Source organism: Bradyrhizobium sp. cf659 (genome assembly GCF_900113725.1).
Lineage (GTDB): Bacteria > Pseudomonadota > Alphaproteobacteria > Rhizobiales > Xanthobacteraceae > Bradyrhizobium.
Genome location: NZ_FOQJ01000019.1, coordinates 1 through 53,526 on the forward strand (window position 1 = coordinate 1; position 53,526 = coordinate 53,526).

At 65.1% G+C, this 53,526-nt stretch carries 60 protein-coding genes, 1 tRNA gene and 1 pseudogene (1 of these 62 only partly in view); 39 read left to right on the forward strand and 23 right to left on the reverse strand.

The features are described 5' to 3' along the window. Both BM118_RS38585 and BM118_RS38590 read right to left on the reverse strand, forming a co-directional pair. Window positions 1–225, reverse strand: a 225-nt coding sequence (locus tag BM118_RS38585) for a DUF4372 domain-containing protein (RefSeq protein ID WP_143099468.1), incomplete at its 3' end; no start/stop codon positions are given. 237 nt (window positions 226–462) lie between these two features. Continuing rightward, complete coding sequence (locus tag BM118_RS38590; protein WP_177235071.1) at window positions 463–1,983, reverse strand: PAS domain-containing sensor histidine kinase; 1,521 nt, start codon at window positions 1,981–1,983, stop codon at window positions 463–465. Window positions 1,984–2,137: 154 nt separating this feature from the next. Here BM118_RS38590 and BM118_RS38595 point away from each other — a divergent pair, with 154 nt between their 5' ends. Genes BM118_RS38595 through BM118_RS38605 form a run of 3 tightly spaced genes read left to right on the forward strand, consistent with a single transcriptional unit; the run spans window position 2,138 to window position 4,810 of the window. Continuing rightward, window positions 2,138–2,695: a GbsR/MarR family transcriptional regulator gene (locus tag BM118_RS38595; protein WP_092193077.1), complete on the forward strand. Its 558-nt coding sequence runs from the start codon at window positions 2,138–2,140 to the stop codon at window positions 2,693–2,695. A 16-nt stretch (window positions 2,696–2,711) separates the two neighbouring features. Beyond that, on the forward strand, window positions 2,712–3,377 hold the full coding sequence (locus BM118_RS38600; RefSeq protein ID WP_092193079.1) for a DUF4166 domain-containing protein: 666 nt from the start codon (window positions 2,712–2,714) through the stop codon (window positions 3,375–3,377). Beyond that, the gene (locus tag BM118_RS38605) at window positions 3,374–4,810 is read left to right on the forward strand and encodes a TIGR01777 family oxidoreductase (RefSeq protein WP_092193081.1); all 1,437 of its coding nucleotides are present in this window, start codon (window positions 3,374–3,376) and stop codon (window positions 4,808–4,810) included. The genes BM118_RS38600 and BM118_RS38605 overlap by 4 nt, the downstream gene beginning before the upstream one ends. Window positions 4,811–4,822: 12 nt before the next feature. On the opposite strand, the gene BM118_RS38610 is transcribed toward BM118_RS38605, so the two are convergent. Continuing rightward, window positions 4,823–5,674 (reverse strand): LysR family transcriptional regulator, encoded by an 852-nt coding sequence (locus BM118_RS38610; RefSeq protein WP_092193083.1) that lies wholly within the window; start codon window positions 5,672–5,674, stop codon window positions 4,823–4,825. A 113-nt stretch (window positions 5,675–5,787) separates the two neighbouring features. Between BM118_RS38610 and BM118_RS38615 the strand changes: the two genes are divergently transcribed. Then, window positions 5,788–6,210: a tautomerase family protein gene (locus BM118_RS38615; protein ID WP_092193085.1), complete on the forward strand. Its 423-nt coding sequence runs from the start codon at window positions 5,788–5,790 to the stop codon at window positions 6,208–6,210. 59 nt (window positions 6,211–6,269) lie between these two features. Here the strand turns inward: BM118_RS38615 and BM118_RS38620 are convergent, their stop codons facing one another. Continuing rightward, entirely contained in the window at window positions 6,270–6,983 is a 714-nt protein-coding gene (locus BM118_RS38620) for a DNA helicase (protein WP_177235078.1), read from the reverse strand. A gap of 200 nt (window positions 6,984–7,183) precedes the next feature. Continuing rightward, the gene (gene lipB / locus BM118_RS38625) at window positions 7,184–7,933 is read right to left on the reverse strand and encodes a lipoyl(octanoyl) transferase LipB (RefSeq protein ID WP_092193087.1); all 750 of its coding nucleotides are present in this window, start codon (window positions 7,931–7,933) and stop codon (window positions 7,184–7,186) included. A gap of 67 nt (window positions 7,934–8,000) precedes the next feature. On the opposite strand from lipB, the gene BM118_RS38630 reads away from it, so the two are divergent. The 3 genes and pseudogenes from BM118_RS38630 to BM118_RS38640 form a co-directional block, all read left to right on the forward strand. After that, window positions 8,001–8,243, forward strand: coding sequence for a FliM/FliN family flagellar motor switch protein (locus tag BM118_RS38630; protein WP_035714832.1), 243 nt, complete (start codon window positions 8,001–8,003; stop codon window positions 8,241–8,243). A gap of 192 nt (window positions 8,244–8,435) precedes the next feature. Next, window positions 8,436–8,520 (forward strand) — tRNA-Leu (locus BM118_RS38635). Window positions 8,521–8,950: 430 nt separating this feature from the next. Beyond that, window positions 8,951–9,076, forward strand: a pseudogene (locus BM118_RS38640) (cysteine hydrolase); the annotation flags it as partial. Between the two features lie 18 nt (window positions 9,077–9,094). Here the strand turns inward: BM118_RS38640 and BM118_RS38645 are convergent. After that, the gene (locus BM118_RS38645) at window positions 9,095–9,352 is read right to left on the reverse strand and encodes a hypothetical protein (protein WP_244550338.1); all 258 of its coding nucleotides are present in this window, start codon (window positions 9,350–9,352) and stop codon (window positions 9,095–9,097) included. A gap of 289 nt (window positions 9,353–9,641) precedes the next feature. Here BM118_RS38645 and BM118_RS38650 point away from each other — a divergent pair, with 289 nt between their 5' ends. Continuing rightward, the gene (locus tag BM118_RS38650; protein ID WP_092193091.1) at window positions 9,642–10,016 is read left to right on the forward strand and encodes a hypothetical protein; all 375 of its coding nucleotides are present in this window, start codon (window positions 9,642–9,644) and stop codon (window positions 10,014–10,016) included. A gap of 3 nt (window positions 10,017–10,019) precedes the next feature. On the opposite strand, the gene BM118_RS38655 is transcribed toward BM118_RS38650, so the two are convergent. Together BM118_RS38655 and BM118_RS38660 are read right to left on the reverse strand one after the other, a co-directional pair. After that, window positions 10,020–11,315: a polysaccharide deacetylase family protein gene (locus BM118_RS38655; RefSeq protein ID WP_092193093.1), complete on the reverse strand. Its 1,296-nt coding sequence runs from the start codon at window positions 11,313–11,315 to the stop codon at window positions 10,020–10,022. Between the two features lie 179 nt (window positions 11,316–11,494). Next, window positions 11,495–12,268: a polysaccharide deacetylase family protein gene (locus BM118_RS38660; RefSeq protein WP_177235079.1), complete on the reverse strand. Its 774-nt coding sequence runs from the start codon at window positions 12,266–12,268 to the stop codon at window positions 11,495–11,497. Between the two features lie 116 nt (window positions 12,269–12,384). Between BM118_RS38660 and mgtE the strand changes: the two genes are divergently transcribed. The 4 genes from mgtE (at window position 12,385) to BM118_RS38680 (ending at window position 16,208) form a co-directional block, all read left to right on the forward strand. Next, window positions 12,385–13,806: a magnesium transporter gene (gene mgtE, locus BM118_RS38665; RefSeq protein ID WP_092193097.1), complete on the forward strand. Its 1,422-nt coding sequence runs from the start codon at window positions 12,385–12,387 to the stop codon at window positions 13,804–13,806. Window positions 13,807–13,989: 183 nt separating this feature from the next. Beyond that, window positions 13,990–14,292 (forward strand): helix-turn-helix domain-containing protein, encoded by a 303-nt coding sequence (locus BM118_RS38670; protein ID WP_092193099.1) that lies wholly within the window; start codon window positions 13,990–13,992, stop codon window positions 14,290–14,292. 118 nt (window positions 14,293–14,410) lie between these two features. Further along, the gene (locus BM118_RS38675) at window positions 14,411–15,229 is read left to right on the forward strand and encodes an aldo/keto reductase (RefSeq protein ID WP_092193100.1); all 819 of its coding nucleotides are present in this window, start codon (window positions 14,411–14,413) and stop codon (window positions 15,227–15,229) included. A 49-nt stretch (window positions 15,230–15,278) separates the two neighbouring features. After that, window positions 15,279–16,208: a hypothetical protein gene (locus BM118_RS38680; protein WP_092193101.1), complete on the forward strand. Its 930-nt coding sequence runs from the start codon at window positions 15,279–15,281 to the stop codon at window positions 16,206–16,208. A gap of 12 nt (window positions 16,209–16,220) precedes the next feature. Here the strand turns inward: BM118_RS38680 and BM118_RS38685 are convergent, their stop codons facing one another. Beyond that, window positions 16,221–16,472: a hypothetical protein gene (locus BM118_RS38685; protein WP_244550339.1), complete on the reverse strand. Its 252-nt coding sequence runs from the start codon at window positions 16,470–16,472 to the stop codon at window positions 16,221–16,223. 1,136 nt (window positions 16,473–17,608) lie between these two features. Further along, window positions 17,609–18,325, reverse strand: a complete 717-nt coding sequence (locus tag BM118_RS38700; protein WP_092193103.1) for a DUF599 domain-containing protein — start codon at window positions 18,323–18,325, stop codon at window positions 17,609–17,611. A gap of 121 nt (window positions 18,326–18,446) precedes the next feature. Between BM118_RS38700 and BM118_RS38705 the strand changes: the two genes are divergently transcribed. The 5 genes from BM118_RS38705 (at window position 18,447) to BM118_RS38725 (ending at window position 21,600) form a co-directional block, all read left to right on the forward strand. Beyond that, on the forward strand, window positions 18,447–19,109 hold the full coding sequence (locus tag BM118_RS38705; RefSeq protein WP_092193105.1) for a glutathione S-transferase family protein: 663 nt from the start codon (window positions 18,447–18,449) through the stop codon (window positions 19,107–19,109). An 86-nt stretch (window positions 19,110–19,195) separates the two neighbouring features. Next, window positions 19,196–19,564 carry a YidB family protein gene (locus BM118_RS38710; protein ID WP_177235072.1) on the forward strand — a complete coding sequence of 123 codons (369 nt, stop codon included), beginning with the start codon at window positions 19,196–19,198 and terminating at the stop codon, window positions 19,562–19,564. A gap of 187 nt (window positions 19,565–19,751) precedes the next feature. Next, window positions 19,752–19,955, forward strand: coding sequence for a hypothetical protein (locus BM118_RS38715; protein WP_011087923.1), 204 nt, complete (start codon window positions 19,752–19,754; stop codon window positions 19,953–19,955). A gap of 154 nt (window positions 19,956–20,109) precedes the next feature. Then, window positions 20,110–21,117: a hypothetical protein gene (locus tag BM118_RS38720; protein ID WP_092193109.1), complete on the forward strand. Its 1,008-nt coding sequence runs from the start codon at window positions 20,110–20,112 to the stop codon at window positions 21,115–21,117. A gap of 42 nt (window positions 21,118–21,159) precedes the next feature. Beyond that, window positions 21,160–21,600, forward strand: a complete 441-nt coding sequence (locus tag BM118_RS38725) for a DUF1489 family protein (protein WP_092193111.1) — start codon at window positions 21,160–21,162, stop codon at window positions 21,598–21,600. An 83-nt stretch (window positions 21,601–21,683) separates the two neighbouring features. On the opposite strand, the gene panC is transcribed toward BM118_RS38725, so the two are convergent. Beyond that, complete coding sequence (gene panC / locus BM118_RS38730) at window positions 21,684–22,535, reverse strand: pantoate--beta-alanine ligase (RefSeq protein ID WP_092193113.1); 852 nt, start codon at window positions 22,533–22,535, stop codon at window positions 21,684–21,686. A gap of 283 nt (window positions 22,536–22,818) precedes the next feature. Here panC and BM118_RS38735 point away from each other — a divergent pair, with 283 nt between their 5' ends. From BM118_RS38735 to BM118_RS38750, 4 genes are all read left to right on the forward strand, one after another. Further along, complete coding sequence (locus tag BM118_RS38735) at window positions 22,819–23,742, forward strand: division plane positioning ATPase MipZ (RefSeq protein WP_092193115.1); 924 nt, start codon at window positions 22,819–22,821, stop codon at window positions 23,740–23,742. Between the two features lie 344 nt (window positions 23,743–24,086). Further along, entirely contained in the window at window positions 24,087–24,947 is an 861-nt protein-coding gene (locus BM118_RS38740; protein WP_092193117.1) for an alpha/beta fold hydrolase, read from the forward strand. A 120-nt stretch (window positions 24,948–25,067) separates the two neighbouring features. Further along, window positions 25,068–25,817 (forward strand): vWA domain-containing protein, encoded by a 750-nt coding sequence (locus BM118_RS38745; protein WP_092193119.1) that lies wholly within the window; start codon window positions 25,068–25,070, stop codon window positions 25,815–25,817. 75 nt (window positions 25,818–25,892) lie between these two features. Beyond that, window positions 25,893–26,618: a DnaJ domain-containing protein gene (locus BM118_RS38750; protein ID WP_092193121.1), complete on the forward strand. Its 726-nt coding sequence runs from the start codon at window positions 25,893–25,895 to the stop codon at window positions 26,616–26,618. A gap of 223 nt (window positions 26,619–26,841) precedes the next feature. On the opposite strand, the gene BM118_RS38755 is transcribed toward BM118_RS38750, so the two are convergent. Beyond that, window positions 26,842–28,677, reverse strand: a complete 1,836-nt coding sequence (locus tag BM118_RS38755; protein WP_092193123.1) for a D-alanyl-D-alanine carboxypeptidase — start codon at window positions 28,675–28,677, stop codon at window positions 26,842–26,844. 389 nt (window positions 28,678–29,066) lie between these two features. Here BM118_RS38755 and BM118_RS38760 point away from each other — a divergent pair, with 389 nt between their 5' ends. Next, entirely contained in the window at window positions 29,067–29,405 is a 339-nt protein-coding gene (locus tag BM118_RS38760; RefSeq protein WP_011087913.1) for a phasin family protein, read from the forward strand. A gap of 205 nt (window positions 29,406–29,610) precedes the next feature. On the opposite strand, the gene BM118_RS42635 is transcribed toward BM118_RS38760, so the two are convergent. After that, complete coding sequence (locus BM118_RS42635; protein ID WP_283806391.1) at window positions 29,611–29,739, reverse strand: hypothetical protein; 129 nt, start codon at window positions 29,737–29,739, stop codon at window positions 29,611–29,613. Window positions 29,740–29,753: 14 nt separating this feature from the next. Here BM118_RS42635 and BM118_RS41985 point away from each other — a divergent pair, with 14 nt between their 5' ends. From BM118_RS41985 to clpA, 3 genes are all read left to right on the forward strand, one after another. Beyond that, window positions 29,754–30,008, forward strand: coding sequence for a hypothetical protein (locus BM118_RS41985; RefSeq protein ID WP_177235070.1), 255 nt, complete (start codon window positions 29,754–29,756; stop codon window positions 30,006–30,008). A 286-nt stretch (window positions 30,009–30,294) separates the two neighbouring features. Continuing rightward, window positions 30,295–30,627, forward strand: coding sequence for an ATP-dependent Clp protease adapter ClpS (gene clpS / locus BM118_RS38770; protein ID WP_027548135.1), 333 nt, complete (start codon window positions 30,295–30,297; stop codon window positions 30,625–30,627). A gap of 293 nt (window positions 30,628–30,920) precedes the next feature. Beyond that, a complete protein-coding gene (gene clpA / locus BM118_RS38775) occupies window positions 30,921–33,329 on the forward strand; it encodes an ATP-dependent Clp protease ATP-binding subunit ClpA (RefSeq protein WP_027548134.1) in 2,409 nt (802 codons plus the stop codon). A gap of 70 nt (window positions 33,330–33,399) precedes the next feature. Here clpA and BM118_RS38780 read toward each other — a convergent pair whose 3' ends face one another. The 6 genes from BM118_RS38780 to BM118_RS38805 all read right to left on the reverse strand — a co-directional run bounded on the left by BM118_RS38780 (window position 33,400) and on the right by BM118_RS38805 (window position 38,133). Continuing rightward, the gene (locus tag BM118_RS38780) at window positions 33,400–33,858 is read right to left on the reverse strand and encodes a PEGA domain-containing protein (RefSeq protein WP_092193127.1); all 459 of its coding nucleotides are present in this window, start codon (window positions 33,856–33,858) and stop codon (window positions 33,400–33,402) included. Between the two features lie 128 nt (window positions 33,859–33,986). After that, window positions 33,987–35,408 (reverse strand): MFS transporter, encoded by a 1,422-nt coding sequence (locus tag BM118_RS38785; RefSeq protein ID WP_092193129.1) that lies wholly within the window; start codon window positions 35,406–35,408, stop codon window positions 33,987–33,989. Between the two features lie 79 nt (window positions 35,409–35,487). Then, complete coding sequence (locus BM118_RS38790; RefSeq protein WP_092193131.1) at window positions 35,488–35,826, reverse strand: c-type cytochrome; 339 nt, start codon at window positions 35,824–35,826, stop codon at window positions 35,488–35,490. Window positions 35,827–35,839: 13 nt separating this feature from the next. After that, window positions 35,840–36,004: a hypothetical protein gene (locus tag BM118_RS41990; RefSeq protein WP_177235073.1), complete on the reverse strand. Its 165-nt coding sequence runs from the start codon at window positions 36,002–36,004 to the stop codon at window positions 35,840–35,842. A 74-nt stretch (window positions 36,005–36,078) separates the two neighbouring features. Beyond that, on the reverse strand, window positions 36,079–37,104 hold the full coding sequence (locus BM118_RS38800; protein WP_177235074.1) for an aldo/keto reductase: 1,026 nt from the start codon (window positions 37,102–37,104) through the stop codon (window positions 36,079–36,081). Between the two features lie 123 nt (window positions 37,105–37,227). Further along, the gene (locus BM118_RS38805; RefSeq protein ID WP_092193137.1) at window positions 37,228–38,133 is read right to left on the reverse strand and encodes a LysR substrate-binding domain-containing protein; all 906 of its coding nucleotides are present in this window, start codon (window positions 38,131–38,133) and stop codon (window positions 37,228–37,230) included. A 227-nt stretch (window positions 38,134–38,360) separates the two neighbouring features. On the opposite strand from BM118_RS38805, the gene BM118_RS38810 reads away from it, so the two are divergent. Both BM118_RS38810 and BM118_RS38815 read left to right on the forward strand, forming a co-directional pair. Then, entirely contained in the window at window positions 38,361–39,683 is a 1,323-nt protein-coding gene (locus tag BM118_RS38810) for an aspartate aminotransferase family protein (protein WP_092193139.1), read from the forward strand. A 19-nt stretch (window positions 39,684–39,702) separates the two neighbouring features. Next, complete coding sequence (locus BM118_RS38815; RefSeq protein WP_092193141.1) at window positions 39,703–40,605, forward strand: amino acid ABC transporter substrate-binding protein; 903 nt, start codon at window positions 39,703–39,705, stop codon at window positions 40,603–40,605. Here BM118_RS38815 and BM118_RS38820 read toward each other — a convergent pair. Continuing rightward, the gene (locus BM118_RS38820; RefSeq protein WP_092193143.1) at window positions 40,602–40,838 is read right to left on the reverse strand and encodes a hypothetical protein; all 237 of its coding nucleotides are present in this window, start codon (window positions 40,836–40,838) and stop codon (window positions 40,602–40,604) included. The two genes, BM118_RS38815 and BM118_RS38820, sit on opposite strands and share 4 nt — an antisense overlap. Before the next feature lie 92 nt (window positions 40,839–40,930). Then, window positions 40,931–41,887 carry an AraC-like ligand-binding domain-containing protein gene (locus tag BM118_RS38825; protein ID WP_092193145.1) on the reverse strand — a complete coding sequence of 319 codons (957 nt, stop codon included), beginning with the start codon at window positions 41,885–41,887 and terminating at the stop codon, window positions 40,931–40,933. Window positions 41,888–42,084: 197 nt separating this feature from the next. Between BM118_RS38825 and BM118_RS38830 the strand changes: the two genes are divergently transcribed. Then, complete coding sequence (locus tag BM118_RS38830; protein WP_092193147.1) at window positions 42,085–43,101, forward strand: carbon-nitrogen hydrolase family protein; 1,017 nt, start codon at window positions 42,085–42,087, stop codon at window positions 43,099–43,101. A 27-nt stretch (window positions 43,102–43,128) separates the two neighbouring features. After that, window positions 43,129–44,169 carry a phenylacetaldoxime dehydratase family protein gene (locus BM118_RS38835; RefSeq protein ID WP_092193149.1) on the forward strand — a complete coding sequence of 347 codons (1,041 nt, stop codon included), beginning with the start codon at window positions 43,129–43,131 and terminating at the stop codon, window positions 44,167–44,169. Here the strand turns inward: BM118_RS38835 and BM118_RS38840 are convergent. Beyond that, window positions 44,166–44,804: an HAD family hydrolase gene (locus BM118_RS38840; RefSeq protein WP_092193151.1), complete on the reverse strand. Its 639-nt coding sequence runs from the start codon at window positions 44,802–44,804 to the stop codon at window positions 44,166–44,168. The genes BM118_RS38835 and BM118_RS38840 overlap by 4 nt on opposite strands. A 300-nt stretch (window positions 44,805–45,104) precedes the next feature. Here BM118_RS38840 and BM118_RS38845 point away from each other — a divergent pair, with 300 nt between their 5' ends. The 8 genes from BM118_RS38845 to BM118_RS38875 all read left to right on the forward strand — a co-directional run bounded on the left by BM118_RS38845 (window position 45,105) and on the right by BM118_RS38875 (window position 50,941). After that, on the forward strand, window positions 45,105–45,299 hold the full coding sequence (locus BM118_RS38845) for a hypothetical protein (RefSeq protein WP_092193153.1): 195 nt from the start codon (window positions 45,105–45,107) through the stop codon (window positions 45,297–45,299). A gap of 56 nt (window positions 45,300–45,355) precedes the next feature. Continuing rightward, a complete protein-coding gene (locus tag BM118_RS38850) occupies window positions 45,356–45,604 on the forward strand; it encodes a hypothetical protein (RefSeq protein ID WP_092193155.1) in 249 nt (82 codons plus the stop codon). Window positions 45,605–45,679: 75 nt separating this feature from the next. After that, on the forward strand, window positions 45,680–45,838 hold the full coding sequence (locus tag BM118_RS41995; protein ID WP_177235075.1) for a hypothetical protein: 159 nt from the start codon (window positions 45,680–45,682) through the stop codon (window positions 45,836–45,838). A 12-nt stretch (window positions 45,839–45,850) separates the two neighbouring features. Then, window positions 45,851–46,777, forward strand: coding sequence for a class I mannose-6-phosphate isomerase (locus BM118_RS38855; RefSeq protein WP_092193157.1), 927 nt, complete (start codon window positions 45,851–45,853; stop codon window positions 46,775–46,777). Beyond that, a complete protein-coding gene (locus BM118_RS38860) occupies window positions 46,774–49,059 on the forward strand; it encodes a glycosyltransferase family 4 protein (protein ID WP_092193159.1) in 2,286 nt (761 codons plus the stop codon). Before BM118_RS38855 ends, BM118_RS38860 begins: the two co-directional genes overlap by 4 nt. Window positions 49,060–49,093: 34 nt before the next feature. Beyond that, complete coding sequence (locus BM118_RS38865) at window positions 49,094–50,392, forward strand: glycoside hydrolase family 130 protein (RefSeq protein WP_092193192.1); 1,299 nt, start codon at window positions 49,094–49,096, stop codon at window positions 50,390–50,392. 60 nt (window positions 50,393–50,452) lie between these two features. After that, window positions 50,453–50,695, forward strand: coding sequence for a hypothetical protein (locus BM118_RS38870; protein WP_027548121.1), 243 nt, complete (start codon window positions 50,453–50,455; stop codon window positions 50,693–50,695). Window positions 50,696–50,740: 45 nt separating this feature from the next. After that, window positions 50,741–50,941: a hypothetical protein gene (locus BM118_RS38875; RefSeq protein WP_092193161.1), complete on the forward strand. Its 201-nt coding sequence runs from the start codon at window positions 50,741–50,743 to the stop codon at window positions 50,939–50,941. Between the two features lie 75 nt (window positions 50,942–51,016). Here the strand turns inward: BM118_RS38875 and BM118_RS38880 are convergent, their stop codons facing one another. Further along, window positions 51,017–52,033 carry a TRAP transporter substrate-binding protein gene (locus BM118_RS38880; protein WP_177235076.1) on the reverse strand — a complete coding sequence of 339 codons (1,017 nt, stop codon included), beginning with the start codon at window positions 52,031–52,033 and terminating at the stop codon, window positions 51,017–51,019. A 39-nt stretch (window positions 52,034–52,072) separates the two neighbouring features. Here BM118_RS38880 and BM118_RS38885 point away from each other — a divergent pair, with 39 nt between their 5' ends. Both BM118_RS38885 and BM118_RS38890 read left to right on the forward strand, forming a co-directional pair. Beyond that, complete coding sequence (locus BM118_RS38885; RefSeq protein ID WP_244550340.1) at window positions 52,073–53,095, forward strand: lytic transglycosylase domain-containing protein; 1,023 nt, start codon at window positions 52,073–52,075, stop codon at window positions 53,093–53,095. A gap of 239 nt (window positions 53,096–53,334) precedes the next feature. Further along, window positions 53,335–53,526, forward strand: partial view of an AzlC family ABC transporter permease gene (locus tag BM118_RS38890; RefSeq protein WP_092193196.1) — the beginning only. 549 nt of this gene lie beyond the right edge of the window; 192 of the gene's 741 nt are visible here — the first part of the coding sequence; the start codon lies at window positions 53,335–53,337; its stop codon lies beyond the right edge, outside the window.

The window sequence follows — 53,526 nt, forward strand, 5'->3', positions numbered from 1 at the left end:
CGTTCCCAGATGATAGTGGTGCTGAGGGTTGGCGTTGAAGCCCGTCACCACGGCACGCAAACTGGCGTGACCGCTCAGTTGCGCATAGATCAGCGCGACCAAATGATCCCAGCTCTTGAACGACTTGTCGTAGGCATCCCCGTCCACACGATCCACAGCAGCCTGAAATTGCCGCCGATTGATCGGTTCAAGGAGCCTTCCAAAAATGCTATCGCTAAACCGCATGCCCGGTCACCTTCTGAGTCTCGACAACCAGAAAGTACCTGCTTCACGCCGGTTAAACCGGGCATGCTCCGCGACACAGTGAATCATTCCCCGGACAGCCCTGCGTTCTTACGGGGAGAGGGTTGGGGTGAGGGGCCTCTCTCCACACGAGCGGTCGTCGAGAGACCTGTACCCCCTCACCCGAATTCGATCTGCGATCGAATTCGACCTCTCCCCGCAAGCGGGGAGAGGTGAAGATCACCTTGGCAACTTCGCGATCGCTTCGCTCAGCTCGTGGATCTCGTAGGGTTTGCGCAGGATCGGGAAGTCGCCGCGCACGTCGGCGGCGGCCTCGCTGTAGCCGGTGGCAAGCAGGATCGGCAGGCCGGGGCGGATCAGGCGCAGGTGATGGGCGAGGGTGAGGCCGTCCATCTTGCCGGGCATCACGATGTCCGAGAAGACGAAGTCGACGCCGTTTTGCTCGAGCTCGCGCAGCGCGGATTCGGCGTCGGGGACGCGGCGAACGCGGTAGCCGAGCTGCTCCAACAAGCCGATGCTGACGATGGCGACCTCCGGATTGTCCTCGACCAGCAGCACTGTGCCGCTGCCGCGGAACGGCATCGCCTCCGCAGCTTCCCGCGCCGGCACATCCGTTCCGCGCGGCAGCAGGATGCCGAAAGTCGTGCCCTTGCCGAGTTCGCTTGTGACCTTCACCGTGCCGCCGGCCTGATGCGCAAAGCCGTGCACCTGGGACAGGCCGAGACCGGTGCCCTTGCCGATCGGCTTGGTGGTGAAGAACGGCTCGAAGATCTTGTCGACGACGTCGGCGGGAATGCCGAGCCCGGTGTCGGCGATGTCGATCGCGACGAACTCGCCGGCGAGCGGCGACTCGTCCAGCACGACGTTGCGGGCACTGATCGTCACCGTGCCGCCGTCGGGCATCGCATCGCGGGCATTGATGACGAGATTGAGCAGCGCAGTCTCGAACTCCGAGACGTCGGTCCTGATCGGCCAGACCTCGCGGTCGATGTCGAAGGCGAGGCGCACGGAGCTGCCGACGCCGGCCTCGAGCACCTCGCGGATCGCCCCGATGCGCTCGGAAAAGTCGATCGCCTGCGGGTTGACGCTCTGTCGCCGCGCGAAGGTGAGGAGCTGGTTGGTCAGCGCGGCGCCCCGCCTGGTCGCAGTCTCGATTGCCGAGATCGCGCGCTGGAGCTTGGCATCGTCGTCGGTGCCCCGCTTCAGGGTGTGAAGGCTGCCGCTGATGATCATCAGGAGATTGTTGAAATCGTGGGCGACGCCGCCGGTGAGCTGGCCGAGCGCGTCGAACTTCTGGGATTCGGCGAGCTGCTTCTGCATCGTCTCGAGCTTGAGCTGCGTGTTGCGTCGCTCGGTGATGTCGCGCGTGATCTTCGCGAAGCCGATGAGCTCGCGGTCCTCGTAGATCGGGTCGATCACAACGCTCGCCCAGAAGAAGGTGCCGTCCTTGCGGACGCGCCAGCCGTCTTCCTCGTAGCGGCCCTTGTCGCGGGCGATGCCGAGTGCGCGGGCGGGCTTGCCATTGGCCCGGTCGGTCTCGGTGTAGAAGCGCGAAAAGTGCTGGCCGACGATCTCGTCGGACGAATAGCCCTTGATGCGCTCGCCACCGATATTCCAGCTCGTGATGATCCCCTTGGGATCGAGCATGTACAAGGCGTAGTCGGCAACTCCTTCGACCAACAGCCGGAAACTGCGTTCGCTCTCGAACAAGTCTCTCTGCTGATTGGACTTTCTAACCATTTCGGACACCCTGACTCGACCGGTGCAAACGCCGAATGGGTCGTTTGGTTCCCGATTTCTGGGACATTCTTAGGCAAATGCGGCGGACGGTATGCACGGGCAGGCCGCCCGGGGAGGGCTTGACACGCAATCTTATCTGTCAGATATTTCTGTTATGACAGAAATGACCGGAAAGAAGAAACTCCCCGCCGCCGTCGAGCGCTTCATCCTGCATTGGGGCGACATGGGCGACGAATGGGGCGTCAATCGCTCCGTCAGCCAGATCCACGGGCTGCTCTATCTCGCGGAGGCGCCGATGACCGCCGAAGACATCGCCGACACGCTCGGCATGGCGCGCTCCAACGTCTCCAACTCGATCAAGGAGCTGCTGGCCTGGAACCTGATCCGGCGCGTGCCGATCCTCGGCGACCGCCGCGATCATTTCGAAGCCGAGACCGACATCTGGGAGGTTGCGGCCCGGATCGCGGCACGGCGCAAGGAGCGCGAGCTCGATCCGGCGATCACGGCGCTCAGGGCCTGCGTGTCCGATGCCGCCGACGATCTGACCATCAATCCGGTCGCAAGCAAACGGCTGAAGGAGATGCTCGCCTTCACCGAGCTCGCCGACCACTGGTTCCTGCAGATGCTGAAGGTGCCGCGGCCGCGGCTGGTCGCCCTGATGCGGCTTGGCGAGAAGATCGCCAACCTGCTGCCGCTGGGCAAGGTCAAATAGCGCGAGGGAGGGTGCGATGACGTCGGCTCGATTATCAGGCTCCAGCGCATCTCCCCCCACTCACACCAAACTGCTCGACGACCGCCGCTTCCGTGCGCTCCTGTCGGACGAGGACTGGGGACGCCTGCCGCTCGCGACCTGGCGGCGCTTTTCCAAACGCGTCGCCGACGGCGACAACGTCGTTTATGTCGGCGTGGTCGACGAGGTCGCCTTCAGCGACGCCGGCTGGTGGTTGGCGCAACTCGCACGCCTGATCGGCGGGCCATTGCCGACCGGCCGCGACACCGGCGTGCCGATGATCGTGACGGTCACCGAGGACGGCGCAAGCGGCGGCCAGACCTGGACGCGCATCTGCGCCCGCAAGCGCGGCTTTCCGCAGGTGATCCATTCCGCAAAACGCTTCGCCGGCCCGACCGGGCTCGAGGAATATGTCGGCCTCGGCGTCTCGATGGCGTTGCGCATCGCCGTCGAGGACCAGGTGCTGACCTTCCGCAGCGCTGCTTACGGCCTCCAGCTCGGACGCCTGTGGATCCCGCTGCCGCGATGGCTCACGCCGGGCGACCTCACGGTGACGCACAGCGATCTCGGCGAGGGCGCCTTCCGCTTCACCCTCGATGTCACCCACCCGCGTTACGGTGCGCTGATCCACCAGTCCGCCACCTTCAGGGAAGCCGTATCATGACGCCGCTGTTGTGGATCCTCATCGCCGTCCAGATCGTGATGGGCGTGTTCGACACCTTCTATCATCACGAATTCACCGAGCGCCTGGCCTGGCGGGTGTCGCAACGCTTCGAGCTGAAGCTGCACGGCGTCCGCAACATGCTCTATGCGCTGTTGTTCCTCGTGCTCGGCTGGCTCGAGGTTCACGGCGCGCTGGCGCTGCTGATCGTCGCGGTGCTGGTCGCCGAGATCGTCATCACGCTGATGGATTTCGTCGAGGAGGATCTGAGCCGGAAATTGCCGCCGAGCGAGCGGATCAATCACACGCTGCTGGCGATCAACTACGGCGCCATCCTGGTGCTGCTGCTGCCGGTGCTGATCGATTGGGCGATGCAGCCGTTCGGCGTGACGATCGTGCATCAGGGCCTGCTCAGCATCGCCGCGACCGCGTGCGCGGTCGGCGCGGCGCTCTGCGGCGTCAGGGATTTTGCGGCGGTGCGCCGGCTCGGCCGCATGAAGTGCGCACCGGCAGCCGGGCTCGTCGAGAAACTTCCGGGCCACAAGACCGTGCTGATATCAGGTGCCACCGGCTTCATCGGCAGCCGCCTTGCGGCGAGCCTCGGCGGGGCAGGGCATCACGTCATCGCGCTCATTCGCAACCCGGCGAAGGCCGATCTGCTGCCGCCGCCGGTGACGCTGATCACCAGCCTCGATCAACTCGCCTCGGACATGCGTATCGACGCCATCGTCAATCTCGCCGGCGAGCCGATCGGCAACGGCCTTTGGACCGAGGCGAAGCGCGCAGAGATACTGAAGTCGCGCATCGACATGACCGGCGAGGTCGTCAAACTGATCGCGCGGCTGGACCACAAGCCCGACGTGCTCGTCAGCGGCTCCGCGATCGGCTGGTACGGCCTGTGGGCCGACCAGGTGCTGACGGAATCGGCGAAGTCGCATGCCTGCTTCAGCCACGAGCTGTGCGCGGCCTGGGAGCAGGCAGCGCGGCCGGCGGAGGAGCTTGGCGTGCGCGTGGTCTATTTGCGCATCGGCCTCGTGCTCGGCACCGAGGGCGGCTTCATCACGCGCATGCTGACCCCGTTCGAGTTCGGACTCGGCGGGCCGCTCGGCACCGGGCGGCAGTGGATGTCCTGGATCGAGCGCGACGATCTCATTCGGCTGATCGCCTATGTGATCGCGACGCCCGATCTCACTGGGCCCGTCAACGCCACCGCGCCGATCCCGGTCACCAATGCAAAGTTCACCGAGGAGCTCGGCCGCCGCCTGCATCGGCCCGCGGTGTTTCGTATTCCCGGTGGTCTCTTGCGCCGGATCGGCGGCGGCTTTGCCGATGAGCTCCTGCTCGGCGGTCAGCGCGTGCTGCCGAACAAGGCGCTGAGCCGCGGTTTTGTGTTTCGGCACGAGACGCTGCGCAGCGCGTTCGAGGCGATCCTGTGAGGTGATGTCATGTCAGGCGGCGACGCTCTTGAACGTCGCCGCCACCGCCCGCAGCGCTGCCAGCTTCGCGGGATCGCTGACCTTCGAATGCAGCATCACCTTCGAGCTGCCGAGCCTCGGCAGCTTGTGCGCCGGCCCGATGTCGATGAGCCCGGGGGGCGCGATCCGCCGCGCCAGCGGCGCAATCGCAAGACCCGCGAGCGCGGCCGCGACCACCGCCGTGACGCCGCCGCCGACAAAGCGCTCGCGCCAGGCGACGCCGGCCTTGTCGAGCGCGCGGACCGCAATGGCGCGAACGCCGCAGGGCGGGGCCAGCGTCGCGAGCGGCAGCGGCTCACCCTTGGGCAGGGCGAAGCGGCGTGACGCGAACCAGCCGAACTCGTCCTCGGCCAGCTTCTCGCCGCCGCGGCGGCTGCCTTCCTGGCGGACGATCACCGCGTCGAGCCGGCCCGCGTCATAGGCGTCCTGCATCTCGCGCGAGAAGCCTATCGTGACGGCGAGCGTGAGGTTCGAGGACATCGCGTGCAGGCGTTCGAGCAGCGGCACCAACTCGGGCCCCGCGGCGTGGTCGGAGATGCCGAGCGAAAGCGACTGCGCGGCTGAAGCCTCGCCGGACAATGCGCGGTCATGCGCCTCGATCAGCGCGCGGGCGCGTTCGAGAAATGCTGCGCCGTCGGCGGTGAGCCGGACCGCGCGCGGCGAGCGCTCGACGAGCCGCTTCCCCAGCAACGTCTCCAGCCGCTGCAGCTTGAGGCTGACGGCCGCCTGTGTCGTGCCGAGCGCTTCGGCGGCGCGGGTAAAGCTCTGGAGGTCGGCGACCAGCAGGAAGGCCTTGATGGTGGCGATGTCGAGAGTGGCTGTCATTATGAATAGTTATCACTGATATCAACAGAGATAAGATACCAAAATGACGAGGGGAGGTCTAGCTTCTCATCACCACCGCGCAACGCCAGTGCGGCATCTTGAGGAGAACGACCATGCCCCTGATCACCGTGTCCTACACCACCTCCCGCCAGTCACCCTCGCTGAAAGCCGACATCGCGAATGCCGTGTCCGAGCTCACCGCAAAGATCCTGCACAAGGATCCCAAGGTGACCGCCATCATCGTGAAGTCGGTCGAGGCGGGCGACTGGTTCGCCGGCGGCAAATCGCTCGCCGAGCAGAAGCTCGCAAGCTACTGGATCGACATCCACGTCAGCGAAGGCACCAACACCAAGGACGAGAAGGCGGCCTATCTCGCCGCGATGTTCAAGCGCATGGCCGAAATTCTGGGCCCGCTGCACCCCGAGACCTATTTGCATGTCGACGAGGTCAAGGGCGACGCCTACGGTTTTGGCGGCCTGACCCAGGAGCGCCGCTACATCGCCGGCAAGCTCGAGGTTGCGCTGAAGGCGGCATGATGTTGCAGGCCGCGGGTGAACAATCCCACCCGCGGCCTGAACCGGTTGCGCGGGGCTCGTCAGCTCGCCGCGCGGAACTGAACTTCGGAATTGTTCAGGAAGCACGTCTTGTCGAACAGCTTCAGGTCCAGCGGGTTCGGCAAGCGGACATCGCTGAGGTCAGGGCAGGGCTTGATCGAGGGATCATAGGATCGATCGATCTGCGAGATAAAGACGATAACCAGCCCCTTGTCGCGCGCGAACGATTTCAGTGCGCGCACCTGAACGGTCAAGTCAGGGTTTTCCCGCCTCTGGTCGAGCAGTTGCAGATAGTCGATCACAACGACCGTGCCGCGGGGCGCTGCGGCCATATGCTTCACGACGTAGTCGCTGCTGATCGCGTCCGAGCAATCGACCTCGAACATATCAGCGAATTGCACGGGGTCGACGCCGATCGCCCGAAGGCGTTCCAGCACATCTTTCTCGGTGTATTCGAGCGAGAAGAACGCGGCGCGATGGCCCGACTTCATCGCCTCCACGGCAAGTTCGAGGCTCATCAGCGTCTTGCCCTGACCGGGGCGCGCCCCGACCAGCACCAGGTCACCCGGCCGGAATTGCGGGAACAGCCGATTGGCCGGCGTCATCGCGGCGGCTTTCGCTGCGAGCATGCTCCAGGTGGAGAACCCTTCTGTCGTGGCGATGCGGTCAAGCGCGTCGTGCAGCGGAATGCCTTCCTCGCGGGACAGGCGTTTTGCTTTCCGCTTCAGATGGTAGATGGGTGCAGATAACTTCATCGAGAGAACCTCCCATTGCGAGCAGAAAGCGCAATCCCTCCTTATGCCTGGCGCTCGAACAGTCGGTCCGATGATCTCATCGCCCGGCATGAGGTCTGCTTTCCCGGCGGAGGGGGGAGGCGTGGGCGACGCCGGAATCAGACATAGCCGATTCCGCGTCCGCCGAGAACGCGGGCGCTGCGTCTCCAACAGGAAAGCGCCTAAGCGATCGCTTCCGGCACCAGCGCGCGGGTCGGCCCGAACAGCTCTTCGAACGCTTGCCGAAGCGCGATGTCGACATCGGCCATCGTCACGAGCTGGCCGAGATCGACCAGCGAGGTGACGCCGTAGCGGGGATCGGCGACGCCGCAGGGCACGATCCCGGCGAAATGCGACAGCTCCGGCTCGACATTGATGGCGATGCCGTGGAACGACACCCAGCGCTTCAGCCGGACGCCGATCGCCGCGATCTTGTCTTCGTGCTCGGGCCCCTTGTCGGGGCGCTTCACCCAGACGCCGACCCGGTCCTCGCGCCGCTCGCCGCGGACGTTGAAGGCGGCAAGGGTGCGCAGGATCAATTCCTCCAGGCTCGCGACATAGGCCCGCACGTCTGGCCGGCGCCGCTTGAGGTCGAGCATGATGTAGGCCACCCGCTGGCCGGGCCCGTGATAGGTCAGTTGCCCGCCGCGCCCGGTGGCAAAGATCGGGAATCGGGAATCGAGCAGGTCAGATTCCTTGCCCGAGGTGCCGGAGGTGTAGAGCGGGGGGTGTTCGAGCAGCCAGACCAGCTCCGGCGCCTCGCTCGCCGCGATCGCGGCGACCCGCGCCTCCATGGCGGCCACGGCCTCCGGATAGGGTACCGGCGCGTCCGAGATCCGCCACTCCACGGGCGTGCCCGTGGAGGCGGAAAACGACGTCAAATCGAGGTCTTGACGCTGGTCTTGGCGAGGGTTTTGGGGCGAATTAACCATTGGCTAACCATAACGTGGTGATGATTGCAGGCGCAAATGCTAGTCTCAAGTTGCGGCGGTCCTGACAGTGCCCACTCTCGATAAAGTCACCGTGGATCTCATGGTCGTCCTCGGGACGACCACCATGCCGATCCATCAGGTATTACGTCTTTCCCGCGGCGCCATCATCGAGCTGGACGCAACCGAGGCCGACGAGGTCAAGGTTTTGGCCAACAACCTGCCGGTCGCCTCCGGCGTCGTGCTGGTCGACCGCAACCGGATCGCGGTCGAGGTCAAGCAGATGCTGCCGCGCACCGCTGGGACCCGGTAGGGCCCTGGGCACGCGGTGGCGGCCTGGGCATGCGGCCCCGGGCACCCGATAGGGCCGATCCGGGCAGGGAGAGAATTTCCTGCCAAGCTTGTGGAATTCTGGGCCTTTGCAGGCTTGTACCCCCCTGATGGATTTGTTAGATCGGCGCCGTTGATCCGGCCGGCCCTCAAGCCTCAGGCCGGCATCCCCAAAGCGCTCGTGGCGGAACTGGTAGACGCGCTGCCTTGAGGTGGCAGTGAGTAAAATCGTGGGGGTTCGAGTCCCTCCGAGCGCACCACAAAGCCGAATTTGGCTTTGAAATCCCTGAAGTTTTTCCGATGTAGGCCCGGGACTGGCACCACGCCAGTTCGTTTCCGCCCGCCGCTTGCGTCGGTCGAAGCCGTCGCGTGATCGGTCCGATCGAACGCGGCGATCTTCCTCATCATTCCGCTGACGCGGTAGATCGATCCCGCGATTCGCCGGCGCGATGGTGTGCGCTGGTGGCGTGGGGCTTCGTCCACCTGGGATGACCGCGGAACGATGGCTGTCGGACGCGCATTGCAGCCGATGAGTTCGCCGCGGAGATGCCGTCGCGCGGCCATGCGTTTGACGGTGGAGGACGATGAGGGACAGTGCGTCGGAAATTGCCGACATCTGGGATGCGGTTCACCTCTGCATCGACATGCAGAACATCTTTGCCCCGCGTTCAGCAATCCCGGCCCTTTTTCGAGGACGCTCTGTGCAACTCGTCCGACGTCGGGCACGATGCGCTGATGACCATGTATCGCACCCGCTTCCACGGCCAGGTCGATCTGGTGATCGCGGAAGAACTGGCGGAGTTCTGGCGGGAGTAGGGTGATGACCCGGCCCCTTCAGCCATATTCCTCGCCGATCCCGTATTCCTTGTAGATCTGAAGCGGATCCGAGTTCGGAAACAGGCGGCATTTGGCCTGGGCGAGGTGCAGGCTCACCGCCGCCGGCTCCTTGCCGCTCGAGAGCATCTTGCGGATGTCGTCCATATGCGCGCTCGGCTGGTGCTTCGGCTCGAGCTGCTCCAGCGCGACCAGCGCGGTCGCGAGGGCCTCCGTCAGAACCCAGTCGTCGTGGCCCGTGATTCCTTTCTTCGGCATCGGCAGACCCCACATGTGGCGGCGAGCCCCATTCTATCGCGACTTCCGCCAAATCGCCATTGAGCGTTGCGGACACCCGCGCGGGACAGGCCGGCCGTCGTGGCCCGGCTTGCATTATGGCCGCGCGTGGCTAAAAGGCGGCGAGTTGTGGGCGGATAGTATCTTTGTTGAAACAAAGTTGGCGTAGACGGGCCTGCGCGGCATCCAGGCCGACTGTTCCGGCCTGCATCCCATATCCCCGAAGTCGCAACACGACGCGCTTGCGCGTCTTCTCTGGGCTGGAGCCAGTATGGTCTTTCTAAGCTTCGTCTACCGCTTCGTGACCAACTTCGCGTTCATGGCGATGGTCTATTTCAGCCTGAACTTCCTGGAGAAATATCAAAACCGGGCGATCGTCGCGATCCTGGTGCTGGTCTATACCGGCATGCGCGCGGCCTCGACGCTGCGGGCGTTCTACTTCTTCCAGAAGATCGAGAAGCTGGAAGCCGAGACCAAGCGCCTTCAGGCCCCGATCAACGACGGCTCGGGCGGAACCTCGACGCGCAAGCAGATCGTGGTGGACGTTGCGCGGCTGCGCCGCGACGGCGAGCTCAAGTCCTATATGGACCTGTTCTTCCTGGCGCTGATCGTGCTGCTCTGCGTTGCCAGCATCATGCGGCAGTAGAGCTTACTGCGCGCGCTTCTTCAGGCTGGCCACGCGGGTCGGACGCGGCGCGGCGCTCGGTGCAGTGCTCTTGGGGGCCGTGCTCTTGGGGGCCGTGTTCTTGGCCTGCGCGGCATGCTTCGGTGCGCCGTGCGCAGCGTGGGCGGTGCGGTGTGCCGGCGACTTGGCAGCCTTGCCCTTCGCCGCACGGGGAGTCTCGGCCGCCATTGCCAGGCGTGTCGCGGCACGCCGTGACAATGTCGTGGACAGCAAGACCTCGATCGAGCCCTCGGGAATCGTGAACAGATCGCGGTCGGGCACGGGCAGGGTGGCGGCGACATTCGCCTGCGCCATGGTCCGGCGCGGCAGCAGCGGCTGATGCCCGGTCTGCGCATTGAGATCGGCAAGCGAGGGCGCCGGAAGCGTCTGGGTCTGCGTGAACACGAAGTTCGGCACGGCCGGCCAGCGCGCGATCGGCACGGTCTCGGTCGGCGGATGCAGCAGCCATTCCACCGGAATGGTCGGCGTCACCGGCCGCTCCGCGGTCGCAGGGACCACGTGCACGATGCGATAGCCGCGCGCCTTGAGGTCGCGGATGATCTTGGGCAGCGCCGCCACCGTGCGGGCCTGGATGTCGTGCAGCAGCAGGATGCCCTTGCCCTTGGCCTCCAGCCGCTGGATCGCGAGCTGGTAGACGCGATCGGACGACACATGCCGCCAGTCGTCGGCGGGGAAGTCGGCGCTCCAGACCTGGATGCCGCGCGAGATCAGATAATTCTCGACGCCCTCGGCGCGCATCAGGCCGGGGATGCGGAAGAACGGCGCGAGCTTGGACGGATCGGTCATCGCGGCCGAAGTCCATTCAATGCCGCCGTTGATCTCGGGCTCGAATTTTTCGGTCGGCATCCGGTCGAACGTCAGCGGATGGTTCATGCTGTGCGTGCCGACGGTGTGGCCCGCCGCCACCAGCTTGCGCACCCCTTCAGGGTTCGCCTTGGCCTGGCTGCCGATGATGAAGAAGGTCGCCTTGATGCACTCGTCGGCGAGGATCTGGAGCACCTGGTTGGAATATTTCGGCAGCGGACCGTCGTCGAAGGTCAGGACGACCTCGTGGTCCTTCAGCGGCAGCGTCTCGCGGTACTGCATGGTACCGATGCGCGGATGCTCGTGCGGATCGACCACGAGGGTGCGGGAGGTGCCGAGCGCGTCCGGGTGCCCGGGACAGTCGGCTGCAAAGGCCGTCGGTGTGCCAACGGTCAGCAAGCCCAAACAGAGGACGATCCACGATCGCGTCCGAACAACAACGCTACTTCCGATCATGAATTCCGTCAGCCCTCACACGCGATTGCCGCCATAGTAGGTCGGAGACATCAGGAAACGGTTCAGGCACCAGAACCTTTTCCATGACGAGCCCGCCTCAATACTTGCATGGCGTATCATGAACAGACTGTTAATAGGGCCCAAATCACCCCATTTTGCGCCGGCGTGACATTCCGGCATCAGCGCGTGTCGGCATTCTTCTGCGCTGCGCCCGCCGGGACGATGTGAACCACCCGATAGCCGTTCTCCCTCAGGTACCGCAGGAAAGCCGGCATGATCGCGGCCGTGCGCGCCTTGGGATCGTGGAAGAGGATGATACCCTTGCCGGCGGCGGCGAGCCGCTCGGTGATCAGCTTCAGTTCCTGCTCCGGCGTCATCTCCTCCCAGTCGCTGGCCCAGAGATCGGCCCCGAACACGACGATGCCGCGCGACTGGAGCAGGTCGAGCTCGGCTTGCGTCGCCTCGAAATAGGGGAAGCGGAAGAACGGCGTCGAGGGCGTCGTGGTCGAGGTCCCGTGCAGCGCCATCTCGTCAGCGGCGATGCCGCGGTCGATCTCGGCCTTGGCCTTGTCGAACGGGATCCGCGCCATGAACGGGTGCGACCAGGTGTGATGGCCGATGGTGTGGCCCTCGCGCGCGATGCGCTTGACCATGTCAGGATGTTCGGAGGCGGGCTGGCCGATCAGGAAGAAGGTCGCGCGCGCGCATTCCTGCGCCAGCGCGGCCAGCACTTTCGACGTCGTCGGCGGATACGGGCCGTCGTCGAAGGTCAGCACGACCTCGCGATCGGCAAGCGGCAGCGTCTGCGGAAAGCTCTTCAAGCCCACGCGCGGCGTGGTCCTGGCGTCGACGCCCAGAATGCGCGAGGTGCCGAGCGCATCCTTGCGCGGGCACTCGGCGGCCTCAGTCGAGGCGACGCCGGCGAGGGCCGCGAGCACCGCGCCCGCCGACATCGATGTCCACATCAGTCGAAGCATCTTTGCCATTGCGCTCGGAGTTGCCTTGTGGGTATTGCCTGAACCATCAGCTCATACCACTCGTTCCAACCTGTCAAACGGCGAGGCGCGCCATGGACGAACATATGGACGGTGCCCCATCCGCCGAGGCCTCGGTACTCGACCACGTGCCGATGCGCAATGAAGACGGCGAAATTCGTCACGAATTCGTCGAGGAAATTGCCCGTGCGATCGAAGCCGGCGACAGTGCGGCGCTGCGCGCCTGCGTTGCCGAGCTGCACGAGGCCGATCTCGGCGATCTGATCGGCGCATTGGAGCCCGACGACCGCGTCCGCCTGGTCGAACTCACGGGCCGCGACTTCGACTTTTCGGCGCTGAACGAAGTCGATGAGAGCGTCCGCGAGGAGATCCTCGATGAGCTGCCGCCGGAGACGGTCGCGGAAGGCGTCCGCGATCTCGAATCCGACGACGCGGTCGAGCTGCTGGAGACCCTCGACGAGGACGAGCAGGAGGAGATCCTCGAGAAGCTGCCCTTGCGCGAGCGCGTCGCGCTCGAGCGCAGCCTGCTGTATCCGGAAAATTCCGCCGGCCGCCGGATGCAGACCGAGTTCATCGCCGTGCCCCAGGATTTCACCGTGGGGCAGGCGATCGACTACATGCGCGAGACACCGGATCTGCCCGACCGCTTCTACGAGATCTATGTCGTCGACAAGGACCAGCACTGGCAGGGCGCGGTCTCGCTCGACGTCCTGCTCCGCGCCCGCCGCCCGGTGGCGCTTGCCGAGCTGACCGACGAGGATCGCCGCCGCGTCTCCGTCCTGGAGGACCAGGAGGAGGTGGCGCGGATGTTCGGCAAGTACAACCTCGTCGCAGCGCCCGTGCTCGACACCCAGGACCGCCTGGTCGGCGTCATCACCGTGGACGACGTCGTCGACGTCATCGAGGAAGAGGCGGCCGAAGACCTCAAGGCGCTCGGCGGCGTCACCAGCGACGAAGAACTCTCCGATACCGTGTTCACCATTGCCCGGGCGCGGTTCAACTGGCTGCTGGTCAACCTCGCCACCGCCTTCCTGGCGTCCTCCGTGCTCGGCCTGTTCGAGGGCCAGCTCGAGAAAATGGTCGCGCTCGCGGTGCTCGCGCCGATCGTGGCGAGCCAGGGCGGCAACGCCGCGACCCAGACCATGACGGTCGCGGTGCGCGCGCTCGCGACCCGCGAGCTCGGCTCCTCCAATGCCTGGCGCGTGGTGATGCGCGAAGGCCTGGTCGGCCTCGTCAACGGGCTCGCTTTCGCCGTGATCACGGGCATCGCCGCGGTGGCCTGGTTCAAGATCCCGGGCCTCGGCATCGTCATCGGGCTTGCGATCATCTGCAACCTCGTCGCCGGTGCGCTCGGCGGCATCCTGATCCCGATGGCGCTCGAACGTGTCCGGGCCGATCCGGCGGTGGCGTCGGGAACGTTCGTGACGACGGTGACCGATGTGGTCGGGTTCTTCTCCTTCCTCGGCATTGCGACCTTGTGGTTCGGGTTGAGGTAGCTCTCGCCTCCGCTCCGTCATTCCGGGCGCGCCACTTGGCGCGAGCCCGGAATCCATTTGTCGGCGTGCTCCGGTGCGCGATGGATTCCGGGCTCGCGCTCCGCGCGCCCCGGAATGACGACCCGCCATCATCTTTAATCCGAACTTAAGCGACCTGACGCATCATCGCCCGCGCTTGGGGGAATGGACATGCGGTTGCGGCTGAAGGCGGACGGACGGATCGTCGAGTTGCGGGACGGGCAGGAATTTCCGGTCCAGCCCACGGCCAATGCCGCGCCGGCCGACACCGGCTCGCTCGCGGTGCGCGACCTGCGCCGCCGCGCCTGCCTGACCCAGATGGAGTTCGCCGCCAAGCTCGGCGTTCCCGTCGAGACCATCCGCAACTGGGAGCAGGGCAAGCGCGCCCCGCGCGGACCGGCCCGCGCGCTGCTCGCGGTGATCGCGCATGCGCCCGACACGGTGTTCCAGGCGCTTGCCAAAGCCTGACGCGAACCTCCCATTAGCATTGCGCTGAATAACCGGCCCGGTTGCAACGGCTTCCGTTGGCAGCCTCTCGGACCCGGTCCATAATGTCTCGGGGCGACCGCAACAGAGAGGATTCCTCATGCTGTTCGTCGAGGCCAATGGTGCAAGGATCCCGGCGATCGGGCTCGGGACCTGGGAGCTGAGCGGGCGGCCATGTGGGCGCGTGGTCGAGCAGGCGCTGCGGCTCGGCTATCGCCACATCGACACCGCGCAGGTCTATGACAACGAGCGCGAGGTCGGCGATGGCGTGCGCGCCTCCGGCGTGCGCCGCGACGACATCTTCCTCACCACCAAGGTCTGGACTAACCATTTCGCGCCCAACGACCTCGAACGGTCGGTGAAGGAGAGCCTCGCGCGCCTGCGGCTTCCCTCCGTCGATCTTCTGCTGCTGCACTGGCCCAATTCGCACGTGCCGCTGGCGGAGACGCTTGGCGCGCTGTCGCATGCCAGGCAAATGGGCCTGACGCGCCACATCGGCGTCTCCAATTTTACGGTGGCGCTGATCGAGCAGGCGGTCGCGCTGTCGCCGGAGCCGCTCGTCTGCAACCAGGTCGAATTTCACCCTTATCTGGACCAGGCCAAGGTGAGGGCGGCCTGCGACCAGCATGGGCTCGCGCTGGTCGCCTACAGCCCGATCGCCAGGGGCCGCATCAAGACCGACCAGACGCTCGCCGAGATCGGGCGGGTGCATCGCAAGACGCCGGCGCAGGTCTGCCTGCGCTGGCTCGTGCAACAGAACGTCGCAGCGATCCCGCGCACCTCGCGCATCGAGCGTCTGTCGGAGAACATCGAGATCTTCGATTTTGAGCTGACGGACGACGAGATGGCCCGGATCGCCGCTCTGGCCAACCCCAAGGGCCGCCTGACCGACTTTGGCTTCGCGCCAAAATGGGATTGAGGGCGGGCTGCCGTATGCTAGGAGCAGGGCGGCAACCCAAGATCGGGCGATGGAACTGCGGAAGATCATACGGACGGACATTGCGGCGTCGGCGATCGCGCATCTGACGCTGGTGGCGCTGATCATCGTGATCAGCGAGGTCCATCCGTTTCGCAGCCAGCTGCCGGAAACTGTTACGGTCGACATCGTCACGCCGGAGCAGGTGAAGGAGGAGGAGGCCAAAGCCGAGGAGAAGGCCAAGGAAGAAGCGGAGAAAAAGCCGCCGGAGCCGATGCCCGACCTGAGACTGCCGAAACTGGATGTCACCGAACAGGCGGATCCAGCGAAGCCGGCCGCCAAGCAGCAGGCCGCGTCGCAATCATCGCAGCAGAAGGCGCGGCCCGAACCGGAGCAGCCGACGCAGCAGAAACAGCCGCCCCCCTCACAGGCGCCGAAGCAGCGTGAGGCCACCGCGCAGCCGCAGCCCCAGCAGCCGCCTCAGCAACCGCGGCCATCGCAGTTGCCGCCGCAACAGCCGCAGCCGCAGGCCGCACCTCCGGCCTATCAGGCTCCCGAACCCGACGTCACCCTCAAATACGGCGTCATGCTGGGCCTGCCGCCCGAACTGCCGATCGGGCCGAAAGACGCCCCCAAGAACGACGGCGGCGACGCCAGGGATTCGATCGGCGCGAAGCTTCCACCTGAGGTCATCGCCGAGTTTCGTCGGCACTTGAGAAGCTGCGCAAAACTGCCGGCCGGGGTCGACCCGACCGACACCGTCCACATCAAGCTGCGCACGGTGCTCGCCACCGACGGCACGCTGGCGCGCCCGCCGATCCTGATCGAAGCCCCGCCATCCGCGAAGGGCGTGGCTATCGTGAAGTCGGCGACGAGCGCGCTTCAGGCCTGCCAGCCGTACAAGATGCTGCCGGCCGACAAATACGAGGAATGGAAGGTGTTGGACTTGCCGTTCTCGCCGCGGGATTTTGGCGGGGGATAAGTTGCCTCGCGGCTATCCGCGCGCGGCGAGACAGGCGCGGACCTTGTCGGCGGCGGGCTTCGGCACTGCGTGAGCTCGCCACTGCTCGCGCGTCGCGCCCGCGGAGGCGAGGCACTGGTTGATGTTTCGGTCATATGTGGCGCGAGACATGCTGTCGCGCTTGGCCTGGCAGGCCGGGTCGCCACCGCATTCGTAAAGTGGAGCCGCCTTGGCCGTTGATACTCCGAGAATGGTCACGGCAACCGCGATCATCAGCTTGTTCATTTCGCCCCCGGAATTATGTTTTGAGTATTCTCAATGCTGCGTCTATAGCGCGTCGAACTGCTGCCTGCAACCTTGGGTGAAGTGCCCGCGGCGCTGTAGAAGCTCGCGCTGACTGTTCGGTCAATGCCTGCACGCGATAGGCCGTCGTTGCAATGTACCGCTCGCTGGCGACGACCTCGTCGTTGCGTTTCTCAACGGCATCCAAAGCAAACCATTACCCGACGGGCAAAACACCGCTAATGGTGTCAAGCCTTCTTCCCAAAAATATTCCGCTTTACCGAAATTCGGATTTGTCGTATGTGTCGCCTATCCCGGCTCATCCTTGAGGGGCGATCTTGTGTCGTCATTTTCGCGAGCCGGGCTTGCGGTGGACGCGGCAGCGTCGGGCGCGAGAGTTGCGGGCAGGGCGGATTGCTCTCCGTGAGCCCAAAACTTCGTGCCAGACGAGCGGCGCTGTCAGGTTCGTCTCGCCAGCAGGTTTCCGGCTCCGTCGACAGGGCTGGAAAAACCGCGGCGAAATGGCGAGCCGTGCGTACGGCAAAACCGTGTGGTCCTGACCGTCGTTGCTACGGTCAAGCTCTTGCGGAGGCGGCAGTCGCGTCAACCGGCGCGGTGCCGGTGAATTCCGCGAAGGCGAGGGAGGCCAGAACGAACTCGGCTCCCGGGAGAGCACGGCATAAGCCGTCCAACCACTGCGCAGGGAAGGCCGAGTGATTGGCTACACCTGTATGCTGCTGTGCGGTTTTCTGCGTGTGCCTTTCGCGCGGCAGACCGCGGGTGCCAGGTCAGCACCCGGCCTTCCCTGCGCCCTCTTGGCTCAAGAGGGTGGAGCAACGAAGCAAAGCTCGGGCGAATTGCGCCGCGAGGCTGCGAAGGCGTGTCTGCATCCAACTGCTCGCTGTCATCGCCCGGCTTGACCGGGCGATCCAGTACTCCGAGACAATTGTGGTTCAGCCGAGGAGCCGCGGCGTACTGGATTCCCCGCCTTCGCGGGGAATGACAGTGGTACTTGGAGGACGAAGTCGATGCCTCATACTCCGTCATTGCGAGCGCAGCGAAGCAATCCAGAATTCCTCTGCGGAAAGATTCTGGATTGCTTCGCTGCGCTCGCAATGACGGTGTGGAGAGAGTTGGGGTCAATGCCCGCGCTTCCGCATCCCCTCATCCGCCACCACCTCCGGCGCCATCGCCGACCATGCGCTCGAGGCGAACTGCCTGCGCCACGTCACGATCACCACGGCTGCCGTGGTCACGAACAGCACCCAGGGGCTGACGAACCAGCCGAGATAGCCGAGCGCGAAGAAGAAGGCGCGCTGGCCGCGGTTGAAATGGCGGCCGGCGGATTCGAACAGGCGCGTGGTGCGGATGACATGGGCTTCGGCCGCGGGGGTGTCGCGCTGGGACGCCGGCGGCATGCCGCCGAACAGGATGGCGACATAGTTGAACAGGCGATAGGCCCAGGCGAACTTGAAGAAGGCGTAGACGCAGATCAGCACGAGACCGACGCATTTCAGCTCCCACATTGCGGGCGAGGTGCTGAGGTCGACCGGCAGCTTGCTCAGGATCGTGATGGCGTCGTTGGTGGCGTGCAGCAGTGCCAGCGCGCCGCCGAGTGCGATGAGGCTGGTGGAGGCGAAGAAGGCGGTGCCGTTCTGGAGCGAGGCCATGATCTGCATGTCGACCATGCGCGTCTCGCGGTCGCGCAGCCGGCGCACCCAGACCTCGCGATAACGGTTCATGCGCGCCGACAGGCTGTCGCGGCCATAGGCCGAATGTTCCAGCGTCAGGGCATAGACCAGCCATTCGACGATGAAGAAGCCGACGGCGGTGATGTCGACCCAATGCCTGCCCATGTCTCTCTCCTCGCGAGCATCGCAACGATTGCCACGCAAGGCCGGGCGCAGCAACGATTGATTGACGGCAGGCGATGGCGCTAAAAGCAGCCGCATCCAGAGACTCGGAAGGACCAGTGACATGGCTGCACTAAAACTTGCCATCGGCAACAAGAACTACTCGTCATGGTCGATGCGGCCCTGGCTCGCGCTGCGCGCCAACGACATCCCGTTCGTGGAGACCCTGATCCCGCTCTACACGGATAACCCCGCGGACAAGGAGCAGATCCTGTCCTTCAGCCGCGCCGGCAAGGTGCCCGTGCTGGTCGACGGCGACACCACGGTGTGGGATTCACTCGCGATCATCGAATACATCGCCGAGCGCTATCCGGAAGTGAAGCTGTGGCCCGATGATGCCGCGGCTCGCGCCCATGCCCGTTCGGTGTGCGCCGAGATGCATTCCGGCTTCGTGCCCCTGCGCAGCGAATGCGGCATGAACCTGCACCGGCCGATCCGCCCCGTGACGCTGTCGGCCGATGCGAAAACCAACGTTGCGCGCATCGAGGAGATCTGGCGCGAGTGCCGGGCGCGCCACAGTGCCAAGGGACCGTTCCTGTTCGGCCGGTTCGGCGCGGCGGATGCGATGTACGCGCCGGTCGTGCACCGCTTCCGCACCTATGCGATCGACGTCGCGCCGGACACCAAGGCGTACATGGAGACGATGATGGCGCTGCCGGCATTCCAGGAATGGACCCGCGAGGGACTTGCCGAGACGCTCGTCATCGCGAAGTTCGAGGACGCGTAACCGCGAATGTGATCGGGCGCCGCTTGACGATACGCCGGCCGGCGGCGCTCAATCGTGCTGGAGCTGCGGCTTGGGAGAGGCACGCCATGGGAATCCTGGACACGCTGGAAAACAACCCCGCGCTCCGCAGCGCGCTCGGCCAGCTCGGCGCCGCCGTGCTGCCGGCTGTCTTGAGCGAGGTGCTCGGCAGCAACAATCAGGGCGGCCTCAGCGCGATCGTCGCCAAGCTTCAGCAGGCCGGGTTCGGTGACCAGGTCAAATCCTGGCTCGGCAACGGCCAGAACCTGCCGATCTCGGGGGACCAGCTCCGCGCCGTGCTCGGCAACGACACCGTCCGCCAGCTGGCAGCGCGCTACAACATCCCGGTCGACCAGCTGGGCCAGATCCTGGCCCAGGAGCTGCCCAAGGCGGTGGATCAGGCGAGCCCGCAGGGTCATTTGCCCCATACCGCCTGAGGCCCGGTTCCAGCGGTATTACCGTGGCCCGTTGTTCCCGTTATCGTCCTGAAAAGACTTCAAGATTGGGGTGTTTGCCATGCTCGGATGAGGCTGGCCAAAAACGCCGCATGCGTGCTATACAACAGCCGGGTTTCCGGCCGGCCATCGCAGTGGGACCATGGGCGAGGCAGGCGTTGTTTGAGTAATGGAGAGGGTGTTGAAGCACAAATTCCCCGTTGGAACGCGCGTATTGTTCACGGCCAGCAACGTTGCGCGCCCGGCTGCCAGCGGCTCGTACGAGATCATCCGCCTGTTGCCGACGGAAGGCGACGACTGCCAGTACCGGATCAAGAGCTCGACCGAAGCTTTCGAACGTGTCGCCAAGGAAAGTCAGCTCGCGCTCTCCTGAAGCGCCGCCACCGCCCATTGATGTCGCGGACGAATTTGCTCCGCTCGCCGTCAAAAGGCCCGCTTCACCTTCAAAAGGTGGGCCGGGGGCAGTTGCCGACTCGCGGTGCTCGCTTTGACCATTCGCTCTTTGCTCGCGTGAGGGGACGTCGCGCATGAACTGGGCATGGGCCTCGTCGCTCGACGAAACCTGGCACTCGTCGGCCTTTCCGATGTGGATGACGCTGGCGGCTGCCGGCTTCTTCGGATTCATCCTCCTGGTCACGCTGCTGCGCGCCGAGAGATCGCTCGCCAACGGCGCGCTGACCGTCATCACGCTGCTTGCCATCGCCATCGCGGTGGCTGCCACGGTGCGCGTCTATGGGCCGGCGGGGCAGGCAGCTCCAGCCGAGGCGCGCGCGCAGGCCGGTGTTATCGCAAGCCTGCCGGCGCTGTCCTGCCTCGACGATCTGGCCGGCGATGCGGTGGCCGTTGGCTGCGAGAAGGCGCTGTTCGGCTCGCCGGATGCGGCGGCCGCGGCCGTCTCCTACACCGCCGCCAGGATCGACCGGCTGACCGCGCTCGGCGATGCCGCGACCCTCGACAAGAGCCTGACGCTGGACATGAAGGTGCTGCGCAAGGCATTGGAGCGCGATCGCTACGGCTTCGTCGCGCAGGTGCTGATCGCGCGCGACGGCTGCACCCGGTTCGATTGCGCCGCCTTCCGCTCGCTGACCGATCAGCAGCAGGTCGCCGCCAACATGGAGTCCCATCTCTACGACATGCTGGTCGCGCGCTATGCGCCCACCTGGAACGCGCCCGCAGCGGCAGCATCGGCCGTACCGGCCGCAGGTGCGCTCGCCGCGCTGCCGCCATCGATGCCGACGGGCAAGCCGACCAACGCTGAGTTCCCGAGCGCCTCGTCGACGCCGCCGGTGAGCATCATGAATCCGGAGCCGCCCACGGCGTCGGCGCGCCAGGCCGCGCCCGCCGCGAACGCAGCGTCGGCGCCGCGCCCGCCGGCCGCGACTTCGGCACAGGCCGCAGCGCCCGCGGCACCGGCCGCCAAGAAGCCGCCGGCGCCGAAGGCTGCGCGCGCACCGGCAGCTGCACCGGTTCCGCTGGCGCCGCCGCCGGCTTCGGCTCCCGCGGCATCGGCTCCCGCGGCTGCGGATAACGAATAGTTCGGCTTTGAAAACCTGCGGCCGGCCCGCTAATGCTGGGGCATGCCACTCCATCTGATCAAGCTCGCCGTCGGCTGCGACTCCGTCAAGGAATTGAAGGAGTGGGTGGCCGAACGGATGCAGACCGCCAAGAAGAAGGGTCTGCCGCAACATCACATCCACATCACCCGCATGGTGCCCAAGCGCGACGCCGAGATCCTCTCGGGCGGGTCGCTCTATTGGGTCATCAAGGGCGAGATCGCCGCGCGCGAAAAGATCATCGCCATCGAGCCGTTCCGCGACAAGGACGGCATCGGGCGCTGCCGGATCGTGATGCAGCCGAAGGTGATCCCGGTCTCGCCGCGGCCGATGCGCCCGTTCCAGGGCTGGCGCTACCTCGCCGATGATTCCGTGCCGCCCGATCTCGGCAAGTCCGCCGCGGGCACCATCGCGGCGATGCCGGAGCCGATGCGGCGCGAGTTGCGCGATCTCGGGCTGCTCTGAGCATGGTCCGGAAAAGTGTGTAGCGGTTTTCCGGAAAGATCATGCTCAAACAATAACCTAAAGCGCGACGTCGTCATCGCGCTTTAGACCGCGATATTGTCGATCAGCCGGGTCGTGCCGAGCTTGGCTGCGACCAGGATCCGCAGGGGGCCGTCCTTGCGCGAGGTGACCTGAGCCAGCGTCTCGGCGTGACGGGCCTCGAAATAGTCGAGCACGAAGCCGGCCGCCTTGATTGTCGCGGCGCCGCGCGCCATCGCCGGCGCGATGGCTTCGCCGGCGCGGATGCGCCCGGCGCTGTCCTTCATGGCGCGATAGAGCGTGGTCGCGGTCTGCCGCTCCTGCGGGGAGAGGTAGACGTTGCGCGATGACATCGCGAGCCCGTCGCGCTCGCGCACGGTGCGGGAGCCGATCACCTTGACGCCGAGATCGAGATCCCGCGCCATCTGCGTCACCACCCGCAATTGCTGAAAGTCCTTCTCGCCGAAGACCGCGACATCCGGACGGCATTGCGTGAACAGCTTGCCGACGACGGTGGCGACGCCACCGAAAAAGTGGGGCCGGAAACAGTCCTCGAGGCCGGCCAGCGCCGGACCCTCCGGCACGATTCGGGTCGCAAAGCCTTCCGGATACATGGCCTCGACGCCGGGGTGCCAGACGATGTCGACGTCCTCGGCAGCGAGCTTGGCGATGTCGGCCTTCCAGGTCCGGGGATAGGCGCCGAAATCCTCGGTCGGGGCGAATTGAGTCGGGTTGACGAAGATCGAGACCACGACGCGGCTGGCGCGCCGCCTGGCGAGGCGCACCAGCGACACATGTCCGTCATGGAGCGCCCCCATGGTCGGGACCAGCGCGATCGTGGCCTTTCGCTTGCGAAGATTATCGACGGCGCGTCGGAGCGCAGGGACCGTGCGGGCGATCAGGGGGCTTCGTTGCATCGGGACTCGGGGGGCTTGGGGATGGGTTGGGCGCGGCCTGCGGCGCAGCCGGCTAACCTTAACAAGCAGCGATCGTGGACGCCATGCATCCGGATGCGGCACAGCATCCCGCGCCAAGCTGCGGAGGCTGTCGCAACATTGTGGGTTGGATCACAGACGTGATGCGGCGACGCGATTCATGATGAAGACTAGCGCGCTGTGATTTCGTTATCCTGTCACGCATTTCACTTGACCGCAGACGCGGTCAACTCGAAGATATTGCTTAGGGGCGCTGAGGATCACCATGCTTGTGCAGGCTAGCCAAGGCCAATCGGGCTCGGCGCACGTCGTTGTGCTGGGTAACGAGAAGGGCGGCTCCGGCAAATCGACCACTGCTTTGCATATCGCGGTTGCGCTCCTGAAGGCCGGTCAGCGCGTCGCCACCATCGACCTCGACTGCCGCCAGCAAAGCTTCACACACTACATCGACAACCGCGCCGCCTGGGCTCGTCGCACCAAGCTCGACCTCGAGCTGCCGGTGCATCGCTGCATCAAGCTCGGCGAGACCATGCAGATTGCCGAGAACGAGAACTCCGAGTTCCAGCAGTTCATGGAAGCGGTCTCGGCGGTCGAGAGCAGTTTCGATTTCATCGTCATCGATACGCCCGGCACCGACAGCTACCTGATGCGGCTCGCCCATTCGATGGCCGACACGCTGGTCACGCCGATCAACGACAGCTTCCTCGATTTCGACGTGCTCGGCACCGTCGACCCCGCCAACTATGCGGTCACCGGCGAGAGCCACTATGCCGAGATGGTGCGGGATAGCCGCCGCAAGCGTCGCCAGCTCGACGGCTCGAGCACCGACTGGATCGTGGTGCGCAACCGCCTGTCCATGCTCGGCTCGCGCAACAAGCAGCTCGTCGCCGACGGGTTGAAGGATTTGTCGCTGCGGCTCGGCTTCCGCTATGTCGACGGCTTTGCCGAACGCGTCGTCTACCGCGAATTCTTCCCGCGTGGCCTCACCGCCCTCGACGAGATCGACGAGGCGACGCTCGGCATGCGGCCCAATCTCGGCCATCTCACTGCACGGGAGGAGGTGACGAGCCTGCTCCGCCAGCTCAAGCTGCCGCTCGACGAGCGCGGCCGCCGCCGCGCGGCCAACCGCGCCGAGTGGTTCAGCCAGGTCGACAAGCCGCTCGAGGTCCACGACATCCTCGGCGCCTAAGTTAGCGGTATATCGCTACTTCCGGGCAACCTCATGGGCTGGTCCCCGCGGGAACTGAGCCCGCCTTCGGCCGTTTTCATTCTACGTTTACTGCGAAATTGAACCCAATCGAGACCGGTTGAGTCAGATGGTGACCTACAGCCTGACGTAGTCATATGAGAGAGGAGTGCCCAAGAAACGTGTGCGGCGCACAATGAAAGGGCTGCCAGTTCACAATATTTGGCCTTCCTGTCACGTGCCTGTGACATATATTAGCGAATAGGCGACCAGGGGCCGAAGAGCTCCGGAACAACACGATTTTCAACAGGGATTCAGGCCGCAAGAGCCTGAGGCTGAGGACGAAAATGAAGCGTGGAATTGCCGTTCTGGTTTCGGTCAGTGCCCTCTGCGGCGTCGCCTATTTCACGGCGAGCAAGTGGGCGATCAGGCACGAGACCATCACCTTCTACGACGCTTCGCGCGACAACCGTCCGGTGCCTGTCGATATCGCGATCCGTCGCGACAAGGAAATGCAGGCCGATGCCGGCATGATCACGATGCCTGTCGCCGTGATCAACCATGGCAACACCGTCAAGAACACCGAGTACGGCTTCCTCGCCAACATTTTCGCTGCGCGCGGTTACCTCGTCGTGAGCCCGCAGCATGATTTGCCGACCGATCCTCCGATGGTGACCAAGCCCGGCGAGCTCTATGTCGGCCGGTTGCCGCAGATCCTGCGCGGCGTTGCCAACATCCATCTGGCGATGCAGGAGATGAAGAAGGTTCAGCCCAACGCCGACTACGAGAAGGTGACGATGGTCGGCCACTCCATGGGCGGCGACATCACGATGTACTTCGCCAAGCAGTATCCGGATGAGGTCAAGAAGGTCGTCACGCTCGACAATCTGCGCGTGCCGTTCGTCACCGCCGGCAAGTTCAAGATCCTGTCGTTCCGCTCCACCGATCCGCAGTTCAAGGCGGATGCGGGCGTGATCCCGAGCGACGAGGAATGCGAGAAGGCCGGCATCCAGGTCGTGAAGACGGAATTCCAGCACAACGACATGCGCGACACCGGTCCGGATGCGGCCAAGAACTCGATCCAGGGCATGCTCGACAAGTTCCTGAGCGCGACTGACAGCGAGGTGGCGCCGGTCGATACGCAATCGTCCCCGCCCAAGATTCTCGAGCCCGGTCCGGTCGCCCTGATGGCGCCCGCAAAGAGCTGACGTATTCATCATCGTCAGAAACGACCTTCAAAGCCTCCGCCGGCGCTCGCCCGCGGAGGCTTTGCACATTGACCGGGCTGCACGCGCTAACCACATTAGTCGTTCACGCAGGGCCAAGGGATGTCGGGCGAACCCATCAAACCGCGCGGCCGCGATGCCGTCTCGCCGCAAGCCGGCGGCGCGGTGCCGCAGGCAGGGACGTCGGCCTCGGACGATATCGCCGCCTTTGTCGCCAAGGCGCGTGCGCTGTCACCGCATGCTCCCGGCGCGAAAGGGCGGCTGATCTTCGCGCTGGATGCGACGATGAGCCGGCAGCCGACCTGGGACATGGCCTGTGCGCTCCAGGCCGACATGTTTCGCGAGACCGCGGCGCTCGGCAGTCTCGACATCCGGCTGGTCTACTATCGCGGCTTCAACGAGTGCCGTGCCACAGGGTGGATCTCCGACAGCACCAGGCTCGCGACGCTGATGAGCAAGATCGATTGCCGCGGCGGCGACACCCAGATCGGCAAGGTGCTGAGCGAGGCGCGGCGCGAGGCGGTCGCATCGGGCGTAAGGGCCGTGGTCTTCGTCGGCGATGCGATGGAGGAGAAGGTTGACGAGCTCTGCGCCAAGGCCGGCGAGCTCGGCATGCTCAAGGTGCCCGTGTTCGTGTTTCAGGAGGGGCATGACGCGGTAGCCGAGCAGACCTTTCGCGAGATCGCGCGCCTGACCGGCGGAGCCTGGTGCCGTTTCGATCCCGGCGCGGCGGCACAGCTGCGCGAGCTGTTGCGGGCAGCCGCGACCTATGCCGCCGGCGGCCGCGAGGCGTTGTTGAAGCTGGCGAAGAGCACGAGCGGTGCGGCCCAGCTGATCGGCCAGATGAAGTAATAGGTCACATCTGCCAAATGCGGACGGGCGAAAGGACGCCATGCTTTTTGACGACAGGGCGCCTATATTCTGGCCATGACCCTGATCGCCGGCGCTGTCGCCGTTATCACGCTTTATCTGCTGCTCCAGATGTTCCGCGCCGCCAATCCTGCGGTGCTGGCGCGCACCATCAAGATCGGCGGCGGCGTGGTGGCGCTGGCGGTCGCGGCTTTCACGGGCTTGCGGGGCGAGCTGGCGGTCGCGATCCCGCTCGGGATTTTCGGCGCCGGGCTGCTCGGCTGGACTCCGCTGACGAACGCCGGCTTCGGCAATATCGGCGGGCTGTTCGGTGGCGGTGCGGCGCCTGCGCCCGGGCAGTCCTCGCGCGTGCGCTCGCAATTCCTCGACATGCGGCTCGACCACGATTCTGGCCGGCTCGGAGGCCAGATCGTTGCCGGGCCTCACGCCGGGCACGATCTCGACGAGTTCGACCTCGCCGGCCTGCTGGCGATGGTCCCGGCGTTCGACGCCGAGAGCGTGGCCTTACTTGAAAGCTATCTGGACCGCCGGTTTCCCGCCTGGCGTCAGAACGCGCAGGGCGATGCGGCAGGGGGGCAGCGCCGCACGGCGGCGAGCGGCAAAATGACGGCGGAGGAGGCCTATCAGATCCTTGGCTTGCAGCCGGGAGCGGGGCGTGACGACATCAGCCGGGCCCACAAGTCCCTGATGAAGAAACTCCATCCCGACCAGGGGGGCTCGACGTATCTCGCTGCCCGGGTAAACGAGGCCAAGGATACTCTGCTTCGCACGCATAACGGCTAACTCCGGCACCACGCTACAAACGCCCGTACCGCGTGAGCTCCGTTTGCTCTGTCTGTCGTCGCCCCGATGCCCGCCATTGTCGGCGTGGTCGATCTCTTGAGTAAAAATTTAACCGTAAATCGTTGACGAGAGGTTGTCGCGGAACTGACTTTGGCTAGCCGCATGCCGAAAACAAAAATGCCCGCGCAAGGCGCGGGCATTTTTTTCGGAACGGTGCAGGAGATCAGTTGCGGACGGTGATGCAGGAGATGTCGGCGCGCTTCAGGGCGCGGCAGACGGCTTCGGCCTGATCCCGCTCGAGCCCGGCGAAGCGGGCGCGATAGAGCTTGCGATTGTCCTTGGCGACGACCGGCTCGGTGAACGGATCGGCCTTGCTGAGCAGGCCGCGGGCTGAGCTGCGCGCGGCATCGATGCGCTGCTGGGCCTCATTCTCGCTTTCGAGCGCGCCGACCTGGACGATCCAGCCGCTGTGGGTGACGACCGGCTTGGTGGTGGCGCTCATCTGGATCGGCTGCGGCGCCGGGTCGGCGGACGCGAGTTTCGGAGCGGCCGGGGCGGGCGCGGCGGCGGTTGCAGCCGGCAGCACGCCGAGGACGCCGTTGCCGGTGCCGAAGCCGGCCGGCTGCCGCGGCAGCTCGGTGCGGGCGACTTCTGCCTTCGGCGCTTCCGGTTGGCTCTGGAACTCGGGCTTGTTGATCAGATCGGCCCGGGCGACAACGGCGCCGGAGGTTTCCGCGACGTCGGAGCGGGACGCAACCGTGCTGGTAACCTGCGGCGCGACCTGAGCCGGCGCGGCGGAGGCGACCTTCACCGTGCCGGCCTTGACCTGCACCGTCTTGACCCGGACCGGCTTCATCGGTTCGGACGAGCCCGGGATGATCGAGAGCGGCTGGCTGGAGATCACGCCATTGGTGAGCGGCGCGGGCTCGATCTTGGATTCAGTCGGCCGAGCCTCAGGCTTGGGTTGAGCGGGCGGCATTGCGGCGGTGGCAGCCGCAAGCGTGGACAGGCGCGAGGCGAGACGCGAGGGGGCCGCTTCGGGAGCAGGGGCGGCCGCGGCCTGGACCTGCGGAGCGGAGCGGGCCGGGGTATCTGACGCATCCGCGACCTCGGCAGCGGCGTCAGAGCCGTTGCGTTCGGCGACCGCGGCGACGGTGTGCGTGGTCGCGCCCTTCTCGAGATTCTCCGCGAGCAGGTTGCGCATGATGGCGTCGCGCGAACCGCCGCTGCGGCCGCCCAGCACCACGCCGATCAGGTGGCGGTTGCCGCGGCGCATCGAGGTCACGAGGTTGAAGCCGGAGGCGCGGGTGTAGCCGGTCTTGATGCCGTCCACGCCTTCGACGCTGCCAAGCAGGTGGTTATGGTTCCGGATCGACTGGCCGCGCCAGTTGAACGTCGAGGTCGCGAAATAGCGGTAGTAGCGCGGGAAGCGCTCCTGGATGGCGCGGCCGAGCGTGGCCTGATCGCGCGCGGTCGTGACCTGCTCGTCGTTGGGAAGGCCGTTGGCATTGCGGTAGACCGTCTTGGACATGCCGAGCGAACGCGCCTTGCGCGTCATCATCTGGGCGAAGTCGTCCTCGTCGCCGCCGATCGCTTCCGCGATCACCACGGCTGCGTCGTTGGCGGAGCGGGTGACGAGACCCTTGATCGCGTCCTCGACACGGATGGTCTGGCCGGCACGCAGGTTCAGCTTGGTCGGATCCTGATCGGCGGCGTGCTGCGACACCGGCATCTCGGTGTCGAGCTTCATCTTGCCGGACTCAAGACGCTCAAACAGCAGATAGAGCGTCATGATCTTGGTCAGCGAGGCCGGATGGCGAATCCCGTCGGGGCTCGTTGCCTGGAGCACGGAGCCGGAATTGCCGTCGACGATGATCGACGCGAATTTAGGGCTGGAGCTCTCGGACACATCGCGCTGCACCCGGTGGTGCGCGTAATGGCGGCGGTGACGCCGCGCCTCGGCGGCATCGGTGGTGAAGATGACCGCGGTGGTGACCGTAAGAAGCCCGAAAACCCCGACCCGCGCCAAGCGCGAGGAAGACAAGTTTTTACGAAGCATGAAACCCCGTCCCCGTTTCTGACTTGATCACCGGCCCGTGAGGCGAAATTGTGCCCAATGGACCCGGGATCATTACCTGCTCAGGCTGCCCCTCCGCGGGTGTCCGCCGCGGGGGACGTTGGGCCTGAGCCGCTGTTCTGGCTAAGGTGATGTTCTCAAACGGCTTTTGGCCGCTTGCGGAAGCTGAACACGTCCAGGGAATCAAGGTAGGGGTCCGCGGTTTCCAAAAGCTTAAGGAACCCTTGCGGGAAACCCCGGGAATCTCCACGGTTTGCATCTAAATTTTGTGCGTCGCACAAGATTCTTGACTTTTTTGTGCGTTGCACTAATTGTGGGCAGAGTCAGGGAGCCGGGGCTTCCCGACGCGAGCCAGGGAAAAGGATTCCGAAATGTTCAAGGTTGAAGACTTTCAGAGCTACGGGAAAGAGCAGTTCGAGCAGTGCGTCGCCTCCGCGACCTCGGTGCAGCACGGCCTCCAGGCGATCGCCAGCGCCTATGGCGACTACACCAAGAAGTCGTTCGAAGACACCAAGTCCTTCGTCGAGAAGCTTTCCGGCGTGAAGTCGCTGGACAAGGCGATGGAAGCGCAGACCGACTTCGCCCGCTCCGCCTACGAGACCTTCGTCGCGGAATCGCAGAAGATCGCCGGCCTCTACAGCGACCTCGCCAAGCAGGCGTTCAAGCCGGTCGAGACCATCGTGTCGAAGTTCACCCCGGCCGCCAACTAACCTTTCCTGGACATCCTGGAAGCAAGAAGCCCGGCTGAACAAGCCGGGCTTTTTCGTTTGTCGCGACCGATCCGTCTCAGCGCGCGGTCTGGTTCGCCGAGCTGACAAAGTAGAATTTGTCGGTGCTGCGCGCGCAGTATGACGGCACGCCCAAGGTCGCACTCGTCGGCGTGGTGTTCATGGGATTAATGCTGGCGCTCGCGGTTCAGGTGCCGGCGACGCTGACCGTCGGCAGCGAGTTGGTGCCGGTGAACAGCACGTCGACATGGGCCTGCGCCTTGGTGCTGATCTGCGACGTGGTGATGGTGCCCGACGAGTTGAGCGCCGCCTGCATTGGAGAGCGGGCCTGTGCTCGGCCGCTGCAAGATGGGCGAGCTGTCGACCGATGCGGCTGACACAGGGCAGGGCAGGCGAAGCACGGCAATCCTCCAAACTTGCGATTTTGCCCGCTTTCGCGCCACCCGATTGAACAGCAGGTACCGTAGTAGACCGGAGATGATCCCGCGCGAAGCCGTCGCAGTCGCACTAACGGCCGGGTTCCTGGTCACCATGTTCGAGACGGGCGCGGCGGAAATTTTTGTCAAACCGGCCCGGATTGATTAACCTTGATCAGGATCGCCCGGATCGGGAATCGGGACCGCCGCAGCCGGATCTTTGCACGCTTGCGGCGAGCCGGGGGCAGGCCCATATTCCCGCAATCGATCTGGTTTGGACCGGACCGGTTGGAAGCGGCGATCCAAAAAACGCGGTGCGCCGGCGCGAAGCTCCGAAAGGCGGGGCCGCGCGGCGGACCGTTACCGCTTCCGTGGGGAATTTGAACGCCTGAGCCATGTCGCAATTGACTTCCAGCCTTGACCTGTCTGCGGCCGCCGCCGCCCGCGCTCCCCGGATGAGCAACGACGAGAACCGTTCCGGCAGCCCGACGGGCCCGAACACCTCTGTCATCACCAAGGTCAAGCCGAAGACCAAGCGGCCGAACCTGTATCGCGTTCTGATCCTGAACGACGACTACACGCCGATGGAGTTCGTGGTCCACGTGCTGGAGAAGTTCTTCCAGAAGGACGTCGAGGCGGCGACCAAGATCATGTTGCACGTCCACCACCACGGCATCGGCGAGTGCGGCGTGTTCACCTACGAGATCGCCGAGACCAAGGTGACGCAGGTGATGGACTTCGCCCGCAAGCACCAGCATCCGCTGCAATGCGTGATGGAGAAGAAATAGGTCAACTCGCGGCGCGTTCGTAGCCGGCTCTTGCTTGTGCATGTCGCAGTGTGACCGCCGCGCGATGCCTGCGCGCGATGTCCGTCGCAGCCGGCAGATCTAAGGAATTCTGAACCGGCGCCGATCCCGCCCAAATCGGAACGGGTTTTGCATCGAAAAATACCGCAGACGGCTAGCTGCCGAGTCGCGGAACCGGTCTTTCGCCGCGGTCTTGTATAACTATATGTGACAAAGGTTGTTGTTGCCTGACCGGGCGAGGACGATCATGATGGTGGGGGCCATAGAGGACGCGAATGCCGACTTTTTCCCAAAGCCTTGAACAATCCCTGCATCGTGCGCTGGCGATCGCAAACGAGCGTCATCACCAATACGCGACGCTTGAGCATCTCTTGCTCTCCCTGATCGACGACTCCGATGCAGCCGCCGTCATGCGCGCCTGTAGCGTCGATCTCGACAAGCTCCGCACGAGCCTCGTCAACTACCTTGAGACCGAATTCGAGAATCTGGTGACGGATGGCGCCGACGATGCCAAGCCGACCGCCGGTTTCCAGCGCGTGATCCAGCGCGCGGTGATCCACGTGCAATCCTCCGGTCGCGAAGAGGTGACCGGTGCCAACGTGCTGATCGCGATCTTCGCCGAGCGCGAGAGTCACGCCGCGTACTTCCTGCAAGAGCAGGACATGACGCGCTACGACGCCGTCAACTACATCAGCCACGGCATCGCCAAGCGGCCGGGCGTCTCCGAGGCGCGCCCCGTGCGCGGCGTCGACGAGGAGACCGAGACCAAGGGCAGCGACGACGCCAAGAAGAAGGGCGAAGCGCTCGAGACCTATTGCGTCAACCTCAACAAGAAGGCGCGCGACGGCAAGATCGATCCGGTGATCGGACGCAATTCCGAGATCAACCGCGCGATCCAGGTGCTGTGCCGCCGGCAGAAGAACAACCCGCTGTTCGTGGGCGAAGCCGGCGTCGGCAAGACCGCGATCGCGGAGGGCCTCGCCAAGCGCATCGTCGACAGCGAGGTGCCGGAGGTGCTGGCGGCTGCCACCGTGTTCTCGCTGGACATGGGCACGCTGCTCGCGGGCACGCGCTATCGCGGCGACTTCGAGGAGCGCCTGAAGCAGGTGCTGAAGGAGCTCGAGGCGCATCCCAACGCCATCCTGTTCATCGACGAGATCCACACCGTGATCGGTGCGGGCGCGACGTCGGGCGGGGCGATGGATGCCTCGAACCTGCTCAAGCCGGCGCTTGCCTCGGGCACGATCCGCTGCATGGGCTCGACCACCTACAAGGAATACCGCCAGCACTTCGAGAAGGACCGCGCACTGGTGCGGCGCTTCCAGAAGATCGACATCAACGAGCCGACGGTTGAGGACGCGATCGCGATCCTCAAGGGTCTCAAGCCGTACTTCGAGGACTACCACCGGCTGAAGTACACCAATGAGGCGATCGAGGCTGCGGTGCAGCTCTCCTCGCGCTACATCCACGACCGCAAGCTGCCCGACAAGGCGATCGACGTGATCGACGAATCCGGCGCGGCGCAGATGCTGGTTGCCGAGAACAAGCGCAAGAAGACCATCGGCATCAAGGAGATCGAGACCACGATCGCCTCGATGGCGCGGATCCCGCCGAAGAGCGTGTCGAAGGACGATGCCGAGGTGCTCAAGCATCTCGAGCAGACGCTGAAGCGCACCGTGTTCGGCCAGGACAAGGCGATCGAGTCGCTCGCCGCTTCGATCAAGCTGGCGCGTGCCGGCCTGCGCGAGCCGGAGAAGCCGATCGGCTGCTACCTGTTCTCCGGCCCGACCGGCGTCGGCAAGACCGAGGTCGCAAAGCAGCTCGCGGCGTCGCTCGGCGTCGAGCTGCTGCGCTTCGACATGTCCGAATACATGGAGCGGCACACCGTGTCGCGTCTGATCGGTGCGCCTCCCGGCTATGTCGGCTTCGACCAGGGCGGCCTGCTCACCGACGGCGTCGACCAGCATCCGCATTGTGTGGTGCTGCTCGACGAGATCGAGAAGGCGCATCCCGACCTCTACAACGTGCTGCTCCAGATCATGGATCACGGCCGGCTCACCGACCACAACGGCAAGCAGGTCAACTTCCGCAACGTGATCCTGATCATGACCACGAATGCGGGTGCTTCGGATCTGGCCAAGCAGGCGTTCGGCTTCACCCGCTCGAAGCGGGAAGGCGACGACCACGAGGCGATCAACCGGCAGTTCGCGCCGGAATTCCGCAATCGCCTCGATGCCATCGTCTCGTTCGGCCATCTCAGCGTCGAGGTGATCGGCACGGTGGTCGAGAAGTTCGTGCTTCAGCTCGAGGCGCAGCTCGGCGACCGCGACGTCACCATCGAGTTGTCCGAGCCCGCCAAGACCTGGCTGGTTCAGCACGGCTATGACGAGCAGATGGGCGCGCGGCCGATGGCCCGCGTGATTCAGGAGCACATCAAGAAGCCGCTGGCCGACGAGGTGCTGTTCGGCAAGCTCAAGAGCGGTGGCCACGTCCGCGTCGTCCTGGTCAAGGACGAGGCCGACGAGACCAAGGAGAAGATCGGCTTCGAGTTCGTCGAGGGTCCGGTCACGCCGAAGCAGGAAAAGCTGCCCGGCGCCCGCAAGCGTCCGCCGGGCAAGCCCAAGCCGGGCGGCCCCGGCGGCTCGAAGGGGCCGACCTCCAAGGGTCCGCTGGTCAAGGCTTGATCGGCGCGCGATGAAATCGAAAAGGCCGGCTGAAATGCCGGCCTTTTTGTTTGTGTCGCAATGCGGGGTTTTAAGTGCCGGTGTCAGGCGCAGGTGCCGCAGGCGGCCGCGGTTTCTTCGGCGCGGGTGGCCGTGCGCGGGCAGGGGCGGACGGCTGCATCGTCACGATGACCGGATTCGGCTTGTGATCGGTTGCCGCGCCCGTCGCGGCATCGACCCCCATGCCGACGACACCGCCCAGCAGAAGATTGCCGGCAAAGCCGGCGGCGCCGGAGGTCGGTATGTCGCGGCTGAGCGGCACGATCTGCGGCTCGTAGCCTTCCTTCTGGAAGGTGATGGAGATGTCGGCGTTCCGCTTGACGACCACGGAGCATGGCGTCGTGCAGGTGGTCGGAACCTCCATTCCGCTGACGACGGCTTCAACGCCTGAAGGTGTCGATGAGATGCTGATATTCTCGGTCGTGCCGCGCGTGACGGACGCGCAGCCGCCCAGCATGACGCTGAGCGCCACAATTCCAAATGATCGCATGAAATGCCCCTTGTCCCGCCGCCAGTGAAGCGCAACCAGAGCGCGAGGGCAATACGTCGTTGGTCCAGATAGTTAAGCCACGCACCGGTTGTGTGGAGAAGGGGCGGAAACCTGCGCGTGGGCCGGTTCTATTCGCCGCGCAGGCGCTGGTCGTCCTGCACGCGGACATGCTCGGCGCCGCGCGCGCCTGCGGGCGAGAGCCGCAGCATGCTCAGCACCGCGCCGCAGAGCGCAAAGCCGACGCCGGTGAGGAGCGCGATCCGGGTTCCGTCGATCGGGTAGCGGCCGAGGAACAGGGCGACCAGTGCCGCACCCGTGGTCTGGCCGAGCAGCCGCGCCGTGCCCAGCATGCCGCTGGCGCCGCCGGCGCGCTCGCGCGGGGCGGCGGCGATCATGGTGCGGTTGTTGGGGGTCTGGAACAGGCCGAAGCCGGCCCCGGCCAGCGCCATCCGCCAGATCACGTCGAGCGGCGTTGGCGCGGCCGGCAGGAGGGCGAGCGCGCCGAGCCCGCAGGCGAACAGCGTGAGCCCGATGCCGCCGAGCAGGCCAGCCGGATAATGTTCGACCAGGCGGCCGGCGAGGGGGGCTGCGAAGGCGAGGGCGATCGGCCACGGCGTGATCAGGAGGCCCATATGCACGGCGGAATAGCCGAAGCGGCTCTGGAGATAGAACGGGATCGCGACGAAGGCCAGCATCTGCCCGCAGAACGATGCGATCGAGGTCGCGATCGACAGCGCGAAGACGGGGATGCGCAAGAGGTCGACCGGCAGCAGCGGCGAGGTCATGTGCGTCTCGCGATAGATCAGCAGCGCGCCGGCGACAATCGCGATTGCGAACTGGACGAGGCAGGTGAGCGCGGCCTCGCCATGACCGACGCTGTCGATCGCGGCAATGCCGACACCGAAGGTGATCGCGGACAGACCCGCGCTCTGCCAGTCGAAGGAATGGCTCGCGGGCTTGGTGTGCGGCAGGCTGCGCAGGCCCAGCACCAGCGTCACCGCGCCGAGCGGCACGTTGATGGCGAACAGCCAGGGCCAGCTTCCGACCGCGAGGATGCCGGCCGCGAGCGTCGGGCCGACCGCGGCCGAGAAGGCGACGACGAGCGCGTTGAGCCCGATGCCGCGGCCGAGCAGGCTACGCGGATAGGTGAAGCGCACCAGCGCGGCGTTGACGCTCATGATGCCGGCGGCGCCAAAGCCCTGGATGATGCGTGCGACCGTCAACAGCGGCAGCGTATGGGCCAGCGCGCAGAAGGCGGACGCGAGCGTGAACAGCACGAGCCCGACCAGATAGACGCGGCGATAGCCGACGATCTCGCCGAGCGAAGCCAGCGGCAGCAGCGAGATGGTGATCGCGAGCTGGTAGCCGTTGACGATCCAGATCGAGAAGGCCGGGCTCGCGTTAAGGTCGGCCGCGATCGTCGGCAGCGCGACGTTGGCGATGGCACTGTCGACCACCGCCATGATGATGCCGAGCGCAATGGTCAGGACCGCCTGGTTGCGCTGGGGCTGCGGCAGGCCGTCGGCATGCACGATCGTGGTTGACGACATGGTGAACGTGTTCGGTTGAGGCGCGGTTGCTGGTCCGCAACTTGGTCCGACCCGGGATGGTTCCAGCCAAAGCCGATGGCTATTTCGGCTTCTGCGGCTCCTGAATCGCTCTGAGGTAGTTTACCACGGCCTCGGCGTCGTCGCGGCCGAATCGAAACGTCGGCATGAACCGGTGAATGCTGCTGTAGCCATCCTGAAGACGCTGCATGAAATCGGGATCGTAGAGCTTGTTCTCGCCGAGGCGGCGAAACGGCGGCGCCACCTTGTTCGGGCTCGTGCCGGTCCTGCCGACCGCGTGACACCGCGAGCACATCCGCTGCAACATTGCTTCAGCGTGCCGGTGCTCGACGTCCATGGCTCGACCACCGGTGCTCCATAGCACGCCAACGACCAGCAGGGCCGGCGCGAACCTCTTCATCGAGCATTCCTCGTCATTCCCAGCGCGAGTTTGCCTTGCCCCAGACGTAGAGTGTGATCAAGGCGATCGTTACCGCCGTCGAGAAGATCAGGATGCGGCGATCCCAATCGATCCCCTCTCTCTCACCCCTTCTGAAAGTGAGGGCCGTGAACAGAGCCTTCATGGCAAATCGGCGCATCGGAAGCCTCGCGAGGCCGTACAATGCCATGGTCGCTGCAAGTTCGCTTGATACAGCTCAAGGGCGGGCGCGCCCTACACCGCCGGCGGATTGCGGTCGGTGAAGGTCGTGCGCTGGTGCCAATAGGGATAGGGCAGCGTCACCTTGCTGGCGGCATCGAGCTTTGCGACCTGGTCCTTGGTCAGCGACCAGCCGACCGCGCCGAGATTCTCGCGAAGCTGCGCCTCGTTGCGCGCGCCGATGATCAGCGTCGAGACCGTCGGACGCTGGAGCAGCCAGTTCAGCGCAATCTGCGAGACGCTCTTTCCCGTCTCCTTGGCGACCTCGTCGATCGCATCGACGACACGATAGACGTGCTCGTCGGGCACGGGCGGCCCGAACTCGGCCGTCTTGGGCAGGCGGCTCACCTCGGGCTTCGGCTGCCCCCGGCGGATCTTTCCGGTGAGGCGTCCCCATCCGAGCGGCGACCAGACCACGGCGCCGATCCCCTGGTCGAGGCCGAGCGGCATCAGCTCCCACTCATAGTCGCGGCCGATCAATGAATAGTAGGTCTGATTGGCAACGTAGCGGGGAAAGCCATGCTTGTCGGCGACGGAGAGCGACTTCATCAGGTGCCAGCCTGAAAAGTTCGAGACGCCGACATAGCGGATCTTGCCGGCGCGCACGAGCACGTCGAGGGTGGCGAGCACCTCTTCAGGCGGGGTGAAGGCGTCGAAGCCATGGAGCTGGAACAGGTCGATGTAATCGGTGCCGAGCCGGCTCAGCGAGCCGTCGATGGCGGCGAGCAGATGCTGCCGTGACGAGCCGATGTCGTTGGGGCCGTCGCCGAAACGGAACGTCGCCTTGGTCGAGACCAAAACCTTGTCGCGGCGGCCCTTGATCGCTTCGCCGAGAACACGCTCGGACTCGCCGAGCGAATAGACGTCGGCGGTGTCGAACATCGACACGCCGGCCTCGAGACAGATATCCAGAAGCCGCCGCGCTTCGTTCGCGTCCGTGGTGCCCCAAGCAGCGAGGCGGCCGACGCCGCCGAAGGTGCCGGTTCCCAGACTCAAAGCGGGCACCATGAGGCCGGACCGGCCCAAGCGTCGGTATTCCATCGATATCCTCCTCGGCTGGCCGCGGATTGATCCGTGCGGCCTTGGCGTCGAAGTTAGCGCAAGCAGGCGCCTCGCACCATTGCGCGCGCACATGGCGGCTCTGCTTTGCGCGGTTCGTATTTGCTAGGCCATGCTTGTCGTCTGCAAGTTCGCGGCCGAGATCTTCGCGCGCAGCCAGGCCTCGAACGCGCCGACATGCCTGCGCCCCTTCGCCTCGGCAGATCGCACGAGATAGTAGGAGATCGTCTCCACTTCGAATTCGGGCTGGTGGAACGGCGCGACGAGCGTGCCCTTGTCGAGCTCCTCGGCGGCGAGAATTTCGCTCTCCAGCACGACGCCGAGACCTTCGACCGCGGCATCGATCGCCATGGTGGAGCGGTCGAACCACAATTCGTGCCGCGCCTTGATGCTCGCGCCGATGACCTTGCGGAGATAGTCGGTCCAGGTCAGGGCGTTCGAGGAATGGATCAGCGTGGCGCGGGCGAGATCGCCGGGCTCGCGCAGCCCGAGCTGCTCGATCAACCGCGGGCTACAGAGTGGCCGCAGGCGCTCGGCGAGCAGCGGCTCGATCTGCCGTCCGTTCAGGACGGGCGGACGACCATAGGCAATGGCGAGATCGAAGCGGATGGTTTCGAGATCACGCAGATCGGCGATGGTCGACAGCCTGATCCCGATCTCCGGATGCTGGCCGATGAAATTGCCGATCCGCGGCTGCAGCCATTTGGCGGCAAAGCTCGGACCGCTCGCGATGAACAGATGATCGCGCTGCGATTGCGGCGCCACCAGCCGCGTCGCGCCCATGATCGTGCCGAACGCGCGCTCGATTTCGCCGGCATAGAGGCGACCGGCATTGGTCAGCACCGCGCGGCCGGCATGCCGCGAGAACACGCGAACGCCAAGGAAGTCTTCGAGCTTCTGGATGTGATGGCTGATTGCCGAGGGCGTGACCCCGAGCTCCTCGGCGGCGCGGCTGAAGCTGCCGTGACGCGAGGCGGCCTCGAACGCTGACAGTGCCTTGAGCGGCGGCATTCGCGGCCGCTCCGTTGACTCCAGCTCATCGGCTGCTGAGTTTTTTGAACTGGCGCTCATCATGCCTGCCCGGTACGAATTTCCACGTTGCCACGGGCAAGTTTCGTACCGCGAACGCTCCGACGCAACAGCTTCGTGCCCAAAACCTGACCCGAGACCGGTGAGCGGACCCCGCATCGCCGCGCCGCGCAGCCGCGCGGCGGATGCCGCTTGCCCGAGGAGAGCCCATGACTTCAACGCTGAAACATGCCGCCGATGAATTTCTGGTCCGGTACGGCGGAGACGTGTTCCCGAACCTCTTCACCTCCGCGAAGGGGACGATCGTCACCGACAGCGACGGGCGCGACTATCTCGATTTCACCTCGGGGCAGATGTGCGCGACGATCGGCCACAACCATCCCGCGATCGTTGCGGCGGTGGAGAGGGCAGGGAAGAAAGCGTTCCACCTCTTCAGTGGGATGATCCCCGAGGTGGTGGCCGAGCTCGCCCAGGTGCTCGCGAAGGACTGGCTGCCCGGCGATCTCAAGCGGTCGATCTTCATCAACACCGGTTCGGAAGCGACCGAAGTCGCGCTTCGGATGGCCAAGATGTACACCGGCGGCTACGAGGTGCTCGTCCTCGGCGGCTCCTGGCACGGCATCACCGGCGGCGCGGCCTCGGTCTCGATGGCGAGCGATCGCAAGGGCTATGGCGTGCCGCCGCCCGGCGTGTTCGTGATCCCCGAGCCGAACGCCTACCGGCCCTATATCGCGAAGGGCAGCGACGAAGAATCCGCGCTCTCCAATCTCGAGCTTGCGCTCAAAATGTTCGACATGCAGTCGAGCGGGCGGGGCGCGGCGATCATCGCCGAGCCCGTGATCAGCGCCGGCGGCGTGCTGGTGCCACCGAAAGCCTTCATGGAGGCGCTGCGCAGGGCCGCCGATGAGCGCGGCATGCTGTTGATCTTCGACGAGGCCCAGACCGCGTTCGGGCGCATCGGCAAGAAGACAGGATCGGAATATTTCGGCGTCGTGCCCGATATCATGACAATGTCGAAGACGCTCGGCGGCGGGCTGCCGCTCGCGGCGGTCTCGACCACCGAAGCGATCGAGAGCAAGCTGCACGACGATCACTTCACTTACTACACCAGTCACGTCTCCGACCCGCTGCTGGCGGAGGTCGGGCTCGCGGTGCTGCGCGTGATTACCGAGGAGAAGCTCGTCGCGCGCGCCAACGTCATGGGCAGCTATCTGCGTGGCCGGTTCGAGGGACTTCAGCAGAAATACGAGCAGATCGGCGACATCAGGGGCATGGGCCTTCTGCTCGGTGTCGAGCTCGTCACCGATCGCAACAGCCGGCGGGCGGCCCACCAGCTCGGCGGGCTGACGACCAAGAAATGCTTCGAATACGGGCTGAGCATGAACATCCGCCGCCGGCCCGAACGCGGATCGGTATGGCGTATCGCGCCGCCGCTCACCGTCTCGATCGAGGAGATCGACTGCGCCGTCGAGATCCTGGATCGCGCCTTGCGGGAAAGCCTCGACGAGCTGTCGCGAAACCCCGCCGCTTGAGCACAGTCCGGAGGCTGACATGATCCGCAGACGTTCGTCCACGCTCGCTCTTGCCGCCGCATCGCTCGCACTGTTCCAACTGCCGGCGGCGCAGGCCGCGAGTCCGACCCTCGACAAGATCAAGGAGGTTGGCAAGATCAGCCTCGGCTATCGCGAGGCTTCCATCCCGTTCGCTTATCTTGGATCGGATCAGAAGCCCACCGGGCTTTCACTCGATCTTTGCTCAGCGGTGGCCGACACGATCAGGGTCGTGCTGCGGCGGCCGGAACTGGGCATCGAATATGTCCCGGTGAATGCGTCCAATCGTATTCCACTGCTTCAGAACGGAACGATCGACGTCGAGTGCGGCAGCACGACCAACACCGCCGAGCGGCAGAAGCAGGTCTCGTTCTCCATTGCGACCTATGTCGCATCGCCGCGCTGGCTGGTGTCCGCCGCCTCGGGAGTGACGGAGCCGAAAGGCCTAGATGGGCAGACGGTCGTCATCACACAGGGCTCGCTGAATTTCGCGGTCGCCAAGAAGGTTATCGACGATCAGAAGCTGAATGTGATGATCGTTCAGGCCAAGGACCATGCCGAGTCGCTGCTGATGTTGGAAACGGGAAGAGCGACAGCGTGGTTCGAGGACGATATCCTGATCGCCGGGCTGGTCGCAAACGCGTCCAATCCCAAGGCGTTCCGCATATTGGTGGCGACCTACGCGCCGTCCTATTACGGGCTGATGACCCGCAGGGACGATCCGGAGTTCAAGGCGCTGGTCGATGCGGCGATCAAGGAGAAGATGGCATCCGGTGCGTTCGACAAGCTCTATGCGAAATGGTTCGAGGCACCGATTCCGCCGAAGGGACAAAACCTCCAGCTTCCCATGAGTGAGGCAATGAAGGCCCGGGTGGCATCTCCCAGCGATGCGCTCACGCCCTAATCGTGCAGGCGCATGTCATCGAACCCGGTATCGGCGAGGCGCGAGCCGGCGATCTTCGCTGTTGCTTGCGCCTCGAACTTTGCCGAGGGTGAGGGGAGGCAAGCAATTTCGCTGTTGTGAACCTGCCGCGGCAAGAGCGTCAGGCTCCAGCCTGCCATGACCAACACCGCGAGCCGGATCGCGATTACGCTGAGCAGTAGTTCCGATCCGCTTATCGTGGACTGAGTCCTCATGTGTGCCAGCCTGATCCACGCAGCAGCACAAGACAATCTGGAATTGGCGAGCGCTGTCTTCGCCCAGGACGAAGGCTTGCGAAGATGGCTGCTCAGTGCCGCAGCTGGCCCTGCCGGAAATCGCGCGGCGACATCCCGAAATGTTCGCGGAAGACGCGGCCGAAATGCGAGAGGTCGTTGAAGCCCCAGGCAAACGCGATCTCGCTGATGTGGCGGTGCGCGAGCACGGGCGAGGCGAGGTCGCGCCGGCATTGGGCAAGACGCTCGGCAAGCACATGGCGCTGGAACGACGTCTCCTCGTCGGCGAGGAGGTCGTTCACGTAGCGCGGCGAGATACCGAGCGCGGCCGCGGTCTCCGCCAGCGAAAGGTCGGGATCGGCGAGGTGCACGCGGATGTGGGCCTTCAGCCGGTAGAGCAGGGCGGAGCGATGCGTCGACGACGGCAGCGGCGTCTTGCCGAGCCGCTCGCTCAGCGCCATCGCCAGGAGATCGACGGCCTGCTCCGACAGGGCGGCGGAATTGTTCGGCGCGAGCCGGTCCGCGTTCTGGCACAGTTTGAAGATGAAGTCGTAGGCGAGCCGCTCGAGCGGCGCATCAGTGCCGAACGAGATCGCGGTCAGCGTCTCGGTGCCGCCGAGCCGTCGCTGCAACATCTCGCGCGGCACCTTGAAGATGGTCTGCGTGAAGCTGCCGTCGAACTTCAGCTCGTAGGGACGCGTGGTGTCGTAGAGTGCGAACTCGCCGGGATGGATCACGGTCTCGCGGCCGTCCTGCACCACGCCGCCATCGCCGCGATTGCCGAGTGCAACCAATACAAAATCCTGGTCCGAGCGCGCGATGCGCGAGGGCGTGCGGAACACGTGCTGGCGGTCGGAGCAGACGTCGGAGCACACGGCCTTGCCGAGCGTGGCCTGCGTGACCGAGCCGCGGAAGGCGCTGCCGAGATCGGACTTGCAGTCGAGCCCGACGAAGACGTCGCAGACGATGTCCTGCCAGAGGGCGAGCCGCCGGTAGCCGGGGCTGCCGTCCGTCGTGAACTGGATTGGCATCGGCAAGCCTCCCTTTCACATCCAGCAAAACCGCATGTCGGCGCAGATCCGGCCTGACCGCAGGCAAGTTCCGTACCGGGGCGGCGATCCCGCCCGGTCGAGTTTTTGTTCCGCCCTGGTCGAGCGCCCGGCCGCCCGGCTTGGCCAAATAGACTGCATCGGACGAGGTCTGCGATCAACCGGCAATGGAGGCGGCAATGGGCATCGAACATCCAAAGTACAAGGTGGCGGTGGTGCAGGCGGCGCCGGCCTGGCTCGACCTCGACGCCGCGATCGACAAGTCGATCGCGCTGATCCGGGAGGCGGCCGAGAAGGGCGCCAGGCTGATCGCGTTTCCGGAGGCCTTTATCCCCGGCTACCCCTGGCACATCTGGATGGACTCGCCGGCCTGGGCGATCGGCCGCGGCTTTGTGCAGCGCTATTTCGACAATTCGCTGTCCTATGACAGCCCGCAGGCCGAGCGCTTGCGCGATGCCGTGCGCAAGGCGAAGCTGACGGCGGTGATCGGCCTGTCCGAGCGCGACGGCGGCAGCCTCTATCTCGCGCAATGGCTGATCGGCCCCGACGGTGTGACCATCGCAAAGCGCCGCAAGCTGCGGCCGACCCACGCCGAACGCACGGTCTATGGCGAGGGCGACGGCAGCGATCTCGCCGTGCACGCGCGGCCCGACATCGGCCGCATCGGCGCGCTGTGCTGCTGGGAGCACCTCCAGCCGCTGTCGAAATACGCGATGTACGCCCAGAACGAGCAGGTGCATGTCGCGGCCTGGCCGAGCTTCTCGCTCTACGATCCCTTCGCGCCGGCGCTCGGCGCCGAGGTGAACAACGCCGCTTCGCGTGTCTATGCCGTGGAGGGCTCCTGCTTCGTGCTCGCGCCGTGCGCGACGGTGTCGCAGGCGATGATCGACGAACTCTGCGACAGGCCCGACAAGCACGCGCTGCTGCACGTCGGCGGCGGCTTTGCCGCGATCTACGGCCCCGACGGCAGCCAGATCGGCGACAAGCTCGCGCCGGATCAGGAGGGCCTCCTGATTGCCGAGATCGACCTCGGCGCCATCGGCGTCGCCAAGAATGCGGCCGATCCCGCCGGGCACTATTCGCGGCCCGACGTCACGCGGCTGCTGCTCAACAAGAAGCGATACCAGCGCGTCGAGCAGTTCGCACTGCCGGTCGACACCGTCGAGCCCACGGACATCGCCGCGGCGGCGAGCTGATGGCCGGATCGAGGGGAGGGCACGACCATGGAATCCGCAATTCCTCTGCATCTTGAAACTCAGCGCACGCGCCACAAGCGCGTGCCGGACGATTACCAGCCGCCATATCCGTCCTTCGTGGCGCGCTACAAGCCCGCCGTCAGCCGCGTCGTGATGGTCTATTTCGGCGTGCAGTATCGCGGTGTGGCGCCGTCGGCCGCGACGGACGCGCTGAAGGAGATCGCGGCTCTCTTTGCTGCGGAGAACGGTCCGCCGCATTGGGATCGCGCGCATTATGTCGACCAGTCCGGCTACGAGAACGTTGTCTCGGTCGCCTACTGGGACGACGTCGCACGCTTCGACGCCTGGTTCGCACCGGCGCGCGAGGTGTGGACGGGCAAGGCGCGGGAAGACGTCGGCACCTTCATCGAGGGGCTGCGTCCCACTGTGGCGCGGCACGAGACGCTGTTCTCCTCGCTCGACCGGCCCGAAGGTGTCGCCGTCATTGCGGAGGCTATGAGCGGCGAGGTGCAGGAGCACGCTTACTGGGGTGGCATGCGCGACCGCATTCCGCTGTCGCAGACCGACGCGATGGCACCCGGCGGTGCGCCGGAGTTGGTCCGCGACGGCGCGCGGCTGCGGGTGACGGCGCACGACAATCTCTGCCTGATCCGGTCCGGGCAGGACTGGAGTGACACCGAGGCGTCGGAGCGAGAGCTGTATCTCGACAACGTCGAGCCGGTGCTGCGCGAGGGCATGGATTTTCTGCGCGACGACGGCCTCGGTATCGGCTGTTACGCCAACCGCTACATGAATGTGCTCGCCGCCGACGGCAGCGTGAGCGAAAAGTCCTATGGCCAGAGCTGGTGGAAGAGCCTTGCTGCGCTGGAACGCTGGGCGGAGTCACATCCGACCCACGTCAAGATCTTCGGCGCGGCGATGAAATACCTCTCGACGCTCGGGCCGTCAGCCAAACTGCGGCTCTATCACGAGGTTACCGTAGCGGCAGCAGACGAGCAGTTCTTCGAATATCGAAGCTGTCACCCGAAAACGGGCATGCTGGCGGCGGTGGAGACGGTCCGCGCTTAGGCCAGGCAATGGCCGAGCAAGTCCGGATGCGCGGCGCAGATGTGATGCGCGCCGGCGTCCCGCAGCTCGGCCTCGCTGCCATAGCCGTAGAGTACGCCGATCGCGGTCATGCCGTTGGTCCGGGCGCCGACCACGTCATGGCTGCGGTCGCCGATCATGATCGCACTGGTGAGATCGACCTTGGCCTCGTCGAGGGCGTAGCGGAGCAGGTCGCGCTTGTCGACGCGCGTGCCGTCGAGCTCGGAGCCGAACACGCGCTCGAAATACGGCTTCAGGCCGAAATGGTCGACGATGCGGGTGGCGTAGACCGCGGGCTTGCTGGTTGCGACGAACATGCGCGGCGTCGTCGCGGCCAGCGTCGCCAAGGTGTCCATGATGCCGGCATAGGCCTCGTTTTCGAACAGGCCGATATCGGCAAAACGCTCACGATAGAGCAGCAGCGCCCGGTCGGCGAGGTCGTCGGTTCCCGTCAGCTTTTTCAGGCTGGCATGCAGCGGCGGCCCGATGCACCAGGTCAGCTCGTCCTCGCTCGGCACCGCGAGGTTCAAGCGCTCGAGCGCATACTGGATCGAGCGGGTGATCCCGGGCTTCGGGTTGGTCAGGGTGCCGTCGAGATCGAAATAGATTGTAACCATGCTGGCCGTGCCCGTGTTGATATTGCCGTCGGCTGCTTGACTAAACGACGCCGCGGGCCGAGGCAACGCCGCCTCGTCGATGCGCGTCCCGTTTTAAAGCTCGCTATTGGCGGGGTGTAAGCGTAGAGTCATGCGATCACCGCCCTTCCCATGGCATCTATCGGTGACTGAGGGTCACTAGCGCTCCCGCCGAACGAGGAGGAGCGTGCATGCCTCGATTTAATCTGGCCGACTGGATCGTGCCGCCGGTGATCGTCCCGCTGTTTCTATTGCTCCTGGTGGCTGCCGCGGCTTTTCTGCATGGATAGGACGCCGCTCCAATATCTGGTGAGCGGACGCGACCAGAGCGGCTACGTCAGCTTGGCCCGCGCCACGACGGTTGCCGCTCTGAAGAAGGCAAGAGAGCTATTGCAGGAAGGCTATATCGACGTGCGGATATGCACGCCGCAAGGCCGGATTCTGCTGTCTGACGAGTTCGACCAGTTCGAGGCATGAGAAGCGCGAGAGCGTCGGACGGCGTGCCCGGATACTCCGCGAGGAAGGATCATCGCATGAAAATGCTTGTTGTCGCATTGGCGCTTGGCACATTCGTGCAAAGCGCTGTCGCGAAAGAGCCGGACTGCCGCGCGATCGAAAGCACGAGCGGACGCTTGGCCTGTTACGACGCCGCGTTTCCGCCGCAAGCAAAGAAGCCGGCAGCTCCGGAAAGCGACATATCTCGAGCTCCGTACAAAGATCCGTTCCTTGCGGAAGAAGCCCGTACTGCGGCGAAACTCAAGAATATTTGCCGCGGTTGTTAAGGCTTGTCACCAGGCAGCGCGGGCGTGGCAGCGGGCCGACGGCGTGAACAAGCGCCATTAACGGGAGGATCTGCCATGTCACATACACAATTTGGCTTCCATGACGGGCGACCCAGCATGGTCGCGCATCGCGTCGGCGAGGTTGTCTCGGAGATCGGGGAAAGCGACGAGACCCTGAATCTCAGTGGGCTCGTGCGCGAGCCGTCGCCGCCGCCATTTCATCGGCTGGCTTGAGCCGGACAGGAGATGACCATCGAGCATGCCTCTGTAGAGATCGCCCGCAAACCCTGGGGGCGCGTCGATCTCCGTCCCTGGAGCAGCATCGACGCTTCGGCTGATCCGGTCGGCGAGTTGTGGTTTGGGCGTATGGACGAGCGTGCGGCCAGTCCGGCACTCCTGCTGAAGCTGCTGTTCACCAGCCAGCCCTTGTCGATCCAGGTTCACCCGAATGACGAATTCGCGCACGTCGTCGGCTTGCCGAACGGGAAGACCGAGGCGTGGTACATCCTGTCGGCGCCGCTGGGCGCGCGGGTTGCACTGGGGCTGAAGCGGAAACTCACGCCGCAGGCTTTGCGCGCGGCGATCAGGGACGGCTCGATTGCGGGCCATGTGCAATGGCGTCCTGTCGCGCAAGGCGACGTCATCTTCGTTCCCGGCGGCACGATCCACGCCATCGGCGCCAATATCGTGCTTGCCGAGATCCAGCAGCGCAGCGATACGACATTCCGCCTGTTCGATTTTGGCCGGCAGCGCGAGCTGCATGAGGACAGCGCCGTAGCCGCCTCCGATGCCGGGCCGCCGCCAATGCAATTGCCTGCGCGGCGCCTCACCGATGGTCGTACGGTTCTCGTCGCGAGTCCGCCTTTCGTGCTTGAGCGGATCGAGCTCCAGGCCAATTCGCATTGGGAGCTCGATACCGATCGGGAAGCCTGGCTCCTCGTGATCGACGGGAAGGGGCGCGTCGGGCGGGCGAATGCGACCGTCGGAGAGGCAATCTTCATCGAAGCCGATAGTGCCGGCATCGACGTTGGCGCGAGCGGGATGAACATCCTGCTCGCCTATCCGGGACCGGATCCAATTGCATCCCTGCTGCAGGATTGCACGGGACGGACGACAAAGTCCGCCGCCGGGCATGCGCCGACATCAAACGAAATCATCGAGGTACCGACATGACGCCGCTCCACCGTATCGCCGTCATCGGCAACTCGCTGCCGCGCCGATGCGGAATTGCGACCTTTACGACCGACCTGCAGAAGGCGATATCGATGTCGCGCGGGGATCTGGAGACCAGCATCGTGGCGATGACCGATCCCGGTCAGGCCTATGACTATCCTCCGGCGGTCGCTTTCCAGATCAAGGACGGCCATATCGACGACTACATGCGCGCGGCGGATTTCCTCAATGCCGGCCAGTTCGATATCGTGTGCCTTCAGCACGAATTCGGGATTTTCGGCGGCGAAGCCGGGGCCCATATCCTGGTGCTGTTGTCGCGCCTCACCATGCCGGTCGTGACGACGTTCCATACGGTGCTGGCCAGTCCGACGGTCAAGCAACGCGCCGTCGTGGAGCGTATCGTCGATGCGTCGTCGAAGGTCGTCGTGATGGCCAACAAGGGCCGGGAGCTGTTGCGTGACGTCTACCTGGTGCCGGACGACAAGATCGAGGTGATTGCGCACGGCATTCCCGATGTCGCCTTCGTCGGGTCCGACGCAGCGAAGGCCAGGCTCGGATTTGCGGGAAAGTCGGTCATTCTGACCTTCGGCCTGCTATCACCCAACAAGGGTATCGAGGTCATGATCGATGCCATGCCGTCGATCCTGAAGCGCTGCGCGGACGCAGTGTACGTCGTGCTCGGCGCAACGCACCCGAATCTTGTTCGAAACCAGGGCGAGGCCTATCGCGAGGGCTTGATGGCGCGGGTGCGTGAACTTGGCATCCACGATCACGTGGTGTTCCTCGATCGGTTCGTCGATCTGGCCACGTTGCTTGAATTCATTTCGATGTGCGACGTCTATGTCACGCCCTATCTCAACGAGGCCCAGATGACGTCGGGGACCCTGGCCTACAGCTTTGGACTGGGGAAGCCGGTGGTTTCGACGCCTTACTGGCACGCCCGCGAGCTGCTCACCGAGGGATGCGGAGTTCTGGTGCCGTTCGGCGATGCCGCCGCTATCGGCGGCGAGATCGCGAAACTGCTCACCGACGACGTGCGACGGCAGGCGATGTCCCGGCGCGCCTATGCCGCGAGCCGAATGATGACGTGGGAATGCACGGCCGAGCGTTACATGTCGGTCTTCGAGACGGCACGGCAAGGTCACCGGCCCAAGGTGTTTGCGCGCTCCGACCTGGGCTCGCCGGGGCTGCGTGGCCCTGCGCCGCCGGATATGCAGATCGGCCACTTCCTGTCGATGTGCGACGATGTCGGCCTGTTCCAGCATGCGGTGCACTCGGTGCCCGATCGCGCGCACGGCTATTGCGTCGACGACAATGCCCGAGCGTTGCTGTTGGCCTGCGCCCTCAACAATCCGGGCGAGCAACCCCTGTCGGAGGTCTTGACGGCCCGCTTTGCCGCCTTCGTGCAGCACGCGTGGAACCCCGACACCGGGCAATTTCGCAACTTCATGGGCTTCAATCGCACCTGGCTTGAAGACAAGGGCTCCGAAGACAGTCACGGGCGAACGCTATGGGCCCTGGGTGAGGCGGCGCGCACGGACGCGAGCCCGGCGCGGCGCCAGTGGGCTGCTGCCTTATTCGCGCAGGCATTGTCGATCGCGGAGAGCTTTCGCTCGCCCCGCGCGTGGGCATTCATGCTGCTGGGTCTGGACGCATATTGCGCCGTGGCGCCGGACGATCTTCGCGCCCGGGAGGTCCGGCATTCCCTCGCCGACAGGTTGATGTCCTGTCTGGCGTCGGTGGAGACGCCGGACTGGGTGTGGTTCGAGGAAGGGCTGGCCTATGACAATGCGCGATTGCCGCAGGCCCTGATGCTCGCGGGCATGGCGACGCAAACGCCTCAATATCTCGATGCCGGATTGAGGTCGCTGAGCTGGCTCATGACGCAACAAACGACCGCGGCAGGTCAATTCCGGCCGGTCGGCACCGCCGGCTTCGGCGAGCAGCGGCAACATCCTCGTGCCTTCGATCAGCAGCCGGTGGAAGCAACGGCGACGATTGCGGCCTGCCTCACGGCGTGGCGTGCGGATGGCGATGCCGAATGGAAAGCCATGGCAACGCGGGCCTTCGCCTGGTTTCTCGGCAGCAATGATCTCGCGGTGGCGCTGGTCGATCCGCTCACCGGCAGTTGCCGCGACGGCCTGCACCCCGATCGCGCCAACGAAAACCGTGGGGGCGAGTCCGTGGTTTGCTATCTCCTCGGCCTTGCCGAGATGCGCCAGCTTGCACGCGTCACCACGAGCCTGACGAGGCCCATTGCGTTGCGCGCCGTGGGCGCCTGAACTTCACCATCTCATCCAGCGAGCCGAGGATACCGTGTCACAACCTTCTTTCCTGAACCGGCAGGGGCTTCATCTGCGTCCCGATCCCGCGCGGGTCATCGTGCGGCCGTTCAAGCCGGCGACCGAACCGCGCGATCTCAATCCGACCGACAAGATGCGCGCAAATCATATCGTCGAGCGGGTTCTCGCACTCAGCTCGGAAGCCGTTGCAGCGCAGCTCGCGGACGTCCTGGACAATTTCGAGGGCCGACATCGCAACCTCCTGGAGAGGTTCGAGGCCCGCGCCGATGATATGGAGGATGCTTTTGCAACGCATGGCATCTTCTCGAAAACCCAGCGCCAGCTGATCGGCGCTTATTTTCTCAGCGAGTATTCGTTCGAGGCTTCTGCCTTGTTCAATCCCAGCATCGTGCCGCACCCTGATCAATCCGGTGCCCCGGCGGGGGGCAAACGCTTCGTCATCAGTCTCCGGGCCATCGGCGAAGGGCACGTGTCGTCGCTGACGTTTCGAACCGGAACGATCGCGGCTGACGGGAGCCTGGCCGTCGATCCGACGGCGCGCCTTGCCTCGCTCCCGCGGATCAGCCATCGCGCATCCGGCCCGGACGGCGACCGGGTCGAGCTGACGTTCAGGCCCGAGGAAGATCTCAGCGAGCGTGTCATCTTTCCCGTGACCGAATCCCAATCGAACGGCATCGAGGATGCGCGCTTTGTCCAATTCAGCGACGGCGATCACAAGACCTATTACGCGACCTACACGGCCTACAGCGGGCGGGCGATCCGGTCCGAATTGATCGAGACCAGCGATTTCATGTCGTTTCGACTGACGCCTTTGCGGGGGGCTGCGGCACACAACAAAGGCATGGCGCTGTTCCCGCGCAAGATCGGCGGCAGCTATGCCATGATCGCGCGGCAGGACAACGAGAACCTGTATCTGGTTTATTCGGACGATCTCTCCACATGGGAAGGCGGCCAGGCCCTTCTGAAACCGCAGTTTCCCTGGGAGTTCGTCCAGATCGGCAATTGCGGGTCGCCCATCGAACTCGACGAAGGCTGGCTGCTGCTGACGCACGGTGTCGGCCCCGTCCGCAAATATTCGATCGGTGCGGCGCTGCTCGACAAGCGCGACCCATCCAGGGTGCTGGCGCGTTCGAGCGAGCCGCTGTTGCGGCCTGAACCGTCCGAGCGCGAAGGATATGTCCCCAACGTCGTCTATACCTGCGGTGCGATGAGGCAGAATGACCAGATCATCTTGCCATATGCCGTGTCGGACACCTTCTCCAGTTTTGCAACGATCAGGATTTCCGCGCTCATGGAAGCGATGCGACGCTGAGCGCGGCGTTCGCAGTCGTTGACGGCAATTCCGTTTGCTAACAGGGTCAGAGGAGGCGTCATGGTCCGCCAAACAACCTACGTCGTGCAGGCATTCAACGCCGGCAAGGGCGGGAATCTCAAGGCCGACTCTCCGATCGTCTGCAAGTCGGAAAGCGGCGCGCTGCGAACGGCGGAGAGACTGGCCTTGAGCAAGCTCGGCGTCGTTGCGTTCTCGTCCAGCGGCGATGCCGAAATGGGTGACTATGACGATGAGCCGACGGTGTTTTTCCGGAAAGGCGAGCTTCCGGCGGGCTTCGACTGAAGTCACTGGTTGCGACCGCGAAGATATTTTGCAGAGGAGCCTAACATGAGCGAGCGACTTGAAACCCTGAAGAAGGCCCGCGATCGCATGATCGAGGATAGAGACGCGCATGCAAAGGTGCTGGCCGCTCCCTTCGTGCGCGACACGGCCGAGCGGGCGCGCAACAAGTTCGTGGAGATTCAGGCATTGATCGACGCTCTCGACCGCGCCATCAGCGGTGAAAACCTGGTGCCCGTCAAAAACTGACGCAGCGACAGGCGAGGCCAGCGGTCGCTTCATCGCAGGCGAGTCGCGATATGCCGATGGCCGCCACCGTTCCCCTTATTGCTGTTTCGCCCATTCGACGATCGCCGCCGCATCCGCGCCGGCCTGGGTCTCCCAGGTGGCGATCGCGTCCGTCGCGGCGTTGCGGAGTGCGGTGACGAGGGACGGCGGCGCGGGCTCGGCGATGTTGACGCCGTTGTCGCGCATGCGCGCATAGTTCTCGGTCGTGCGATGGGCCAGCAGTGCGAACTGGCTCTGCTCGGTCTCGGCCGCCGCGGCCATCACCTCGCGCTGCATCGGCTCGGACAGCGCGGCGAAGGCCTCGCTGCGGACGAAGGCGATCGAGACCGGCATCGCGTAGTTGATGGCGGTGAAATGCGGCAGGAAGTCCCAGAGCTTGCGTCCCGCACCGCCGTCGCCCGAGGTGAGGAGCGCATTCAGCCGATGTTCCCTGAGGCCGGCGAGCGCCGCGTCCATCGGCAGGAACTGCGCATTGGCCCCGGCCGTGCGCATCACCGCGCTGGAATTGGCATCATAGGCCCGCAGGTTCAGCTTTGGCAGATCGTCGGCGCCTGCGAGCGCATGATCCGACCAGAGGCCCGTCGCCGGCCAGATCGTCAGATAGAGCAGCTTGAGACCGCGGGCGGCGAACGCCTTTTCGTAGAGTGGACGTGCCCGCGCATTGGTGGCGCGGGCGACGTCGACCGATTGCACCAGGAAGGGCAGGGTCGAAAGCCCGAGCACCGGGTCGAGGCCGGACAGCGCGCCCGCAAAGGCATCCCCGCCCGCGATCCGGCCGTCGAGCGCCGCACGCGGCATCTCGCCCGAGTTGATCTTGAGCTCGTTGTCGAAGGCGTTGCTGACGCTCACGAAACCGTTTGTGCGCGCCGCCACCCGATCGGCGAAAGTGGTGAGCCCGATCCCGGAAATGTTGTTTTGCGGATATTCCGTGGTCATCCGCCAGCTGACCTGCGCCAGGGCCGGCGCGGCGGACAGGACCAGGGCGGCGAGGGCAAGGATCGCGCGGATCCGCCTGGAGGGGGAGCGCATTGGGAGAAGCAGGGCAGGCAGCATATATTGGCAACTCGTCAAACCATGGCACGATGCCACAACATGGCGGATCATCTTGTTGCATGCCGCGCCGGCGTGCGCCACATCGATGCGTGGGCAGTGTTGGCGCGAATTGCATCACTCGTCGTTGCCGCGCTGCTGGCCTCTGCGACAGAGGTCGCGGCAGGGGACAGCTCGCCCGCGAGGACCAACGTCGCGGTGCCGAGCGTCGAGGAGCTGGCGACACCGCCGCAAAAGGCCGCGGATGCGCGCGAGAGCGACACGCGGGAGTCGATCTGCCTGATCGTCGAGGCGGCCGCGCGGGACGCCAATCTGCCGCTGGAATTCTTCGCCCGCGTGATCTGGCAGGAGAGCCGCTTCCAGGCCGATGCGGTGGGGCCCATGACGCGCAGCGGCGAGCATGCGCAGGGGATCGCGCAGTTCATGCCGGGCACCGCGAGCGAGCGCGGGCTGCTCGATCCCTTCAACCCGGTGCAGGCCTTGCCGAAGTCCGCCGAATTCCTCAATGAGCTGCGCAACCAGTTCGGCAATCTCGGGCTTGCGGCGGCCGCCTACAATGCCGGGCCGCGCCGCGTGCAGGAATGGCTCGCCGGCACCGGCCCGATGCCGGAGCAGACCCGCAATTACGTCTATGCCATCACCGGCGCGACGGTGGAGGCCTGGGCGAAGGCCGGCAGCACCGGCAAGGGGCCGCCGAGCGTGCCGCCGACGAGTTGCCGCGATCTCATGGCCCTGTTGAAGCGCGCGCCGAATCCGTTCGTCGCCGAGCTCGAGCAGCATGTAGAGCTGGCCGCCGCGAAGATCTGGGGCGTCCAGCTTGCCGCCGGCTTCGACCGCAACAGGGCATTGGCGATGTACTCCCGCGCCGTCACGCGGCTGAGCGCCGTGATCGGCGAGCGCGATCCGAGCCTGCTGAGCTCGGTGATGCGCAGCCGCGGCACGCGCGCGTTCTACCAGGTGCGCATCGGTGCGGATACGCGCAGCGAGGCGGATGATCTGTGCAACCGCATCCGCAAGGCTGGCGGCGCCTGCTTCGTGCTGAAGAATAGGGGTGTGAGCGGGTAGGGGCGTGTCTCTCTCCTCTCGTCATTCCGGGGCGCGCCCTCTTGGCGCGAACCCGGAATCCATTGCTCAACAATCTATGCGGCCCGATGGATTCCGGGCTCGCGCCCAAGAGGGCGCGCCCCGGAATGACGGCAAGGGTGTTGGCCGCGCGCATGCCAGCCCCGCCGCGCCCTTCCTTGACGCGGCCGCCCGCGTTGCCCGTTATGCCGGCACGATTCTTCATTCAGGCCGGCCGTCCCGTGGCGCTTCCTCCGCTCGATTCACCTCAATGGCAAAGTCCCTGGCGCGCCTTTGCGTGGGGGCTGCGCTCGATCACGCAAACGATCCTCACCGTCGTCCTGTTCGTGACCTATCTCGGCATCGGCGCGCTCGCCCACGACAGCCATTTCAGCTTGCTCTGGGCTCTCTGCTCGACGCTGTTCGTCTGGGCA

Excerpts from the sequence above, each read along its gene's own strand:
- BM118_RS38590 (WP_177235071.1), bottom strand. The coding sequence starts at position 1,983 with ATGGTTAGAAAGTCCAATCAGCAGAGAGACTTGTTCGAGAGCGAACGC.
- BM118_RS38595 (WP_092193077.1), top strand. The coding sequence starts at position 2,138 with ATGACAGAAATGACCGGAAAGAAGAAACTCCCCGCCGCCGTCGAGCGC.
- BM118_RS38600 (WP_092193079.1), top strand. The coding sequence starts at position 2,712 with ATGACGTCGGCTCGATTATCAGGCTCCAGCGCATCTCCCCCCACTCAC.
- BM118_RS38605 (WP_092193081.1), top strand. The coding sequence starts at position 3,374 with ATGACGCCGCTGTTGTGGATCCTCATCGCCGTCCAGATCGTGATGGGC.
- BM118_RS38610 (WP_092193083.1), bottom strand. The coding sequence starts at position 5,674 with ATGACAGCCACTCTCGACATCGCCACCATCAAGGCCTTCCTGCTGGTC.
- BM118_RS38615 (WP_092193085.1), top strand. The coding sequence starts at position 5,788 with ATGCCCCTGATCACCGTGTCCTACACCACCTCCCGCCAGTCACCCTCG.
- BM118_RS38620 (WP_177235078.1), bottom strand. The coding sequence starts at position 6,983 with ATGAAGTTATCTGCACCCATCTACCATCTGAAGCGGAAAGCAAAACGC.
- lipB (WP_092193087.1), bottom strand. The coding sequence starts at position 7,933 with ATGGTTAATTCGCCCCAAAACCCTCGCCAAGACCAGCGTCAAGACCTC.
- BM118_RS38645 (WP_244550338.1), bottom strand. The coding sequence starts at position 9,352 with ATGCCGAAGAAAGGAATCACGGGCCACGACGACTGGGTTCTGACGGAG.
- BM118_RS38650 (WP_092193091.1), top strand. The coding sequence starts at position 9,642 with ATGGTCTTTCTAAGCTTCGTCTACCGCTTCGTGACCAACTTCGCGTTC.
- BM118_RS38655 (WP_092193093.1), bottom strand. The coding sequence starts at position 11,315 with ATGATCGGAAGTAGCGTTGTTGTTCGGACGCGATCGTGGATCGTCCTC.
- BM118_RS38660 (WP_177235079.1), bottom strand. The coding sequence starts at position 12,268 with ATGTCGGCGGGCGCGGTGCTCGCGGCCCTCGCCGGCGTCGCCTCGACT.
- mgtE (WP_092193097.1), top strand. The coding sequence starts at position 12,385 with ATGGACGAACATATGGACGGTGCCCCATCCGCCGAGGCCTCGGTACTC.
- BM118_RS38670 (WP_092193099.1), top strand. The coding sequence starts at position 13,990 with ATGGACATGCGGTTGCGGCTGAAGGCGGACGGACGGATCGTCGAGTTG.
- BM118_RS38675 (WP_092193100.1), top strand. The coding sequence starts at position 14,411 with ATGCTGTTCGTCGAGGCCAATGGTGCAAGGATCCCGGCGATCGGGCTC.
- BM118_RS38680 (WP_092193101.1), top strand. The coding sequence starts at position 15,279 with ATGGAACTGCGGAAGATCATACGGACGGACATTGCGGCGTCGGCGATC.
- BM118_RS38685 (WP_244550339.1), bottom strand. The coding sequence starts at position 16,472 with ATGAACAAGCTGATGATCGCGGTTGCCGTGACCATTCTCGGAGTATCA.
- BM118_RS38700 (WP_092193103.1), bottom strand. The coding sequence starts at position 18,325 with ATGGGCAGGCATTGGGTCGACATCACCGCCGTCGGCTTCTTCATCGTC.
- BM118_RS38705 (WP_092193105.1), top strand. The coding sequence starts at position 18,447 with ATGGCTGCACTAAAACTTGCCATCGGCAACAAGAACTACTCGTCATGG.
- BM118_RS38710 (WP_177235072.1), top strand. The coding sequence starts at position 19,196 with ATGGGAATCCTGGACACGCTGGAAAACAACCCCGCGCTCCGCAGCGCG.
- BM118_RS38715 (WP_011087923.1), top strand. The coding sequence starts at position 19,752 with ATGGAGAGGGTGTTGAAGCACAAATTCCCCGTTGGAACGCGCGTATTG.
- BM118_RS38720 (WP_092193109.1), top strand. The coding sequence starts at position 20,110 with ATGAACTGGGCATGGGCCTCGTCGCTCGACGAAACCTGGCACTCGTCG.
- BM118_RS38725 (WP_092193111.1), top strand. The coding sequence starts at position 21,160 with ATGCCACTCCATCTGATCAAGCTCGCCGTCGGCTGCGACTCCGTCAAG.
- panC (WP_092193113.1), bottom strand. The coding sequence starts at position 22,535 with ATGCAACGAAGCCCCCTGATCGCCCGCACGGTCCCTGCGCTCCGACGC.
- BM118_RS38735 (WP_092193115.1), top strand. The coding sequence starts at position 22,819 with ATGCTTGTGCAGGCTAGCCAAGGCCAATCGGGCTCGGCGCACGTCGTT.
- BM118_RS38740 (WP_092193117.1), top strand. The coding sequence starts at position 24,087 with ATGAAGCGTGGAATTGCCGTTCTGGTTTCGGTCAGTGCCCTCTGCGGC.
- BM118_RS38745 (WP_092193119.1), top strand. The coding sequence starts at position 25,068 with ATGTCGGGCGAACCCATCAAACCGCGCGGCCGCGATGCCGTCTCGCCG.
- BM118_RS38750 (WP_092193121.1), top strand. The coding sequence starts at position 25,893 with ATGACCCTGATCGCCGGCGCTGTCGCCGTTATCACGCTTTATCTGCTG.
- BM118_RS38755 (WP_092193123.1), bottom strand. The coding sequence starts at position 28,677 with ATGCTTCGTAAAAACTTGTCTTCCTCGCGCTTGGCGCGGGTCGGGGTT.
- BM118_RS38760 (WP_011087913.1), top strand. The coding sequence starts at position 29,067 with ATGTTCAAGGTTGAAGACTTTCAGAGCTACGGGAAAGAGCAGTTCGAG.
- BM118_RS42635 (WP_283806391.1), bottom strand. The coding sequence starts at position 29,739 with ATGCAGGCGGCGCTCAACTCGTCGGGCACCATCACCACGTCGCAGATC.
- clpS (WP_027548135.1), top strand. The coding sequence starts at position 30,295 with ATGAGCAACGACGAGAACCGTTCCGGCAGCCCGACGGGCCCGAACACC.
- clpA (WP_027548134.1), top strand. The coding sequence starts at position 30,921 with ATGCCGACTTTTTCCCAAAGCCTTGAACAATCCCTGCATCGTGCGCTG.
- BM118_RS38780 (WP_092193127.1), bottom strand. The coding sequence starts at position 33,858 with ATGCGATCATTTGGAATTGTGGCGCTCAGCGTCATGCTGGGCGGCTGC.
- BM118_RS38785 (WP_092193129.1), bottom strand. The coding sequence starts at position 35,408 with ATGTCGTCAACCACGATCGTGCATGCCGACGGCCTGCCGCAGCCCCAG.
- BM118_RS38790 (WP_092193131.1), bottom strand. The coding sequence starts at position 35,826 with ATGAAGAGGTTCGCGCCGGCCCTGCTGGTCGTTGGCGTGCTATGGAGC.
- BM118_RS41990 (WP_177235073.1), bottom strand. The coding sequence starts at position 36,004 with ATGCGCCGATTTGCCATGAAGGCTCTGTTCACGGCCCTCACTTTCAGA.
- BM118_RS38800 (WP_177235074.1), bottom strand. The coding sequence starts at position 37,104 with ATGGAATACCGACGCTTGGGCCGGTCCGGCCTCATGGTGCCCGCTTTG.
- BM118_RS38805 (WP_092193137.1), bottom strand. The coding sequence starts at position 38,133 with ATGCCGCCGCTCAAGGCACTGTCAGCGTTCGAGGCCGCCTCGCGTCAC.
- BM118_RS38810 (WP_092193139.1), top strand. The coding sequence starts at position 38,361 with ATGACTTCAACGCTGAAACATGCCGCCGATGAATTTCTGGTCCGGTAC.
- BM118_RS38815 (WP_092193141.1), top strand. The coding sequence starts at position 39,703 with ATGATCCGCAGACGTTCGTCCACGCTCGCTCTTGCCGCCGCATCGCTC.
- BM118_RS38820 (WP_092193143.1), bottom strand. The coding sequence starts at position 40,838 with ATGAGGACTCAGTCCACGATAAGCGGATCGGAACTACTGCTCAGCGTA.
- BM118_RS38825 (WP_092193145.1), bottom strand. The coding sequence starts at position 41,887 with ATGCCAATCCAGTTCACGACGGACGGCAGCCCCGGCTACCGGCGGCTC.
- BM118_RS38830 (WP_092193147.1), top strand. The coding sequence starts at position 42,085 with ATGGGCATCGAACATCCAAAGTACAAGGTGGCGGTGGTGCAGGCGGCG.
- BM118_RS38835 (WP_092193149.1), top strand. The coding sequence starts at position 43,129 with ATGGAATCCGCAATTCCTCTGCATCTTGAAACTCAGCGCACGCGCCAC.
- BM118_RS38840 (WP_092193151.1), bottom strand. The coding sequence starts at position 44,804 with ATGGTTACAATCTATTTCGATCTCGACGGCACCCTGACCAACCCGAAG.
- BM118_RS38845 (WP_092193153.1), top strand. The coding sequence starts at position 45,105 with ATGGATAGGACGCCGCTCCAATATCTGGTGAGCGGACGCGACCAGAGC.
- BM118_RS38850 (WP_092193155.1), top strand. The coding sequence starts at position 45,356 with ATGAAAATGCTTGTTGTCGCATTGGCGCTTGGCACATTCGTGCAAAGC.
- BM118_RS41995 (WP_177235075.1), top strand. The coding sequence starts at position 45,680 with ATGTCACATACACAATTTGGCTTCCATGACGGGCGACCCAGCATGGTC.
- BM118_RS38855 (WP_092193157.1), top strand. The coding sequence starts at position 45,851 with ATGACCATCGAGCATGCCTCTGTAGAGATCGCCCGCAAACCCTGGGGG.
- BM118_RS38860 (WP_092193159.1), top strand. The coding sequence starts at position 46,774 with ATGACGCCGCTCCACCGTATCGCCGTCATCGGCAACTCGCTGCCGCGC.
- BM118_RS38870 (WP_027548121.1), top strand. The coding sequence starts at position 50,453 with ATGGTCCGCCAAACAACCTACGTCGTGCAGGCATTCAACGCCGGCAAG.
- BM118_RS38875 (WP_092193161.1), top strand. The coding sequence starts at position 50,741 with ATGAGCGAGCGACTTGAAACCCTGAAGAAGGCCCGCGATCGCATGATC.
- BM118_RS38880 (WP_177235076.1), bottom strand. The coding sequence starts at position 52,033 with ATGCTGCCTGCCCTGCTTCTCCCAATGCGCTCCCCCTCCAGGCGGATC.
- BM118_RS38885 (WP_244550340.1), top strand. The coding sequence starts at position 52,073 with ATGGCGGATCATCTTGTTGCATGCCGCGCCGGCGTGCGCCACATCGAT.